At 58.7% G+C, this 48,656-nt stretch carries 39 protein-coding genes, 1 tRNA gene, 2 rRNA genes and 2 pseudogenes (1 of these 44 cut by a window edge); 18 read left to right on the top strand and 26 right to left on the bottom strand.

Annotation, left to right across the window (positions count from 1 at the left end; all coding sequences use genetic code 11):
• Nucleotides 1–114 precede the first annotated feature (114 nt).
• From SBA_RS21495 to SBA_RS21450, 10 genes and pseudogenes are all read left to right on the top strand, one after another.
• Nucleotides 115–2,908: ribosomal RNA gene (locus tag SBA_RS21495) — 23S ribosomal RNA — on the top strand.
• A 142-nt stretch (nucleotides 2,909–3,050) separates the two neighbouring features.
• Nucleotides 3,051–3,165: ribosomal RNA gene (gene rrf, locus SBA_RS21490) — 5S ribosomal RNA — on the top strand.
• A gap of 75 nt (nucleotides 3,166–3,240) precedes the next feature.
• Nucleotides 3,241–3,317, top strand: a tRNA-Met gene (locus SBA_RS21485).
• A gap of 99 nt (nucleotides 3,318–3,416) precedes the next feature.
• Nucleotides 3,417–3,758 carry a hypothetical protein gene (locus SBA_RS21480; protein WP_261936953.1) on the top strand — a complete coding sequence of 114 codons (342 nt, stop codon included), beginning with the start codon at nucleotides 3,417–3,419 and terminating at the stop codon, nucleotides 3,756–3,758.
• A 94-nt stretch (nucleotides 3,759–3,852) separates the two neighbouring features.
• Nucleotides 3,853–5,376, top strand: coding sequence for an IS21 family transposase (gene istA, locus SBA_RS21475; protein ID WP_261936876.1), 1,524 nt, complete (start codon nucleotides 3,853–3,855; stop codon nucleotides 5,374–5,376).
• Entirely contained in the window at nucleotides 5,366–6,148 is a 783-nt protein-coding gene (gene istB / locus SBA_RS21470) for an IS21-like element helper ATPase IstB (RefSeq protein ID WP_261935982.1), read from the top strand. The genes istA and istB overlap by 11 nt, the downstream gene beginning before the upstream one ends.
• Before the next feature lie 108 nt (nucleotides 6,149–6,256).
• Nucleotides 6,257–6,898: a carboxylesterase family protein gene (locus tag SBA_RS21465; RefSeq protein WP_261936952.1), complete on the top strand. Its 642-nt coding sequence runs from the start codon at nucleotides 6,257–6,259 to the stop codon at nucleotides 6,896–6,898.
• Between the two features lie 1,010 nt (nucleotides 6,899–7,908).
• Nucleotides 7,909–8,742 (top strand): sugar phosphate isomerase/epimerase family protein, encoded by an 834-nt coding sequence (locus SBA_RS21460; protein WP_261936951.1) that lies wholly within the window; start codon nucleotides 7,909–7,911, stop codon nucleotides 8,740–8,742.
• Between the two features lie 142 nt (nucleotides 8,743–8,884).
• Nucleotides 8,885–9,808, top strand: a complete 924-nt coding sequence (locus SBA_RS21455; protein WP_261936950.1) for a sugar phosphate isomerase/epimerase family protein — start codon at nucleotides 8,885–8,887, stop codon at nucleotides 9,806–9,808.
• Between the two features lie 104 nt (nucleotides 9,809–9,912).
• Nucleotides 9,913–10,224 (top strand): annotated as a pseudogene (locus SBA_RS21450) (IS66 family transposase zinc-finger binding domain-containing protein); the annotation flags it as partial.
• 24 nt (nucleotides 10,225–10,248) lie between these two features.
• Here SBA_RS21450 and tnpC read toward each other — a convergent pair.
• From tnpC to tnpA, 3 genes are all read right to left on the bottom strand, one after another.
• The gene (gene tnpC, locus SBA_RS21445; RefSeq protein WP_390902434.1) at nucleotides 10,249–11,760 is read right to left on the bottom strand and encodes an IS66 family transposase; all 1,512 of its coding nucleotides are present in this window, start codon (nucleotides 11,758–11,760) and stop codon (nucleotides 10,249–10,251) included.
• A gap of 102 nt (nucleotides 11,761–11,862) precedes the next feature.
• Nucleotides 11,863–12,210 (bottom strand): IS66 family insertion sequence element accessory protein TnpB, encoded by a 348-nt coding sequence (gene tnpB / locus SBA_RS21440; RefSeq protein WP_104960066.1) that lies wholly within the window; start codon nucleotides 12,208–12,210, stop codon nucleotides 11,863–11,865.
• Nucleotides 12,207–12,590: an IS66-like element accessory protein TnpA gene (tnpA, locus tag SBA_RS21435; RefSeq protein WP_104960067.1), complete on the bottom strand. Its 384-nt coding sequence runs from the start codon at nucleotides 12,588–12,590 to the stop codon at nucleotides 12,207–12,209. Before tnpA ends, tnpB begins: the two co-directional genes overlap by 4 nt.
• 73 nt (nucleotides 12,591–12,663) lie before the next feature.
• On the opposite strand from tnpA, the pseudogene SBA_RS21430 reads away from it, so the two are divergent.
• A pseudogene (locus SBA_RS21430) lies at nucleotides 12,664–13,328 on the top strand (IS66 family transposase); the annotation flags it as partial.
• Between the two features lie 290 nt (nucleotides 13,329–13,618).
• Here the strand turns inward: SBA_RS21430 and SBA_RS21425 are convergent.
• The 13 genes from SBA_RS21425 to SBA_RS21365 all read right to left on the bottom strand — a co-directional run bounded on the left by SBA_RS21425 (nucleotide 13,619) and on the right by SBA_RS21365 (nucleotide 28,764).
• Nucleotides 13,619–14,560: an alpha/beta hydrolase gene (locus SBA_RS21425; RefSeq protein ID WP_261936949.1), complete on the bottom strand. Its 942-nt coding sequence runs from the start codon at nucleotides 14,558–14,560 to the stop codon at nucleotides 13,619–13,621.
• Between the two features lie 17 nt (nucleotides 14,561–14,577).
• Nucleotides 14,578–14,796, bottom strand: a complete 219-nt coding sequence (locus SBA_RS21420; protein ID WP_261936948.1) for a hypothetical protein — start codon at nucleotides 14,794–14,796, stop codon at nucleotides 14,578–14,580.
• A gap of 482 nt (nucleotides 14,797–15,278) precedes the next feature.
• Nucleotides 15,279–17,603, bottom strand: coding sequence for a TonB-dependent receptor (locus SBA_RS21415; RefSeq protein ID WP_261936947.1), 2,325 nt, complete (start codon nucleotides 17,601–17,603; stop codon nucleotides 15,279–15,281).
• Between the two features lie 120 nt (nucleotides 17,604–17,723).
• Entirely contained in the window at nucleotides 17,724–18,566 is an 843-nt protein-coding gene (locus SBA_RS21410) for a 3-keto-disaccharide hydrolase (protein ID WP_261936946.1), read from the bottom strand.
• A 39-nt stretch (nucleotides 18,567–18,605) separates the two neighbouring features.
• Nucleotides 18,606–19,664, bottom strand: a complete 1,059-nt coding sequence (locus tag SBA_RS21405; RefSeq protein ID WP_261936945.1) for a sugar phosphate isomerase/epimerase family protein — start codon at nucleotides 19,662–19,664, stop codon at nucleotides 18,606–18,608.
• 1 nt (nucleotide 19,665) lies between these two features.
• A complete protein-coding gene (locus SBA_RS21400; protein ID WP_261936944.1) occupies nucleotides 19,666–20,790 on the bottom strand; it encodes a Gfo/Idh/MocA family protein in 1,125 nt (374 codons plus the stop codon).
• Nucleotides 20,791–20,803: 13 nt separating this feature from the next.
• Nucleotides 20,804–21,763 (bottom strand): fumarylacetoacetate hydrolase family protein, encoded by a 960-nt coding sequence (locus SBA_RS21395; RefSeq protein WP_261936943.1) that lies wholly within the window; start codon nucleotides 21,761–21,763, stop codon nucleotides 20,804–20,806.
• A gap of 2 nt (nucleotides 21,764–21,765) precedes the next feature.
• Entirely contained in the window at nucleotides 21,766–22,545 is a 780-nt protein-coding gene (locus SBA_RS21390) for a cyclase family protein (protein WP_261936942.1), read from the bottom strand.
• Nucleotides 22,546–22,556: 11 nt separating this feature from the next.
• The gene (locus SBA_RS21385) at nucleotides 22,557–23,714 is read right to left on the bottom strand and encodes an alpha/beta hydrolase family protein (RefSeq protein WP_261936941.1); all 1,158 of its coding nucleotides are present in this window, start codon (nucleotides 23,712–23,714) and stop codon (nucleotides 22,557–22,559) included.
• A gap of 3 nt (nucleotides 23,715–23,717) precedes the next feature.
• Nucleotides 23,718–24,620 carry a VOC family protein gene (locus tag SBA_RS21380; RefSeq protein ID WP_261936940.1) on the bottom strand — a complete coding sequence of 301 codons (903 nt, stop codon included), beginning with the start codon at nucleotides 24,618–24,620 and terminating at the stop codon, nucleotides 23,718–23,720.
• The gene (locus SBA_RS21375) at nucleotides 24,617–27,007 is read right to left on the bottom strand and encodes a glycoside hydrolase family 3 protein (protein WP_261936939.1); all 2,391 of its coding nucleotides are present in this window, start codon (nucleotides 27,005–27,007) and stop codon (nucleotides 24,617–24,619) included. Before SBA_RS21375 ends, SBA_RS21380 begins: the two co-directional genes overlap by 4 nt.
• Nucleotides 27,004–27,591 carry an NADPH-dependent FMN reductase gene (locus SBA_RS21370; RefSeq protein WP_261936938.1) on the bottom strand — a complete coding sequence of 196 codons (588 nt, stop codon included), beginning with the start codon at nucleotides 27,589–27,591 and terminating at the stop codon, nucleotides 27,004–27,006. The genes SBA_RS21375 and SBA_RS21370 overlap by 4 nt, the downstream gene beginning before the upstream one ends.
• Nucleotides 27,592–27,648: 57 nt before the next feature.
• Nucleotides 27,649–28,764: an LLM class flavin-dependent oxidoreductase gene (locus SBA_RS21365; protein ID WP_261936937.1), complete on the bottom strand. Its 1,116-nt coding sequence runs from the start codon at nucleotides 28,762–28,764 to the stop codon at nucleotides 27,649–27,651.
• Nucleotides 28,765–28,985: 221 nt separating this feature from the next.
• Here SBA_RS21365 and SBA_RS21360 point away from each other — a divergent pair, with 221 nt between their 5' ends.
• Entirely contained in the window at nucleotides 28,986–29,564 is a 579-nt protein-coding gene (locus tag SBA_RS21360) for a TetR/AcrR family transcriptional regulator (RefSeq protein WP_261936936.1), read from the top strand.
• A gap of 12 nt (nucleotides 29,565–29,576) precedes the next feature.
• Here SBA_RS21360 and SBA_RS21355 read toward each other — a convergent pair whose 3' ends face one another.
• The 7 genes from SBA_RS21355 to SBA_RS21325 all read right to left on the bottom strand — a co-directional run bounded on the left by SBA_RS21355 (nucleotide 29,577) and on the right by SBA_RS21325 (nucleotide 34,921).
• Nucleotides 29,577–30,089, bottom strand: coding sequence for a hypothetical protein (locus tag SBA_RS21355; protein WP_261936935.1), 513 nt, complete (start codon nucleotides 30,087–30,089; stop codon nucleotides 29,577–29,579).
• On the bottom strand, nucleotides 30,080–30,637 hold the full coding sequence (locus tag SBA_RS21350) for a thioredoxin family protein (RefSeq protein WP_261936934.1): 558 nt from the start codon (nucleotides 30,635–30,637) through the stop codon (nucleotides 30,080–30,082). Before SBA_RS21350 ends, SBA_RS21355 begins: the two co-directional genes overlap by 10 nt.
• A gap of 87 nt (nucleotides 30,638–30,724) precedes the next feature.
• The gene (locus SBA_RS21345) at nucleotides 30,725–31,663 is read right to left on the bottom strand and encodes an alpha/beta hydrolase (protein ID WP_261936933.1); all 939 of its coding nucleotides are present in this window, start codon (nucleotides 31,661–31,663) and stop codon (nucleotides 30,725–30,727) included.
• A 92-nt stretch (nucleotides 31,664–31,755) separates the two neighbouring features.
• Nucleotides 31,756–32,148 (bottom strand): C-glycoside deglycosidase beta subunit domain-containing protein, encoded by a 393-nt coding sequence (locus SBA_RS21340; RefSeq protein ID WP_261936932.1) that lies wholly within the window; start codon nucleotides 32,146–32,148, stop codon nucleotides 31,756–31,758.
• Nucleotides 32,149–32,160: 12 nt separating this feature from the next.
• Nucleotides 32,161–33,171 (bottom strand): sugar phosphate isomerase/epimerase family protein, encoded by a 1,011-nt coding sequence (locus SBA_RS21335; protein WP_261936931.1) that lies wholly within the window; start codon nucleotides 33,169–33,171, stop codon nucleotides 32,161–32,163.
• Nucleotides 33,172–33,174: 3 nt separating this feature from the next.
• Nucleotides 33,175–34,401: an MFS transporter gene (locus tag SBA_RS21330; RefSeq protein WP_261936930.1), complete on the bottom strand. Its 1,227-nt coding sequence runs from the start codon at nucleotides 34,399–34,401 to the stop codon at nucleotides 33,175–33,177.
• Nucleotides 34,402–34,573: 172 nt separating this feature from the next.
• The gene (locus tag SBA_RS21325; RefSeq protein ID WP_261936929.1) at nucleotides 34,574–34,921 is read right to left on the bottom strand and encodes a ThuA domain-containing protein; all 348 of its coding nucleotides are present in this window, start codon (nucleotides 34,919–34,921) and stop codon (nucleotides 34,574–34,576) included.
• Nucleotides 34,922–35,129: 208 nt separating this feature from the next.
• On the opposite strand from SBA_RS21325, the gene SBA_RS25325 reads away from it, so the two are divergent.
• On the top strand, nucleotides 35,130–35,411 hold the full coding sequence (locus tag SBA_RS25325; protein WP_390902472.1) for an Arm DNA-binding domain-containing protein: 282 nt from the start codon (nucleotides 35,130–35,132) through the stop codon (nucleotides 35,409–35,411).
• A 5-nt stretch (nucleotides 35,412–35,416) separates the two neighbouring features.
• Nucleotides 35,417–36,415 (top strand): tyrosine-type recombinase/integrase, encoded by a 999-nt coding sequence (locus tag SBA_RS21320; RefSeq protein ID WP_261936928.1) that lies wholly within the window; start codon nucleotides 35,417–35,419, stop codon nucleotides 36,413–36,415.
• A gap of 561 nt (nucleotides 36,416–36,976) precedes the next feature.
• Here SBA_RS21320 and SBA_RS21315 read toward each other — a convergent pair.
• A complete protein-coding gene (locus SBA_RS21315) occupies nucleotides 36,977–37,564 on the bottom strand; it encodes a TetR/AcrR family transcriptional regulator (RefSeq protein WP_261936927.1) in 588 nt (195 codons plus the stop codon).
• Between the two features lie 144 nt (nucleotides 37,565–37,708).
• Between SBA_RS21315 and SBA_RS21310 the strand changes: the two genes are divergently transcribed.
• From SBA_RS21310 to SBA_RS21300, 3 genes are read left to right on the top strand one after another with little or no spacing between them, the layout of a single operon-like run.
• The gene (locus SBA_RS21310; protein WP_261936926.1) at nucleotides 37,709–40,030 is read left to right on the top strand and encodes a TonB-dependent receptor; all 2,322 of its coding nucleotides are present in this window, start codon (nucleotides 37,709–37,711) and stop codon (nucleotides 40,028–40,030) included.
• Between the two features lie 52 nt (nucleotides 40,031–40,082).
• Nucleotides 40,083–41,354, top strand: coding sequence for a spinster family MFS transporter (locus SBA_RS21305; RefSeq protein ID WP_261936925.1), 1,272 nt, complete (start codon nucleotides 40,083–40,085; stop codon nucleotides 41,352–41,354).
• 39 nt (nucleotides 41,355–41,393) lie between these two features.
• Nucleotides 41,394–42,218 carry an alpha/beta fold hydrolase gene (locus SBA_RS21300; RefSeq protein ID WP_261936924.1) on the top strand — a complete coding sequence of 275 codons (825 nt, stop codon included), beginning with the start codon at nucleotides 41,394–41,396 and terminating at the stop codon, nucleotides 42,216–42,218.
• A 61-nt stretch (nucleotides 42,219–42,279) separates the two neighbouring features.
• Here SBA_RS21300 and SBA_RS21295 read toward each other — a convergent pair whose 3' ends face one another.
• On the bottom strand, nucleotides 42,280–44,478 hold the full coding sequence (locus SBA_RS21295) for a TonB-dependent receptor (protein ID WP_261936923.1): 2,199 nt from the start codon (nucleotides 44,476–44,478) through the stop codon (nucleotides 42,280–42,282).
• Nucleotides 44,479–45,256: 778 nt separating this feature from the next.
• Here SBA_RS21295 and SBA_RS21290 point away from each other — a divergent pair.
• Nucleotides 45,257–47,707, top strand: coding sequence for a TonB-dependent receptor (locus tag SBA_RS21290; protein ID WP_261936922.1), 2,451 nt, complete (start codon nucleotides 45,257–45,259; stop codon nucleotides 47,705–47,707).
• Nucleotides 47,708–48,174: 467 nt separating this feature from the next.
• Here the strand turns inward: SBA_RS21290 and SBA_RS21285 are convergent, their stop codons facing one another.
• Nucleotides 48,175–48,656: the 3' portion of a LysR substrate-binding domain-containing protein gene (locus SBA_RS21285; protein WP_261936921.1), read on the bottom strand. It continues 520 nt past the right edge of the window; 482 of the gene's 1,002 nt are visible here — the last part of the coding sequence; its start codon lies off the right edge, out of view; the stop codon is at nucleotides 48,175–48,177.

The raw sequence follows: 48,656 nt of genomic DNA, 5'->3' as shown, positions 1-48,656 counted from the left end.
CGGACGATCGATCAAATGTCGTACACACAAGATTATCTGGCTGAGTTTAATAACCACACCGATACAGCTGACGGCAAATGCTACCCAGTATTGTCGTTGGTGGTGTGGACTCTCAAGCGTGAGGTAAGGGCATCTGGTGAATGCCTTGGCATGTACAGGCGATGAAGGACGTGGCACGCTGCGATAAGCGTGGGGGAGCCGTGAGCAGGCTTTGATCCCGCGATTTCCGAATGGGATAACCCACCTTCACCATTTAAGACTGGTCCTGAGCAATCAGGATCCGTGTTAAATGGGAGAGGTATCACTAAGCTGAATAAAATAGGCTTTGGTGAAGCGAACCCGGAGAACTGAAACATCTCAGTACCCGGAGGAAAAGACATCAACCGAGATTCCGTTAGTAGTGGCGAGCGAACGCGGACCAGGCCAGCGCCTGGGATATAATTAGCAGAAGTCTCTGGAAAGGGACGCCATAGCGGGTGACAGCCCCGTATGCGAAAATGATATCTCAGGACTTGAGTAGGGCGGAGCACGTGAAACTCTGTCTGAACATGGGGGGACCACCCTCCAAGCCTAAATACTCGTACATGACCGATAGTGAACCAGTACCGTGAGGGAAAGGTGAAAAGCACCCCGATGAGGGGAGTGAAACAGTACCTGAAACCGGATGCCTACAAGCAGTGGGAGGGTCCTTGAGACCTGACCGCGTACCTCTTGCATAATGGGTCTGTGACTTAGTGTATCAAGCAAGCTTAAGCCGTTAGGTGTAGGCGCAGCGAAAGCGAGTCTGAATAGGGCGACCATAGTTTGATGCATTAGACCCGAAACCCGGCGATCTATGCATGACCAGGTTGAAGGTGCGGTAACACGCACTGGAGGACCGAACCGTTCAATGTTGAAAAATTGTCGGATGAGTTGTGCTTAGGGGTGAAAGGCCAATCAAGCCGGGAAATAGCTGGTTCTCCGCGAAATCTATTGAGGTAGAGCGTCGGATGATTGCCGTTGGGGGTAGAGCACTGGATGGTTGCGGGGGTCGCGAGATCTACCAATACTAACCAAACTCCGAATACCAACGAGTCTAGTCCGGCAGACAGACGGCGGGTGCTAAGGTCCGTCGTCAAAAGGGAAACAGCCCTAACCTACAGCTAAGGTCCCCAAGTCATCACTAAGTGGGAAAGCATGTGGGATTTCCAAAACAACCAGGAGGTTGGCTTAGAAGCAGCCATCCTTTAAAGAAAGCGTAACAGCTCACTGGTCTAAATAAGAGATCCTGCGGCGAAGATGTAACGGGGCTAAAGTGATGCACCGAAGCTTAGGGTGTGATCTTATGATCACGCGGTAGCGGAGCGTTCCGTAGGCCGTTGAAGCGGAAGGGTAACCGACCGTGGAGGTATCGGAAGTGCGAATGCAGACATGAGTAGCGATTAACAGTGTGAGATGCACTGTCGCCGAAATTCCAAGGGTTCCTGCTTAAAGCTAATCTGAGCAGGGTAAGCCGGCCCCTAAGACGAGCCCGAAGGGGGTAGTCGATGGGAACCACGTTAATATTCGTGGGCCTGGAGGTGTGTGACGGATGCCGTAACTGGTCAGGGCTTATTGGATTGCTCCTGGCTGGGAAGGTGTCCCAGGAAATAGCCCCTCCGTATAGACCGTACCCTAAACCGACACAGGTGGAATGGTAGAGTATACCAAGGCGTTTGAGAGAAGTATCCTGAAGGAACTCGGCAAATTGCCTCCGTACCTTCGGAAGAAGGAGGCCCCATCTAAACGCAAGTTCTGATGGGGGGCACAGGCCAGGGGGTAGCGACTGTTTAGCAAAAACACAGGGCTCTGCTAAGTCGGCTTCAAGACGACGTATAGGGCCTGACGCCTGCCCGGTGCCTGAAGGTTAAGAGGAGGAGTGCAAGCTCTGAATTGAAGCCCAGGTAAACGGCGGCCGTAACTATAACGGTCCTAAGGTAGCGAAATTCCTTGTCGGGTAAGTTCCGACCTGCACGAATGGCGTAACGACTTCCCCACTGTCTCCAGGATATGCTCAGCGAAATTGAATTCTCCGTGAAGATGCGGAGTACCCGCGGTTAGACGGAAAGACCCCGTGCACCTTTACTGCAACTTCAGAGTGGCATTAGGAAAGAGCTGTGTAGCATAGGTGGGAGGCTTTGAAGCATCGACGCCAGTTGATGTGGAGCCATAGGTGAAATACCACCCTGCTGTTTTCTGATGTCTAACCTCGTACCGTTATCCGGTACAGGGACCCTCTGTGGTGGGTAGTTTGACTGGGGCGGTCGCCTCCTAAAGAGTAACGGAGGCGCGCGATGGTGGGCTCAGGACGGTTGGAAACCGTCTGTTAGAGTGCAATGGCATAAGCCCGCCTGACTGCGAGACTGACAAGTCGAGCAGAGACGAAAGTCGGTCATAGTGATCCGGTGGTCCCTCGTGGAAGGGCCATCGCTCAACGGATAAAAGGTACGCCGGGGATAACAGGCTGATGATTCCCAAGAGCTCATATCGACGGAATCGTTTGGCACCTCGATGTCGGCTCATCACATCCTGGGGCTGGAGCAGGTCCCAAGGGTTTGGCTGTTCGCCAATTAAAGTGGTACGTGAGCTGGGTTCAGAACGTCGCGAGACAGTTTGGTCCCTATCTGCCGTGGGCGTCGAAATTTGAGAGGAGTTGACCCTAGTACGAGAGGACCGGGTTGAACATACCTCTGGTGTACCAGTCGTTCCGCCAGGAGCGCAGCTGGGTAGCTATGTATGGACGGGATAACCGCTGAAAGCATCTAAGCGGGAAGCCTCCCTCAAGATAAGATTTCTTAGGACGGTCGAAGACCACGACCTTGATAGATCGGATGTGGAAGTGCGGTAACGCATGAAGCTAACCGATACTAATTGTCCTATTCGCGCTTAAGAGTCCCACCATCAACGACAGCACTGGTCTCCAGCGCATGTCAGCGATCGTAGGTTGTTAAGCCAGCCCAGATATATGTTTATATACGAACCAAAATGTGCACGGCATCGATCAAAAACCCATATATGCGCCAGCTTCATTGCTTGGTGACCATAGCGTCTGTGACCCACCCGATCCCATCCCGAACTCGGCCGTGAAACCAGTCTGCGCCGATGGTACTATTGCTCAAGCACTGGAAGAGTAGGGCGTCGCCAGGCATTGAAGCTCGCGCATATATCGGAACACAAAAACCCATTCACAACGTCTTTTGCGATCTCTGGTCGTGCCTCTGGCGCGGGATGGAGCAGCCCGGTAGCTCGTCAGGCTCATAACCTGAAGGTCGCAGGTTCAAATCCTGCTCCCGCAACCAACTCAAACTACATTTACCGGGGATAATGTAGTCTGACACCAATGATCTCTCATCCGGATAAGCGATAGTACCGTTCACGGCTGCCTTTGGGCGGCCTTTTTGCTGTCGGCAGATCGCGATAATGCCAGCAAGATCGCCGCGAATATCGATTTTCGTATGGTCTTCCCCTTCCGGCGAAATCGAGATCGACTTAAGCATGGAATGCAGGATCTCGCGTGCCTGGAGACGCGAGCCTTCGTCCATACCCAGGATAGCTGCGTGCAGCCCATCGAGTTGTCGATGATAATGAACCGCCATGTTTGGGTGCAGTATCGGAGGCGGCGCCTCGCTCAGTTCCAGCTCGCACTCGAGATCTTTCTGCCGCGCTTCAAGAGCAACCATCTTGGCATTGATCTTCTCTGCGGCACCGCCTCGCAAGATCAGATTGTTGATTGCTGCTGAGAAGTGACCCGGGGAAGCCAGTAATTTCCACTGAGAAGTGACCCATGTTTGAACACGTCCCTGGCTTTGAGCGGGGGACCATGGAGTGTTGGACATGGCATTATTGAGCGTTATCCGGCGCTGGCATTACCGCGATCATCTGTCGATCCGGGAGATAGCCAAGCGCACCGGTCTATCCCGCAACAGCGTCCGTAAGTATCTGCGGTCGGACACAGTCGAGCCGCAGTTCAAGGTGCCTGAGCGGCCGAGCAAGCTGGACCCGTTCGTCGAGCGACTGACGACCTGGCTCAGACGAGAGATGGGCCGTTCGCGCAAGCAGAAGCGAACCGTGAAGCAGTTGCATGCCGATCTGGTGAGCCTGGGCTTTGATGGATCCTATGGCCGTGTCGCGGCCTTTGCTCGTGCCTGGCGCGATGATTATCGCCGGCAGCAGCAGGTGAGCGGACGCGGCACCTTCGTGCCGCTGTCGTTTGCGCCGGGTGAGGCGTTCCAGTTCGACTGGAGCGAGGACTGGGCGATCATCGATGGCGTGCGCACCAAGCTGCAGGTGGCGCACTTCAAGCTCAGCTACAGCCGTGCCTTCTTCGTGCGGGCCTATCTCCTTCAGACCCACGAGATGCTGTTCGATGCCCATAATCATGCGTTCCGCGTGCTGGGCGGGGTGCCGCGGCGCGGCATCTACGACAACATGCGCACCGCGGTCGACAAGGTCGGACGCGGCAAGGAACGGACCGTCAATGCCCGCTTCCTGACGATGGTCAGCCATTATCTGTTCGAGGCCGAGTTCTGTAATCCGGCAGCGGGCTGGGAGAAGGGCCAGGTCGAGAAGAACGTGCAGGATGCGCGCCATCGGCTCTGGCAGCCTGTTCCCCAGACCGAGACGCTCGACGCGTTGAACATCTGGCTTGAAGCGCGCTGCAAGGCGCTGTGGCAGGATATCCCACATGGTGTTGAGCTTGGTTCGGTCGCCGATGCCTGGGCCGATGAGGTGGCGAGCCTGATGCCGATGGGACGGCCGTTCGACGGCTTCGTCGAGTATGGCAAGCGGGTCTCACCGACCTGCCTCGTCCATCTGGAGCGTAATCGCTACAGCGTTCCGGCGTCCTTCGCCAACCGTCCTGTCAGCGTGCGGCTCTACCCGGACCGCTTCCTCGTCGTCGCAGAGGGGCAGCTGCTATGTGAACATCAGCGGATCATCGATCGATCCCATGATGGGCCGGGACGCACTGTTTATGACTGGCGCCATTATCTGGCGGTCGTCCAGCGCAAGCCTGGCGCCCTGCGCAACGGCGCGCCGTTCCTCGAGATGCCTGAGGCCTTCCAGCGGTTACAGCGCCATCTGCTGCGATCCCCCGGCGGCGACAGGGAGATGGTCGAGATTCTTGCGCTGGTGCTGCATCATGATGAGCAGGTCGTGCTGATGGCGGTCACCATGGCGCTGGAGGCCGGTGTTCCGACCAAGACTCATATCCTCAACCTTTTGCACCGGCTGATCGACGGTAAGCCGCTGACAACACCGCCGATCACGGCGCCACAGGCGCTAAGACTGGTCAGCGAGCCGATGGCCAATGTGGAACGCTATGACGCCCTGCGTCGGGAGAACCGCCATGCGTCATGATCCCGCCAGCGGCGCCATCATCGTCATGCTGCGCAGCCTCAAGATGCATGGCATGGCTCAGGCCGTCACCGATCTCATGGAGCAGGGCGCGCCAGCGTTCGATGCGGCGGTTCCGATCCTGTCACAACTGCTCAAGGCGGAGACCGCCGAACGGGAGGTGCGATCGGTATCCTATCAGCTCAAGGCCGCACGGTTCCCAGCCTATCGCGACCTAGCGGGCTTCGACTTTGCCAGCAGCGAGGTCAACGAGGCGCTGGTTCGCCAGCTCCACCGCTGCGAGTTTATGGATGTTGCCGACAATATCGTGCTGGTCGGCGGCCCCGGCACGGGCAAGACCCATATCGCCACGGCCCTGGGCGTCCAGGCCATCGAGCATCACCGCAAACGGGTGCGGTTCTTCTCCACGGTCGAGCTCGTCAACGCGCTCGAACAGGAGAAGGCCCAGGGCAAGGCGGGCCAGATCGCCGGAAGGCTCGCCCACTCCGATCTCGTGATCCTCGACGAACTTGGCTATCTGCCGTTCAGCGCCTCAGGCGGTGCACTGCTGTTCCACCTGCTGAGCAAACTCTACGAGCGCACCAGCGTCATCATCACCACTAACCTGAGCTTCAGCGAATGGGCCACCGTCTTCGGTGACGCCAAAATGACCACCGCGCTCCTCGATCGGCTCACCCATCACTGCCACATCCTTGAGACCGGGAACGACAGCTTCCGCTTCAAGAACAGCTCGGCTCAGCAGCCCAAAACCAGAAAGGAGAAAACCCCATCTTGACCCACCCCTGACATCCGAAACATAATCGCAAGGTGGGTCACTTCTCGATGAAAACCCCGGGTCACTTCTCAGCAGCAATCAACAGCGCCCAATAACGACGGCGTTGTGGTGGCTAATGATCCGGGCATTGGCAGCGCGCCAATCATGTCCAACGTGCCGCTGATGACCGGTTTCAATGCGGATGAAGGAACTGTGTTCGGCGTGCCGAAAAGTCCAGCGGCATTCGAGGAATATGTGAAAAGTCGCTACGGTGATTTTGCAGATCGCTTTCTCGTGCTCTATCCGCACTCAACAAATACCGAGATCGACCTTTCCGTCAAAGAGATCAGCCGCGATCGTTACATGGCAAATCTTTTGGTATGGACAAGGGATCGAGTGGGTAGTTCGGGCCAGCCAGTTTATCCCTATCTCTACGACCATCCTTATCCTGCCGCGATAGGAGGAACAGCCTTTGGCGCATTTCATACGGCGAGCATTCCTTATCTTTTTGGCAATCTCGGCATGGGGCCACGAACGTTCACAGGAAAGGATGCGACTGTCTCACTACAACTGCAGGATCATCTGATCGCCTTTATGAAAAATGGATCGCCGGCGACAGGAACATCGTCCTGGGCGCGTCTTACCGCCGATGGCTCACTTGTAATGGGATTGGGCGATACTCTCGGTCCCCGTCCCGCCGTTTCATCGCCAGCGAGACTAGCGACATTTCAGGCATATCTGAAAGCGGGTGGAAAATTGTCACTTTTTTAGGTGTCTTGTTCTAAGATATTGTTGGTACATGACGAAGAGTGACGTCGCGGATCACGCTTGGCCCTTTGTCGCCCATGCTGAAGCAGTGTCGTGATGATGTAGATTCATCACCAGGCCAGAAAAACCGCGCCTGCTGCGCGGGCAGAAATCACTTGTTTCATCGAACTCGCCAATGTGGTGGCCCAAGCGCAATGACATTAGCTACGAGGCGATCGTAACCACGGCGCCGAGGCTGCCCTGCGCAGTTACGCGATGAAGGGTTGATTGCCGCTCGTGTGTGGATGCCTTCCAGATTGCAATGTGATTTTCTGAGACTTTGCTTGACAGAGCGCTTCATCGGTCGCGTGTCAGGCCGCTTGGGTGGCTTGCTGTCGCCATGAGCCGTTATGCAGTTCGAGCGATCTGGGCCACATCGGTTCAGCGAGCTTGGTTTGCTCTCGCCCCGGGACTGGTTAGCCGTATCGTGAACATTGAAGCCCTTGCCGCATAGTATCAGTCGATCTCCTTGTCGGGATCGAGGCTCCGAGCGCTATGGCAGTTACACCATCACGCCAAACGATAGTCTTCCTCGCGGGTCATCATCGCCCAGATTGTCCGCGCCATTTTAATAGTGACGATACAGCGCGGCTGCTCCTTGAGCAGTATCCCCAGTTTGGGCCGAGATCGTCCTATTATATAGAACCGACCCTGCTGGATCAGTGGCACAGACCTGGAAGCTGCGCTTCGCCAGGTCGATCGACAGCATGTGAGCATTCGCCATATGCTCCTCCTATGACGCCAATGAGCATCATACGATGTCCGGTGAAGGGAGGCATCCACCGCATCAGTTCATTCCAGTCTTGACTGCAACCCTTTATTAGTATAGGCGTTCTAGTTCAATTTTTGCGGATTGCTCGTTATCCCTTTTCCAATTTGAATGGCTGAAGGACATTTCATAGCGGGGGATTATCACGCAATTGATAGAGCTGTGCGATGTTAAGCGCAGCTGTTCGAGGAGCCTGAAGCCAGTCATGAACAGAAATGCGATCGCGATAAGCCTCGATCTGATCAATCGCCATTACCAAGAGCCTAACCGCAACCGGTACGAAAGCAGGTATTTCTGGGAGGAGCTTTACAAGCTGATCTCTGCATCCGGCTTCTCAGGTATAGAGATTCCCTATGAACCGGTTTGGCAATTCGGCGGCCGTAGCGGCGTACCATTCAACCGCTATTGCGTGAACACCAAGTACGGCAATGCGGCTAATTATCGCTCGCTTCTTAGCGTAAGCGGAATTAACCATGTCACTGGGATCACCTTCGATCCCAACATGTTCATGCGCAACGACAATCTCAATTTCTATTTCGGTGCGACCGGCCATTTCGCTAACGAAGCTCTGGCCCATGCAGCGGACCTGGACGCCGATTACTTCGCCATCAGCCCTTCGCCCTACTACGGGCGCATCGCGCAATATCATCCTGATATTGAGAATATGAAAGAGACCTTCACCGCGCGTACGATCGAACTGCTAGGAGGGCTTGCCTCCAAGGCGAGCGAACTTGGGGTCACGCTCGTTGTTCGCAACGAATATTGGAGTTTGTTTGGTGGCGAGAGGGTTCTACCGCTGGTCGATGCGCTGCCCGACAATGCGAAGCTGGACCTCGACACGGCAAGCCTGTTCGTAGCAGGGGGCTCGGCTGCGAATTTTCTTGAGACGCAGATCGATCGGATCGGCTGCGTGCATCTGACCGATACTAACTTCGTCGATACGCAACAGGTTTGGAAAACGCCCAATCCCGAGTTCCCGAGCGATTATGCAACGCAGGTCTTCCGCGATCCGGGGACTGGATCGGTCGATCTGGTGTAAGTCACCGCGTTGCTCGACAAGCTGAACTATCGAGGACCGGTCATCTGCAGCGCCCGCCAGACGAGAGATCCTTTTCGTGCGCTGCTAAGAATCCGCGCCTTGCTTAACCAATTTCAGAAATAAGTCGGACGGAGACGCCGCGATGTCAAATATTCGCTATGCCAATATGGCCCACTGGAAAGCAATTCCATATCGGAAGATCAAGAACTTTCGCGAATTCTACTATGAAGACAATACCAATAGTGCATATTATTCCAGTTGGGATCATATCCTGAAATACCAGTCTGCACTTGGCTTTGACGGGATCGAAATCGCGCCCTGGGACTTGGCGGATATCCTGCCGCTGTTCGGTTCGCCTGAAAATTTCACTCAATTCGCAAAAGATCGCGGCGTGAGCGTGATTGGAATGTTCCACGGCGCACATGCTTCCCATGCACAAGATCATTTTGAGGAGGCCGTTCGCTCCGGGCGCGAGGCCGTCGACACGATCGTGAAGTTCGGTGGCACCTATATGAACACCTGCCCGACCCAGAATTATTATGGAACGGGGCCTTTAAGCAGGGAAGAGGTGCAGCAATGTGCCAAGGTAATGAACGAGATCGGCCGCTATGCGACCGATAACGGGGTAAAAATCGGCCTGCATAATGAGTTCTTTTGCGCGATCAATCTGCCGAACCATCGTGAACTGATCGAGCTGACAGATCCGAAGCTGGTACATTACTGCATCGATGCCGCGCAGATCGCGATCATGGGCGAAGATTTGCTGAAGTTCTACAGCGACTATCATGAACGCATCAGTACGTTTCACCTCAAGGATACGGCTTCTGCAAAGCAGCCCGACAGCGTGCGCTATGCCCAAGATCCCGAAATCACCGATGACGGTACACGCTGGTTCTGGGAGCCGGGCCAGGGCGAACTTGATCTGAAGGGCCTCTATCGGCTGCTTAAGCAGCACGACTTCAAGGGCTGGATGTCTATCGAATATGATGGCTCGCCGGACCTGCTCGCTTCGATGGCGCTGACGCGCTATTACCTTGATAACGAATTACGGCCGATCTACGACTGAACGCCAGTCATCAGGATATGGAATAGGCGCCAGAGTTTACACATCATGCATTTTCGGCATCGGACGTAGGGGATCAGAGGAAAGCAGGCGGAATTTACCAACCCACCTGTCCTTCCTGTGGAGGCGCCCTGCGCCCGCTCGGGCAGGACAGCGACGAGATGCTCGATGTCGCGCCGGTGCAATGGCGCGTCATCCGCACTGTCCGTCCTAAATATAGCTGCCGATCCTGCGAGCAGATCGTGCAAGCCCCGGCGCCCGTAAAGGCGATTGCCCAGGGCAAGGCCAGCTTCGCCACACTCGCCCATGTCGTCGTCGCCAAGTTCGATCATCATCTCCCCCTCTATCGCCAGGCCGAGATGATGGCGGCACAAGGCCTCGATATCGGCCGATCGACGCTGGCAGGCTGGGCAGCACAGTAAGCGTGGGCTGGAGGCCGCAGATCAGGCGGCTTCGGCGATCGGTTGCTGATCTGGCTGCCAGTTCCAAGGCATGAGTTCATCCCAGCGCGCGGCAGGCCAGTCGCCAGCGATCTTGGCGATGACATCGGCGATGTAGGCCTGCGGTTCGAGGCCATTGAGCTTGGCAGTCTCGATGATGGAGTAGATGGCAGCGGCCTGATCACCGCCCGCCTTTGATCCTGCAAACAGCCAGTTTTTGCGGCCCAGGGCCACGCAGCGCATGGCGCGCTCCGCAATGTTGTTATCAATCTCCAGTCGGCCATCGTCGAGGAAGCGCGTGAGCGCGACCCAGCGCTTGCGGCCATAAGCGATCGCCTTGGCCATCTCCGACTTGGGCGAAAGACGGCGCAGCGCATCGTCGAGCGCCTCGTGCAGTTCGTCGATCAATGGCTTGGTGCGGTCCTGTCGGCTTCGTCGTCGGATATCAGGCTGATGGCCGCGAACCTCTGCTTCGATCTCATAGAGTTGGCCGATGCGTTCCAGCAGATCAGTGGTGAGCGGTGTCGGCTTGGTCGCGTGGATGTCGAATATCTTGCGGCGGAAATGCGCCCAGCAGGCGACCTCGGTGACGCGGTTGGTGTCGTAGAGCTTGTCGTATCCGGCATAGCCGTCCGCCTGAAGATAGCCGGTGAAACTGGCCAGCTGCCGTTGGGGATGTGCGCCTGTCCGGTCGGTGGTGAACTCATACCAGACCAACGGCGGTGAGGTCGCACCAGAACCGCGATCGTCGACGGCATAGGCCCAGAGCCTGCCGGTTGCCGTCTTGCCACGTCCCGGATCGAGCATAGGGACCGGCGTATCGTCGGTGTGAATCTTTGAAGCCGTCAGTCCGACCTCGCGGATGCGACTGACGATCGGGTCGAGCAGCACGGATGCTTGCCCGACCCACCCTGCCAGCGTCGAGCGGTCGATCTCGATGCCTTGGGCGGCCATTATCTCGGCCTGACGGTAAAGCGGCAGATGATGGTCGAACTTGGAGACGACGACATGGGCCAGCGTGCCGAAGGTCGCCTTGCCCCGCGCTATCGCCTTTACCGGCGCGGGCGCCTGCACGATCTTCTCGCAGGACCGGCAGCTATACTTGGGGCGGATGGTCCGAACGACGCGCCACTGCACCGGCACGGCATCGAGCATCTCGTCGCTATCCTGCCCCAGCGGCCGCAACGCGCCGCCGCAGTCGGGACAGGTGCAGTTACCCTGATCGGGCTCGATCCGCTGCTCCTCGCGCGGCAAATGAGCTGGCAGCGTCCGAACCGGTGATGGCCGATCGACGGCTACCGGATCGCCTCGACGCGCGGCGGCGACGATGGCCTCGCCTTCGAGCTCTTCAAGGGCCAGCTCAAGCTGAGCAATCTGGGTATCGAGCTTCTCAGACGACTTGCCGAACTGCATCCGCTTGAGGCGCGCGATCTGCACGCGCAGCGTGTCGATCAGGATGTCGCGGGCGGAAATATCGGCATGGGCGGCGGCCAATGCGGCTTCAAGCTCGGCGATCCGAGCGTCTTTATCAGGGGTGGAAAGGCCTGGGTCCGACACTGCATTTACATAGCAGATCAGCAGCAAAAATGCTAATAAAAGTGCCAGAAAATGGGCGCTTTACCCCGCCAATGAAGGGGTGAAAGTGCGTTCCGGTCGCCGCCAGTCGATGCCTTCCAATAGCATCGAAAGCTGGGCTGCGGTCATCACCACCGACCCCATCTTCGTCGACGGCCACACAAAGCGCCCTCGGTCCATCCGCTTGGAGAACAGGCACATGCCCTGGCCGTCATACCAGAGCAGCTTCACCAGATCGCCGCGCTTGCCGCGAAAGACGAATAGCGCGCCGGAATGCGGGCTTTGCTCCAGGACCTGCTGCGTCATCACGGCAAGGCCGTCAAAACCCTTGCGCATATCTGTCGCGCCGCAGGCCAGGAATATCCGCGTCGATGGTGGCAGCGGGATCATCGTGTCAGGACACCGATCACCCGCGACAGGGCATCGGCATCGACCGTGGCATCCACGCTCACCCTGATACCTGACGGCAGCTCGATGCCAATCACGCTGCCGCTGCGCGCCGCGAGCGTTGGGGCGGGCAAGGCTGGCTGCTCGCTGATCTGCACCTCCGCAAAAACGGGCTCGATCGGCTTGCGTACCCCGGCCAGTTCACCGGACATCGCCTGTCGCCGCCACGTGTAGATCGATCCGCTGCCGACATCATGGCGTTCACAGGCCGCGCGCACGCAGCCCTCCGGGCCAAATGCATCCCGCAGCACGGCCAGCTTCTGATCCACCGTCCAGCGCCGCCGGCCCGACACCCGGCTAACGACTTCTATCCGACTACTCATACGACCGCTCGTATGAGTAGTCGCTGCACAGCTCGCTGAATCCCCGATCTCGTCCGACACCCGCCACCCCGCTCAAAGAGCGGCAATCATCCCGGCGAATGCCCGGCATGCAAGGCGGCCGTCAGACCCCGCTTACGCAGCACAGGCCGCACATCTGCTTGATCCGATCGTCAGTCGCATCCGGGAGGAAGGGATCAAGGCCGGCAAGATCCATGTCGATGACACGCCCGTGCCCATGCTGATGCCCGGCAAGGGCAAGACGGTCCAGGCAAGGCTCTGGGCCTATGTCGTCGATGATCGTGCCGCTGGCGCATCCACGCCCGCGCTGACCTGGTATCGCTTCACCCCCGACCGCAGCGGCATCCACCCGCAAAGCGGGCTCAAGGACTTTACCGGGCTGCTGCAAGCTGATGCCTATGCTGGCTTTGACAAGCTCTACAGGAGCAACCGCATCCAGGAAGTCGCCTGCTGGGCGCATTTCCGGCGCAAGATATTCGAGAACCACGCCACCAGCCCGACGCCGTTGACCAGCAACCTGCTGGATCGGATCGCCGCTCTCTACCGGATCGAGGAAGAGTTACGCGGGCAGCCGCCTGACCAACGCCGCCGGCATCGCCAGGACAGAAGCAAGCCGATGTCATCGAGAAAATCGCTGGCGACTGGCCCGTTACTCGCTGGGATGAGCTCATGCCGTGGAATTGGCATCCGAGCGAGCAAGACGTCGCTCAAGCCGCATAGCGGTACTCAGGCCACGCTTACGATCAACTCGGGTGATGAGTTGAAGGACGTAGCGAAACGGGTTGATGACGGGTTGGGTTATGCCCACCGAAACCATGTTCCCGTTCGCTCTGGCAGAGTCCGGCGAGCCAGCGCTCATGCCAAAGGCCGACGCCCGTCACTGTTCTCAACAACACCTACCGGGCGATGGGAGCACGCCCGTCGGAGCCGTATCGGACGATGAGCGAGACGTTCGAATATTGAACGAAAAACAGGGCTTGCCGCAGTACGGCGCGCCCTGTCACTATGTGCTATTGTTTCGGCTTTAAGAAGCCCTTCGCTTTCATCCAGTCCATGAACTGGTCGAACCACATATCGCTTGTCGTATTTCTCTTACTCGCCCCGAAGCCGTGGCCGCCGCCTGAATAGAAATGCAGTTCGACCGACCCGCCTGCCTTTTTCCAGCTTTCGACTAATCCAAAGCCCTGATGGCCGAACAGCGGATCGTCACCCGCCAGCGCAACAAACATCGGTTGCGGCTTGGCCGGAGGTGTGACGGCGATCATTGCTCCGTAAATAGGTGCAATGAAGTCGGGCTGCGCGCCAGGCGCGTCGGCCAATGCGGTCGCCATGGTCGTAAATGCGCCCGCGGAAAAGCCGAGGATGCCGATACGTTTGGGGTCGATGCCCCATTTTGCCGCATTGGTCCTGATCAGGCGCAGCGCGGCCTGCGCATCGGGGCGAGCACGTTCGACCCCAGAACCAATCCGGGCACTGCTCGCCCGTTCATCACCGGGCGCGCCAATCCGGGCTGTGAGCGCTGACATAAATTCGGCGTTGTTTTCCGGCGTCGGCAATACGCGATATTTAAGAACAAAAGCCGCAACGCCGCGATCTGCCAGCGCTTGCGCGACACGCGTGCCCTCATTCTTGATCGACAGGAATTCGAACCCGCCTCCGGGTGCCACGATCACCGCTGCACCGGTCGCATTTGCCGCTTTTGGGAAAAATGGCGTTATCGTGGGCTTCGTTACATTGCGGACCCAATAATCGTCGGCGACACTTTCCCAAGTCTCTTTTTGCGTTGCCTTTTCCGAACCCGGCGCCGCATTTCCATAAAGCGCTATCGCGGTCGGCTCGGAAGGGGTTGGCAGCCGCGTGGGCTTAGGCGGATTCCATACCGCAGGTTTGGCTGCCATTGCAGGTATCGACAAGCTTAACGCGATGGCTGCAAAAACGATTGACCGCATCATATCAAAGCCTCTCTTTATTATCGGAAATTGTCCGGTGCTAAAAGTTCTCTAGCCTTGTCGAACGGCGCCAACCTCACTTTCCCGGTTGCCGCGAATTCGGTTCGTCGCATCGACAGCGTTTTAACGCCGTCACACATCAGCGTGTCGGGTCCGTAGCCCAACGTGATCGAGAACACGCGGCCTTTGCGGTAATCCTGCAACCATATTTGTGGATGGCTGGCGTTGATGCCCTTCATCACCTTCTTTTCTGAGATATAGACTCACTCGAAATATTTCGGCGCTGCTTTTGCGGGGGCGTAGCCATAAGCTGTCGCCAGGACGCGGACCTCGGCGTCTGGCGGGAAGGCCATGTTGACGTACATGTCCTCCGTGAAGGTCCAATTGATAGCGACGCAAGCCCAATGTCACCTGATTTGATGTTGTCGTTTTTGCATCAGCAACAGTTGACTGTTGTTCCGCCGATGCGTGGACCGTCATAAGCGCGGCGGCAAGCGCTCCACCAAACAATGAGCGACGGTTTACACTAGAATGATTGTTTGGACGCATGGCGGGTACCATGTCTGCAAAGGCGGTGACAACAGACGGGCTAGGCAGGTAAGTCGATCGCGTTGCCAACATGGTCGCGCGGCGCGGAAGAAAGTGGACGGCCTGTAATGATCATAGGCCGAATAGCAAAAGCCGCCGCACCGTAGCGGGTGCGGCGGCAGTTATTTATAGATCAGAAGTTGACCGACACCCGCACACCATATGTGCGCGGTGCGCCGAACTGGAAGTTGTAGATGTCGTCCGGGCCTGCCGCAATGTAGCTGGCGAAAGCGAGTGGACGTTCATTTTCCAGATTGCGGACGAAGGCCTGCACGCCGAATTTCCCGTTCTCCGGCTTATATTCCAAGCTCAAATCGCTCTGTGTGTAGGCCGTTTGGCGCGAGTCGTTGTAATTGAAGAAGCTCGTGAAGTAATCGCTTTTGAAGCGCGAGAAAGCATTGGCAGTGATAGTTCCGGCAGAACCCATATCAAAAATATGCTCATAACCAACGCCGATGACGAATTTCGGCGTCTGGGCCAGGCGGTTGCCAGCCAGATCGGGGTTGTCGGCGATCAGCAGAGACGTCTGGTTCGGATTGGCCGGGTTCAGTACCGCATAAGATGCGATGAACTCGTCATATTTTGCGTATAGATAGTTGAACGTCGCATTGAAACGGTCGTTGTCCGACAACTGTATGACGGCTTCCGCCTCGACACCATAAATCGTCGCTTTACCCGAATTGAAGGTCTGTGCGCCCAACGCGGCATCCAGCAGGACGTCGTTCTGAAGATCCTTATAGTCGTAGTAGAAGCCTGCGATATTGAACTGGTGTCGCGAGCCGGGACCGAAGTTGAGCTTCATGCCACCTTCGTAAGCCGTGTTGGTTTCCGGCTTGAAAGTGCCGACAGCATCGAAGCCGCCTGCCTTGTAGCCGGTGGACATTTTGCCATAGATCAACGTGTCGGCATTGGGTTTGTAGTTCAAGCCGACCAGATAGTTGAAGCGGTCACCCTTGTAGCGCAGATTGAGTGGGCTGGCCGCAGGGGCCGTAATCTCGACCAGTCCGGAATTGAACCGGAAGCCATAATTATTAAACACCGCATGGCGCTTGTCCTTGGTGTAGCGCAGCCCGCCCACGGCTGTCAGCGTTTCGGTTAACGGAACTTCGACCTGACCAAATGCCGACCAGCTCTCACTAGTCGTCGGCCGCCGGAAATAATTTATGTAGCTGCCGTTTGCGCCGATGAAGGGATTGTACAGTCCGGTGTCGGTTTCCTGCTTTTCGTTGAAGTAGAAAATGCCGGTCTGCCACTGAATGCCGCCAGCATCCCCATTCAGGCGAAGCTCATGGCTGTGCGTCTTGACGCCGCTGCCCCAATTTTTGCTGACATAGGCGGGACCGAGGCCCAACTGACCGTCGGTGTGGGTGGTGCGATAACCACCGGTGTAGGTCAGGGTCGCCGGGCCGAATTCATAGGCCAAGCGACCTCGAATGGCATCGGACTGCAGATTGAAGATACCCAGGCCCGTCAGTGGCGCATCATAGGTGTTGCGATTGATTTTGGCGAGGAAAGAGGTGTTTTGCGGAATGCACTGGACGCCGGGTGTGGTCGGCCCAACCTCAACATAGCCGTTCAACTCACAGTTTGCGCCGGGCGCGTTGCCCGGAAGGTTCATATTAGCGTATGCCTGCGAAGCGGGAATGATTTTCTGTTCCGCATGTTCGTAGGTCGCGTCGATGGTCAGCCCGTCCGTCGGCGTCAGGCGGAGGGTGGCGCGGGCACCCCAGGTATGATCATCGCCGCTGCGATTTCCCGTGCGTGCAGTGAACTGCGGCAGGTCCAGGAATGTGTTGTTGTGCTTGTTGTAGCCGTCACGATCGGAATAGATGCCGGCAACGCGGATAGCGCCGATGTCACCAAGGGGTACGTCGACGCCGCCCTGAGCGATTACCTGATTATAATTGCCATAGGTCGCCGATGCATTGACGCCAAAATCTTTGCCGGGCTTTCGCGTGATGAAGTTGACTGCACCGCCAGTCGAGTTGCGGCCATACAGCGTACCTTGCGGGCCACGCAGCACTTCAACACGCTCCATATCGAAAGTCGCAGCATTCAGGATCGTTGGGCGATTGATATATTCGCCATCGATATTGACGGCTATCGACTGGTCCTGGCTTTCCCCGTTGCTCAACGTACCGACGCCGCGCACGGTAACGCGGGTCGCGGTCGTGTCGCTCGTAATCTGGAGTGACGGTGAGATTTTTTCGACAGACGCAACGTCGGTTACCCCCGCTGCGGCAAGCTGATCGCCTGATATCACGGAAATCGCGATCGGCACATCCTGCACCGACTGCTGACGATTTTGCGCCGTGACGATGATGTCGGCACTTCCTGGGGCGGTGTCGGTGCTTGCAGATGCCGCTGCGGACTGCTGAACCTCGTCAGCCGCATATGCTGTCATCGATCCGCCAGATGCCGTCATGGCCAAAGCCGAGACGCTCAGAAAAAGCTTCATGCTATCCTCCCCATTTTACCGGCTGGCTTTGCCAGCGCTTCGAATAACAATAATCATTCTAATTTAGAATCGGCGCAAGCGTCAAGAGGTTTCCATCATGGAAAATATGCACCGAGAGTGTCAGTCTGATCCCTGCGCTTTGATCCGGTCTATGGCTTTGTGATCGAGCGGGCGGATCATGACGTTGCGGAACATGACCTCGGCCCATTCCATTTCCAGCGCAATGCGGCCTCTGGTGAGGGGGACTTTGTTACCGCTTGCGTCTGTCTTGAGCATCTTGAAGATCGTATTGACGATGCGACCATTGACCAGATGCGCCGCCTGATCGTCAAAGGCATAGAGATCGACACGGTTCCACTCGTCCAGTCGTTCATACCCCCCAGTGTGCTTGTGCCACTGACGACTGTATATCCCGGCTCTTACGGGTGTTTGATAGTCGGATGGAAAGGCCGGAATCCAGTTGGGCCAAAGCGGCGTGCCACCCAGCGATGGTCCCTGAAGACCCAAGGTGTTGACCATGATCGCATCGCCGACGTCGCCCTCCTCCAACTGGAACTCTACGCAATCGGGAAACAGACGATCGGTTTCCGGACCCATATGATAGAGGATGCCGCTATTGCGCCGTTGCAATTTGCGCGGCGGCCAGCGTGTTTCGCCATAGCGAAAATCAAGCCGGAGATGGTAATTCTCCCATTCGGCGACGGTTGAGATGTGGCCGGGGGGAGCGGTCGTCCCTTTATAGCTTGGCGGCAGGAAATGCAGGATCCCTCCCTTGTCGATCGAGACAGTTCCCAACTTGTCAACGTCGCCGACCCCTTCCTGATAGAAACGCAAACCGTCGAGGGACTTGCCGTCGAACAGCGGTCGCCAGCCGGTTTCTGCTTCCGCTGCCTTGGTCGACAGGGGCAATAGCGACGACAGCGCCAGACAAGCCGAATTGGCGATTAATTCCCGGCGGTTCATGGTCTTTCCTCTCATTCTCGGGATTGCATGGCGTTACGGTCAGTCAGCCAGCCCCATGACGCGGCGGTTCAGGAAGCGATCTGCGCCACCTGCTGCGAAATCGTCAAAGGCATGTTCGGTTACCGGGATGATGTGGCGCTGGATGAAGGGAGCGCCCTCCGCCGCACCGACTTCGGGATGTTTCAGCGCGCATTCCCATTCCAGCACGGCCCATCCGGGGAAATTATAGTGCGCCATTTTCGAGAAGATGGCGGGAAAATCGACCTGTCCGTCGCCCAGGGAGCGGAATCGGCCGGGCCGGTCGACCCAGGATTGATAGCCGCCATAGACGCCCGACCGGCCCGAGGGACGGAACTCGGCATCCTTCACATGGAAGCATTTGATGCGATCGTGATAGATGTCGATGAAGGCCAGATAGTCGAGCTGTTGCAGCACGAAATGGCTGGGATCGTAAAGGATGTTGGCGCGGGCGTGATTGCCGACGCGATCGAGGAACATCTCGAATGTGATGCCGTCGTGCAGATCCTCGCCCGGATGAATCTCGAACGCGGCATCGACGCCATTGTCCTCGAATATGTCGAGAATAGGCTTCCAGCGCCGGGCTAGTTCGTCAAACGCATCCTCGACCAGCCCCGCCGGACGCTGCGGCCAGGGATAGACATAGGGCCAAGCCAGTGCGCCGGAGAATGTCGCATGGGCGGTGAGGCCAAGGCGCTGGCTGGCGCGGGCGGCCATCTTGACCTGATCGACCGCCCACGCTTGTCGCGCAGCCGGATTGCCACGCACTTCCGGTGCGGCGAAGGCGTCGAACTGCGCATCATAGGCAGGGTGAACCGCGACAAGCTGGCCTTGCAAATGCGTGGACAGTTCGGTGATCGTCAGGCCGTGCGCGGCAAGGGTGCCCTTGACCTCATCGCAATAATCCTGGCTATCGGCGGCTTTGGCCAGGTCGAACAGTCGCGCTTCCCAGCTGGGGATCTGCACCCCCTTGTATCCCAACCCTGCAACCCAGCGCGCGATAGAATCAAGGCTGTTGAAAGGGGCCGTATCCCCTGCAAACTGTGCCAGGAAAATGGCCGGTCCTTTGATCGTCTTCATATCATTCTCCGGGAATCAGGAGGGGAACCCAACCGGCCTGGCGCGCGCTAGCTTCGACGGCGGTAGCGATAAAGGCCATGGACCGAACGCCTTCGTCTATGCCGGGCAAAAGCGGCGCGGGTTCGCCACGCAGCAGGCGCGCGAAGTCAGTGTAGAGATTGGCAAATGCCTCCAGATAGCCTTCGGGGTGGCCGCCCGGCGTGCGCGTCGCGGCGCGCGCGTCCGGGCCAAGCGCTGCGTCTCCCGCCTGAATGATCTCGGTTCGTCCGTCACTATGGTGCAGGGTCAGCGCATTGGGCGTTTCCTGTCGCCAGTCCAGCCCGCCGTTTTCACCATAGACACGAATGTGCAGGCCGTTGCGTTCGCCGACCGCGATTTGCGACGCCATCAGCACCCCGCGCGCGCCATTGTCGAAGCGCAGCAGCACGGTGCAGTCGTCGTCCAGCGCCCGGCCCGGCACGACGGCGGCCAGATCGGCGAACAGTTCGGTAACCGACAGGCCGGTGACAAACTCGGCAAGGTGAAAGGCATGGACGCCGATATCGCCGATGCAGCCGCCAAGGCCGGACCGCGCCGGATCGACGCGCCACTCCGCCTGCTTGCCGCTGGCTTCGCCCGCCAGCCATCCTTGTGGATATTCGACCACGACCTTGCGGATTTTGCCCAAGGCTCCGGCGGCGATGCGCGCGCGGGCTTCGCGTACCAGCGGATAGCCAGAATAGGTATAGGTCAGCGCATAGGGCTGGCCCGATGCGCGGACCAGACGGCGCAGTTCCAGCGCTTCGTCCAGCGTGGCGGTGGCGGGCTTGTCGCTCATGACCGGCAATCCGGCGGCCAGCGCGGCCTTCGCGGCGGGCAGGTGCAGGTGATTGGGTGTGACGATGGAGAGAAAGGCGATGCCATCGTCGCGCGCGGCTTCGGCGGCGAGCATAGCGTCGAGATCGGCATAGGCACGCGCCGGATCGATACGATAACGCTCGCCTGCATCGCGCGAACGGGCGGCGTTGCTGCTAAATGCGCCTGCCGCCAGGGCGATCTCCCCGTCCAGTTCGGCGGCGATGCGGTGGACCGGGCCGATGAAGGCACCGGGTCCGCCGCCAACCATGCCCATGCGTAGCTTCGTCATCCCCGTCCTCCTGTTATGGTGCCGCCGCCGTGACGCGCTGGTCTATTGTTCCAAAAATGTTGCCCGGCACCTCCATCTGGATGCGATCGCCGTAATGCAGGAATGGCGTCACAGGCGCGCCGCCTTCCATCATCTCGATCGCACGCCGTTCGGACAGGCAACTGGAACCGACCTTTGCATAATCGGCGTTGGAAACGGTGCCAGATCCGATGATGGTTCCGGCGACCAGATCGCGGGTGCGGGCGGCATGGGCAATAAGGTCGTGGAAGCCGAACGCCATTTCGCGCCCGTGCGGGTGGCCGAACCATTCGCCGTTGACCGTGACGTGCAGCGGCAGGTGGACCCGGCCATCCTGCCAGGCGTCGCCCAGTTCGTCGGGCGTGACCGCAAAGGGGGCGACCGAGCAGGCGGGCTTGGCCTGCACCCAGCCGAAGCCGGTTTTCATTTCGACCGGCGCGATCGCGCGCAGCGACCAGTCGTTGATCTGAACGATCAATCTGACATGGGCCATCGCGTCCTCGGCGGTCACGCCCATCGGCACCGCGCCGGTGATGATGCCGAACTCGCCTTCGAAATCGATACCATCGGCCTCGCTGGGGAATGGCACATCCTGCGTCGCTGTCAAAAAGCGATCCGACAGACCCTGATACATGAGTGGCCTGTCCATCTCGATCGGCGGCAGTTTGAACGCCTTCTGCATAAGGTCGGCATGCTGCGGAAAAGCCGACCCGTCGAGCCATTGCCAGGCGCGGGGCAGGGGCGCGAGCAGGCGTTCATGATCGAGCGCCTCACTATCCCCCTGTTCAACCCGTTCGGCCAGAATATGCAGCGCCGGTTCGACCGTTGCCCATTGCTCGATCGCCTGTTGCAGCGTGTCCGCTATGCCGGTCGCAGGTAGGCAGCGCGTCGCGTCGCGGGAGATGACGACCAGTTCGCCGTCAGGACGAGAGTTGGATAATGTGGCCAGGCGCATGTTTACTCTTCGATGATGGCGACGGCGCGGGTCCAGCCCGCCGACGCGCCCTTGATCTTGTGGGGGAAGCAACTGACGGTGAAGCGTTTGCCGGGCAGCACTTCCAGATTGTGCAGCTTCTCCAGATGGCAATAACCGATGTCGCGGCCCGCCTTATGCCCTTCCCAGATCAGCGACGTGTCGCCCGTCTCCTCGACCTTCTGCGCTGTGTAGCTGAACGGCGCATCCCAGCTCCAGGCATCGGTGCCGGTCACGCGCACGCCGCGCGTGGTAAGATACATGGTTGCCTCATAGCCCATGCCGCAGCCGACATTGACGAAGTCCGGTCGCCCCAGCGCCTTGCCCGCCGCCGTGTTCACCAGCACGATGTCAAGCGGCTGGAGGTCGTGGCCGATTCGCGCGAGTTCCGCCTCTACATCGGCAGCGGTCACGACATAGCCGTCGGGGAAATGCCGGAAATCCAGCTTCACGCCCGGACGAAAGCACCAGTCGAGCGGCACTTCGTCGATCGTGATCGCCCGTTCCCCGCCATTCATGGTCGGCGAAAAATGATAGGGCGCATCCAGATGGGTGCCATTATGCGTGGTCAGCGTCACCCATTCCGCCGCCGCAAAGCCTTCGCCGCCCGGCGTCTGTTCCGCCGTCACGCCGGGGAAGAAGTGCTGCAACTCCTTCACCGTGTCCTGATGCGTTTCATAAGTGATCTTGGGCCGCATGAAGGGCGGATCGGAAACGACGTCGTTTTCCAGCGTGATCGACAGGTCTATGAATTGGCGGCCCATATCTGCTCTCCCTAGGCCGTCCGGCCGCCGAGCGTTTCGGCGAACCAGTCCGAAATCAGATCGCGACCATAGGCCATATTGTCCGCGCCGACATGCTCCACGCCGCCTTCGCGGGGCGTGAAGATGACCTTCTCGCGGCGGGGTGAGTTGACGAGCTGGTCGTAAAGATCGTCGGCATAGGCGACGCTGATCTGGCGGTCGTTGGCGCCATGGGTGACGAGGAACGGCACCTGGATGCGGTCCATATGGCCGTTGAGGTTCATCGCCTCGGAACGGGCGAGGAAATCGTTCTGATCGCTCGCGCCGAAGGCCCAATGGACATGCGCCCAATAATGGGGGACGGGGTTCTCCCCCTCGTGCGCCATGCGCTTGTCCTGCACTTCGCGCCAATTATGGTTCGCGCCCCAGACCGCGCCGCTGGCGAAGCGCGGTTCATAGGCGACCGCGCGCGGCGCGAAATGGCCGCCCAGCGATATGCCGGTCATACCGATCGCCTTGGGGTCTACTTCGGGTTGCTGTTCCAGCCAGTCGACAGCCTTGCTCGCCCAACTCTCCGAATGCGGATCGACAAGGAGATTCTGAAGGCGCAGCGCCTCGCCCGATCCGGGCTGATCGACGCACAGGGTCGAAATGCCACGGCGCGCCAGTTCCTGCGGCAGTCGCGTCCAGTAGAGCAGTTCCTTGCAGCTATCGAGGCCGTTGCAGAAGACGACGACCGGCTTCTTCCCTTCACCGGGCGCGCGCGTGAACAGCGCGGGCATGGTGCCCTGCTCAAGCGGGATTTCGACCCGCTCGCGGTTGATCGCGCCCAGTGCGGTCGATCGGTCGAACGCTGCCCGCGCCTTTGCATAGGTCGCCTCGCGCCCCGGCGCGCCATGGCCCTGCATCCGCTCGGCCGTGATGAGGTAGAGCGATGCGCGCTCCAGCTTGTTCGAGGCGGAGAAATGGCGGCCCTTGGCCTCATCCTCTGCGGCCAGATCGAGCAGCTTCTCGCCCGTCGCCGCCCACGCCTTCATGAACATCGGCGTACCGGCGTCGGCACCGCCATCCGCCGCGTCCTTGATCGGCTTGCACATGTCGATGATTTCGCCGAGCTGCGCGCCGCTCTCCATCGCGATCGCGACCGACAGGTTCCAGATATAATTGGGGAAATATTCGAACAGGGCCATGAATTACACCTCCACCGCCTCGAACAACCCCTTGTCGGGTTCGGGGTGCGGCATCGTCTGGGGGCCGCCGACACCGATGCCCCACTGGTCCATCACCTTGGGGCCGGGGATATGGATCTTCGCCTCGTGGCTTTCGAAATCCACATATTCCAGCTCGGACGTATATTCGACTGCGAAGCCGGCGGGCGTTGTGAAATAGCTGAACGTGTTGTTGCCAGCCGTGTGCCGCCCCGGACCCCAACGGATATCGGTGCCCTTCTGCTTGAGCCGGTTGACGCCCACCATCATGTCGTCGACGCTCAACATGTCATAGGCGACATGGTTGAGGCAGGGCGGTCCGGGCAGGATGGCGAGGCGATGATGCGCGTCGTTGCAGCGCAGGAAGCACATGAAATCGCCCAGCCAGTCGCTGATCTTGAAGCCCAGAACGTCGCAGAGCCATTGCACAATCGCCTGATGATCGGGCGAATGCAGCACGATATGGCTGATCTTCTGCGGCACGCCTTCCCACCGGACCAGTTCGCGCGCATCGCGACGGGCGACATCGCTCGAAATCTCGAAGGTCAGGCCGTCGGGGGAGAAGAAGCGGAAGCCATAGCCGCCGCCCAGCGTGTCCAGATCTTTGGGCGCAAAGATGATCCGCGCGCCCGAGGCTGCGACCTTGTCATGCAGCGCATTGACATCGCCGCGGCTGTCCGCGGCCAGCGCAATCACGTCGATGCGCTTCTCGGCTGCTGCGCGCAGTCGCACGACATAGCCCTCTTCCCCGCCATCGGCCGCGAAATAGACCATGCCATCCTTCTCGCCGGCCTCGACCAGTTTCCACTGGTCGGCATAGAAGGCCCGCTCGGCCGCCAGATCGGTGACGGCATAGCCGACATAACGGATTTCAGTAACGCGGCTCATGCGATTTGCTCCGACACGGAAAGAGAAAGATCAAAGGCGGCATCGGCTGCGGAACGGCCGACGAAGAGGTTGGGAGAAGCGATGTCGCACCAGCCGTCGTTCCAATATTGCAGACGGCGTTTGGGAACCGCGATGGTCAGGTCGCTGCGTTCGCCTGCTTCGAGATGTGCCTTGGCAAAGCCGACCAGCGCCAATTCCGGTTCTCGGCGATAGACCTGGACAACATGACTGCCGGGCCGATCGGATCGGTTCTCCACCGACGCCTTGACGATGTAGCCGTCGCCATCCGGTCGTATATCGGCGGAGAGCAGTGCGATGTCGGCATAGCCGAAACCAGCGCCCAGCGTGTGCCGGGGATTGGCCATCCCGCGATAACCCGGCTGCGTTCCCTCACGGTAAATCAGGTCGCCGTTGGCGTCGGGTGTCAGCGACAAGGCAGGATAGTCCGCCTCCTGCCGCGCGATCGACACCGGCATCCGCCCGCCCGGTTCGCTGTCCCCCGCCAGAACCTGCGCGATGGCGTTGCCAAAGCCTTCGCCCGGATACCAGGCGACGAGCAGGGCTGCGGCCTTGTCTTCCCAGCTTGTATCGAAGGCATGGCCGACATTGGCGACGATTGCGGTGCGTGGGTTGGCCGCCGTGATAGCCTCGATCAGCGCAATCTGTTCTTCGGGCAAATGGGTGTCGCTGCGGTCCTTGCTTTCCACACTGGCGTCGGACGTTTCACCGACGATCAGGACGACGGCATCGGCCTGACTTGCCAAAGCAACCGCGCGGGCCAGCATCGCTTCGGGCGAATCCGGGCGACGGATGCCATACCACAGGCCATGCACCCGAGCGGAATCGTAGGTGAACTCGACCTCGATCGCATAATCCACACCAGCCTTTAACGCCATCGGTGCCTGACGGGCATCGCCGCTCTTGAGCTTGCCCATCACATCGGACGACGGGATGGCTTCCTGTTGTGCGATCAGGTCGACGCCGTCGATGCGCAAGATGACCGGACCAGTCGCGCCGACATAGAAGATATGATCGCCGTCATCCTCCGCATGGAAAATGCCGCGTGCGACAATGCGGGCCGGCCGGTCGAGCGCGGCGACATCATCATGGACACCCGTGAACCAGACGAGCGAGTTGACGTCGCGGGTTTCGCTGGCGATCAGGCGTGCGTCCTCAGCCTGTCCGTCATAATAATCGACGGTCATCCCATTGATATAGCCATCGCCCAGATCGCGCGCCGGGCTGACCGGCATGGATGGGAGGCGCGGCTGGGGATCGACGCCCGGTTCGTAATCCACGCGGGCATGGTCGGCGAAGCGGGCGATGATCGCCTCCAGCGGACGGACGGTGTCGGGCGCGGCGGCAATCTTCGCGAAGGTGCCGCCCTGATAACAGGGAGCCGCCGCGTTGGGACCGATGATGGCGATATGCCGGTCGCGTTCGGGCGCCAGCGGTAGCAGGTCGCCTTCGTTGCGCAGCAGGACAAACCCGGCGGCAGCGGCCTCCACGAGCAGATCGCTGGCGGCCTTGCCCGTGATCGGGGTGTTCTTCTCGCCCTTGAACCGGAGTGCCGCGCGCGCGACGCGTGACGCAGCATCGGTCACCCGATCTGCGCTGATATGGCCTTGCGCAACCGCTTCGACCGCCTTGGCCCCAAGGAAACGGGCTGGCCCCGGCATTTCCAGATCCAGCCCGGCGTTCAGTGTTGCCACAGTGGAATGCGTGCCGAACCAGTCGCTCATCAACACGCCGGGAAAGCGCCATTCGCCCTTTACGATCGTGGTCATGACATGATGCTGTTCCGCGCACCAGTCGCCGTTCAGGTGGTTGTAGGCGACGAGCATCCCGCCGACGCCCGCGTCCGCGCACAGTTCGAACGGCAACAGATAGATTTCGCGCAACGTCCGTTCGTCCACGACAGCATTCATGCTGTCGCGGTCAGTTTCGCTGTCGTTGCAGACCAGATGCTTGGCGACCGAAGCGGTTCCGGTCGTTTGCAGGCCCGTTGCCCATGCCGCGCCGAGTATGCCGGCCAGCAGCGGTTCCTCCGAAAAATATTCGAAGGCGCGACCGGCGAGCGGGCTACGGGCAAGGTTGATGTTGGGTGCCAGGACCATGTCCACGCTCATGCGGATCGCTTCGCCGCCAACCAGCGCGCCGATGCGCTGGTTCAGTTCCACGTCCCAGCTTGCGCCTAGAGCAGTGGGGCAGGGGCTAAGAAGGGCTATGTCACGTTCGTCCACGCGACCACTGGCGATCCCCATCGGGCCGTCTGCCATCGCCAGCGACGGGATGTTCGCCTCCTCATAGCCCAAGGTGGTCCACATGGTCGCGCCGGCGCTCATCGCCAGGCGCTGGTTCAGGGTCAAGGTCACGCTATCGGTCATGATGCTGGTTCCATGGAAAAATACATGATCTGCTGCGCCTGCGCGCGGACCGCCCGTGCGATGCCTTCATCGCTCAGCGTGCCGTCCGGTCCGAACGGACGTTGTTCAACGGAATTTACGGCCACGCCGACCGGGGTCGGCCATCCGCGCATCGCATGAATCACGTCGCGCAGCGCGGAAAGGGTGGTGCCGCATGCCTGCCAACCGGCTGCCGTTACGACCAGACCGACCGGGCATCCGTCGAAATAGACGCGGTCGTCGGAACGCAGATCCTCCAGCAGGTCGACCGCGTTCTTTACCAGACCCGAATAGCCGCCATGATAGCCGGGGCTGCCGATGACGATGCCGTCGGCATTGCGAACGGCATCGACGAGCGCTGTTTCCTCATCCGAACGGCCAGGCTGTTCGGGGCTGTAATGCGGCAGCCGGGCAAGGGCGGGACCATCGAACATGATCGTTTGCGCGCCCATCGCCTCGCACTCCGCCAGAACGGCGCGCACGAGCCGTTCGCTGGAGGACGCCTGACGGAAGGTGCCGCCAAGGCCGACGATCCGCTTGGCGCGGGGCGAGGAAGAACCCGACATATCGCACTCCTTTTATAGAATGGCGCGGCCTTCTGATGGGCCGCGCTCATCATCAACTCATTCGGCGGGTTCGGTCGCCTTGAACGCGGGCATCACCTTTTCCGACAGCAGGCGCAACGTCTGGTCGCCCAGACGCAACCGTTCTTCCGTCAGCGGTCCGGTCGTCGTGCCGCACAGGATGTTGCCGATCCCCAGTTCCTCATAGGGCTTGAGATGCTCGACAATCGTTTCGGGTGAACCGTAAAGGCACCATGTGCCGATCCAGTCCTCGGTTAGGGCATTGGGTGTGCGATCGGTCTTCTTGTTCGCGGAATCGGATTCCGCGCGCGCGTTGAATTCGGCCTCTCGTTCGATCGCGTCCTGGTAGGAACGCAATATCACTTCCAGTTCCTCGCGCGCCTGCCCGTCGGTTTCGGCGACATGGACACATTGGTAGGTATGGGTTGTCCAATCGAGCGCACTGGCGATGACTTCCGGCGAATGGCCAGCCTCGTCCAGCATCTGGCGATAGACGCTGAAATATTTGGCGACATGCTTCATCGGTTCGGTGCCGCCGATCTGGGGCGGAGTGAAGGCGGGAATGAAGGCGGGCCAGCCATTTTCGGCGGCGCGACGGGCACTGGCTTCTTTCATGGCGACGGGCATCAGGCGGGCGTGGCGGGGCGAATATTGCGCCGGTGCGATGCGCTGAAGCACGCGGCCCTTGTGCGGACCATTGTCGATCTCGATCGCCGGATCTTCCATAGCCTTGGCCCAGAGTTGCTCGGCAAGGGCGAGGTTGTTCTCCGAAACCTGGCCGGCTTCCTTGTAGTTGACGCCAAAGCCGATCATCTCTTCGGGCGTCGTGCCGCTGCCGACGCCCACCAGCAGCTTCCCATCGGTCAACTGGTCGAGAATGTTGATCCTCTCGACGAAGCGCACGGGATGGTGTAACGGCACGGAGACGACGGAGAAGCCGAAATGCATTCGTGGCAGCTTGGCGGCCAGATAGGACGCGAACATGAAGCTGTCGGACGCGATCGGCATATAGCCGTTGAAATGATGGTCCGGCATGAAGATCGCGTCGAAGCCCAGTTTTTCGGCCTGGGTGGCGTGCGCGGTCAGATCCTGGATCAACTTGCGATCCTCTTCGGCAGCCATCGAACGAGCGTTCAGAAACACAGAAAAGCGCATTATCCCCTCCATCGCTGCCCTTTGGCGCACTTTTGACAGCTTATTTACATTCTCGGCCAAAGCCGTCAGACTAAGGCTCAATTAGAACCAATGTTCTCATTATTGATAAGGTCAACATGCCCCCAGTGTCAACCGCCAAGTCGAAGAATGATTCTATTTCCAGCCCGGCAGAGGCCAGTCGCGTACCTCAGCAGGGGCGTAGTCGCGCCTCCTATGAGCGCATGCTGAAGGCTGCCGAAAAGCTGATGGTGAAGCGTGGAAATGATGATTTCACGCTGACTGAAGTGGCCAAGGCGGGCAAAGTTTCGATCGGGTCGATCTATCTGCGGTTCGACAGCAAGGATGATCTTATCCGTGCCGTACATGGTCGCGTTCTCGCCGAAATCGGTGAGGAGCAAGATGCGCTGATGAAAAACATCAGCGACAAGGCCGTCAGTCTTGACGAATTCGCGCAGCTCTTTGTCGATTCCTATGCGGAATTGCTCAAGCGCTATAGCCCGGTCCTGCGCCCCATCATGTTCCGGGCCATTTACGATGACTCTATTTCTGCGCTCGGTCGCAGTTCAGCAGAGAAACTGACGGAGCAGGCCGAAACGCAGATGTTGCGCTACTCCAGCGAATTTGGCCGCCCCGACCATAATCGCCTCGTCGGCAATGCCTTCAGGATGATCTATTACACGCTCGCGCGGTTTCTGGGCCTCGGATCGTCACCGGAAGCGGCCAATCAGGGCAATTGGGACGAGCTGAAGGAAGATTTGGCGATCATGTGTGCAGCTTTCCTGCGCGCGCCCGCGCCCTGATGCGACGGTGCGTTAGCCGCCGGATGCGGTGAAGCGCAGTCCGGCACCATAAAAGCGCACCACGCCTGGACCATCCACCTGCACGCACAGCTGGAAACCAAATCGCGTCTCGATGACCGGAGCGACCGGCAGGTCGGTGCGCAGTCGGTTCGATGCAGGGTAGAATTGCCGCCACAATTCCGGTGGATCGAACGGTTCCGGCGTGCCCGTCAGCGGTGTGTTGGGTTCGCACACATGCTGGCGATGCATACCACCATGATGCACGCAGACCCAACTGATGCAGGCGCCTTCTTCGGTTTCCCAGAGCAGCGAGACTTGATCGACTACGCCGCCTGTCGGTAGCTGGAACGGGAAGTGGAACCAGACCTTGCGTTCCGGGCGGACACGAAAACTGGACGAAAAGCCGCGATGAAAGCCGCCGCCGTTCGACCAGTCCTTATCGTCCACGACATCCAGCCAGTCAGGCCCGCTTTCCTGAAGCTGGACAGCCGCCGGGGCGAGCCATAGTTCCTGCGTCATGCCCATGATGGTTCGCGATCCTCACGCCATTTGATGCTGCATCCGGCGCTTGCGCGTTGGGGTTGGGGGGCAGGGCGTCCGGCAAGGAGCGCATCGACGGCCACGCGCATGTCATCGCCCGTCACGGGCAGGTCGGTGCGCAGCGGCGGCAAGCCGGGGACCGGCGGTCGATCGATCTTGGGCCTGCTGGAATCGAACTGGCCTGCATAGAAGAGCGTGCGATCCGGCCCGAACAGGAAAAAATCCGGCGTGCAGATCGCGCCATAAGCCAGCGCGACATCCTGATTTTCGTCGTGAAGATAGGGAAAGGTCAGGCCATGGTCCGTTACGAACTGCGCCATATGGGCGACATCATCCTCCGCATATTCGCCCGGGTCATTGGACGAAATGGCTACCGTCGCTAGGCCACGCGGCGCATAGTCCTTTGCGAAAGATGCAAACTGCTCGATCAGGTGCAGCACGAAGGGGCAATGGTTGCAGATGAACGCCACAAGCAAGGCAGGCGAGCCGGAAAAATCATCCAGCGTCGTGATCCGGCCATTTGTATCGGGCAAAGCAAAAGGATGAGCCCGTGATCCCAGCCCTTCCATACGTGACATTCGGAGCATGTTCGTCCTTTCCCCCTCAGAAGTGGCGATGCCTCAACGTTGTCCCAACAGTTTGTTGACGGTCAGCCAGTTCTTGAACCCCTCAATCCAGCCGTTGCTGGTCGTGTCTGGGCGGCCCAGTCCGAAGCCATGGCCACCATTCTGGTACAGATGGAACTCGACCGGGCGCTTTGCCTGCAACCAGCCATCGATCAGGCCGAAACCCTGACTGGCGAAGAAATGATCGTCCGCTGCCAGCACCGCATACATGGGCGGCGCATCGGCGGGCACCTCGCGCGTCGTCAGGCGGCCGTAGATCGGCGCGATGAAGGCAGGGCGTTCGCCCGGCTTTGCGCTCAGCGTCGTGACGATTGTCGTAAAGGCGCCGGCGGAAAAACCCATCATGCCGACACGGGCGGGATCTATCCGCCATTCCTTTGCCCGCGACCGAACCAGAGCAAGCGCGGCCAGTCCATCGTCGCGCGCATAGGCTGGCGTGTCTTGTGGTGGGCGCACGCCGGTCGGCTTGCCACTGAAGGCAGCCCTCAACTCGGTCGTGTAGACACCAAAGTCTGCGGGCGTAGGCACAAGCCGATATTTGAGAACGAAGGCCGCAATGCCATGATCGGCCAGCCAGCGCGCAACGGCAAAGCCCTCCGTTTCCATGGCGAGGCCAAGGAAGCCGCCGCCCGGTGCGACGATGACGGCGGTGCCGGTCGCTTTATCCGGGCTTGGCAGGAAAGGGGTCAGGGTCGCGGCCGATACGTTGCGCACGTTCAACTCGCCATTCATCAAAAACCAGTTTTCTGCCGGAACATCGGGAGCTTGCGGCCCCGTGCGCAAGGGAATCTCATTAGCCTGAGAGGGAGGTGATGTGGGTGCGAAACTGAATTTCTGCACCGCATTTTCCGCCTGCGCCTGGGCGATCTGCGGTACGGCGCAAAGCAAGGCCAGCGTCATGCAGGCCGAACGCCATGATGGACGTCGGATCATCTCTCTCTCCCTTTTATGATTTTTCGCGCCCAACCCGCATGGGGTGCGCAAGTCGGCATGGCGGCGTCGTGCGCCGCCATGCCGTTCACAGATCAGGCCGCGAGTTGCAGTTCGCGACTCGTTTTGGTCGTGGGAACGAAGGGCAGATAGGACACGCGCATCCGCACCGCGATATCGATCTTGTGCGCGCCGGGCGTCAGGCCGCCGGGACGCTTGACGATCACCGTCGCCTTCTCGCCGAAGTTCCAACGATCGTCATAGACGGTCTCCAACTCGTCCAGCGTCCAGCTACGGCCACGGACCGAAAAGCGAACGTCCTCGCGCGCTACCGGTTCACCATCGACGCCAAGGCCGATATCCTCGATCATCGAAAGGCCAAGGCCACGGTAATAGGGCAGGCGGGCAAGCAGCGAAAAGCCGGTCGTCTCGCCATTTTCGACGATATTTTCAAGGCCTTCGTCACACAGCATCATCTTGTCGAACATGGTCGTATTTCCTCAGGCTGCGATAGCGGTGGGGGTGGGTTCGCCAATCAGGCCTTTCAGCATTTCCTGCTGACGGCGGACCTGTTCGACGGAATCGACCTCATACGCATCCTCGATCCAGCGATTGCCTTCATATTCGGAGCAGATATAGCCCTTGTAGCCGCCCTGCTTGAGCACCTTGACGATCTCGTCATAGGGGATCGAAGGCTCGACCAGATTTTCGTCCATCTGGTAGAATTTGCCATGGACGTTGTGGATGCGGTGCATGAAGTCAAGCATCCGCTTCGGCTCGTACGCGGCATTATGGCGCAGCGTTTCGGCCATGCCCAGCGACGGACCTTCGCCACCCATCTCGCGCACGTTCAGGATCACATATTCGGACAGCACGCGGTCCTCATAGGCGGTCTCGATATAGTCGGCGATCTTCTGCGGCACCCCGTTGCGGATGAAGCGTTCCTTCCACACGGGCGGGAACTTGAACAGGAACATGCCCATGTCGGGCAGGAAGCCCAGCGCGTCCGATCCCGATTTCTCGAAGGCTTCGGCGTGACGGATGATCCAGGGATGGTCGAAATGCAGCGGCGCGTGCACTTCGATCAGGATCTTGATGTCCTTTTCTTCGGCATAGGGCGCGGCCGCGACCAGAACTTCCGGGGCGATCGACACGAGCGCACGGATATATTTCATGCCCAAACGCGCGCCGAAGTCGATGTCCTTCTTCACGCTGGCGACCTGCTCGTCAAAGGCCATCATCGTGCCCTTGTAACGCTTATAATCGAGCATGAAGTCATGGCTGACGGCGGTCGCGTCATACTTTTTGATGAGCGCATGCCATTCGTCGATCTTCGTTTCATCGACAGTCGCTTCGGGCCAGCCCCAAAAGGTCTGTTCGCCGATGATTTCGATGCCCAGCGCGCCCATGTCGGCGCAGGTCTTGAAACAATCCTCAAGGCTCATCTTGCCCTGAAAGGTCTCGTGCTGGAAGCTGTAGAGGCTGACGCCCCGTTTGATGTCGATTGTCATAAATTACTCCGCTGGAGCGATGGAGGGGGCCGGGGTGTGTGTCGAACGCACCAGTCCGATGATGAAGGCGGCAATGACGCCTACCAGACCCGCTGCAAGGAAGGCGCCCTGCATGGTTCCGACGAGATTTTCGGCCTGGTGCACCAGCCAGGGACTGGAGAACTGACCGAAGAAGAAACAGGCGGTCCATATACCCATGCCACGACCACGATGTTCGAAGGGCAACATGCTTTGCGCCCAGAGGATGATCGTGGCGACGGCCATGCCCGCGCCTGTCTGTTGCACGATGAGCGCCGCGGTCAGCCAGCGCCAGTCGGGCGCCAGCCCGATGCCCGCGAGCCCAACGCCGAGCAGGCCGAAGACAGTGGCGAGCTTCACCTTGTGGGACATATTGCCCATCAGACGGAAGATCAGCGCGCCCAGAATGACGAACAGGCTGGGAATGGCGGTCAATTGGCCGATACGCGCCGGGTCCATGACGCCGACTTCGCGCCAGGCCAGTGAGCCGCTGATGATGAATACATAATAAAGTGCCGATGCGACCAGCGTCACGACCCCGATCAGCGCGATCGATGCGGTAGGGAAGCGTGTGGCGGGCGCTTTTTCCTTTTGCGTGATATCGGCGATGGTGGCGCCATCGGCGCGACGCGGTTCGTGCAACCAGGCGATCATCGCAAGAAAGATCGGAAACGCGACGGCATAGACCAGAAAGATGCTGTTCCAGCGGATCGAGGACGCCGCGCCAGAGAGCAGGATGACCCCGGACGCCAGAAAGGGACCGCAGACGCCTTGCAGAAAGAGCCAGTCCTTGCGGCCACGATCGTCCCAATAATCGGCGATCAATGTGTTGACGCTGGTCAGGATCGCCGCTTCCGCGACGCCCAATAGCAATCGGCAAACGATCAGCGCGTTAAGACCGTCGAGGAAGAAAGGGGCGGTGCCGACGACACCGTAAAGCAGCGTCGCGCCGATCAGCAGGCGGCGGCGGCCGAAGCGATCCACGAAGAAGCCCGCGAAAGGCGCAATCAGCGCGATGGTGAGGCCGGGCGCAGACACCATCATCGGCACTTTCCACCGGGCGTCAGGATCGCCAGCAAAATGGTCGATGATGGCCGGGATGGCGGGAAACATCGATACGATCGCGAATACCGGCAAGAAGCCGGCAGCAACGATGGTGATCCCTTGCGGAACCAGCGTGAGGCGTCGGAAAAAATCGATCAATGAACGCACCGCGCTTCGGCTCCTCTACATCGGACGACTCATAGTCATCTCTAATTAGAACTATTATTCGTTTATTGATAACATCGGGCGCTGTCAACCTGCTCGATCCGGCATGGTTATGCAAAGATCACCTGAGACAATGAAGCTCCCCTGCGCAGCGCTTGCGCCGTGGTCAATCCGATCATTCCGTGGGATAATCCTTGGCCTCTTCCGGGACAGGCAGTGTGACCTTGCCCGTTGCCGCCCATTCCGTTCCGCGCAGGATCAACGACTGAAGGCCGGCAAAATGCAGCGAAACCTCGTCGTGGCCGAGCGTCATGGAAAAGACGCGGCCTTTGCCATAATCGGCGGTCCATACCTGTGGATGGTCGGCGTCCATGCCTTTCATCGCCTTTAGCTTTTCGGGCGTGTAGGCGGCGACCGGATATTTGGGGCCGGTCAGCTTCGGATTATAGCTGGCCGAAGTGTCACGCGCGGTTGCCAGAACGTGTATCTTCGCGTCCGGGTCCATCCGCATGTTCGTGTACATGTCGTCATTTCAGATACTGGTCGGACCTTCTCGACGGAATTGCAGCCGCTGAATCAACAGAAAAGCGGATTGATTCCATGGGCTTGCTTCAAAATTCACAAAAGTGCGAAAGGACCGGATTCGCCTCAGTTAGACGGGATTGGACACCTCTTTTATCGCGATTTTATCGCGGTCTATTAGGTGCGATCGTTGTCGAAAGAAGTGCGTCATGAGCAGAAAGAAACTTACGCCGGCAGCGCTCGATTCTCTGGCGCATGGAGCAATGAATGATCCCGTAACGTCGGGGCTCTCAGTCAAGGTTCTCTCCAGTGGAAAAAAGGTCTGGAAATACATGCGTTGGGTCCCCAGCAAAAATGGGTTTCTGAGGCGTACTCTTGGATCGTATCCGGCATTTTCGATTGCCGATGCCAGAACGTGGGCGAATGACATAAATAGGATCATTGATGAAGGGGAGATCCCAGAGACATTTGGCATCAGGAAAATAAGTTAAAAAATATGACCGTAAGGGATGCCCATGTATTATATATGCAGGCGGCAAATGAAGGGAGATGTTCAAGTAAAAATGTCATTTGTAGACCAATAACCATAAAAACAAAGTTGGATATATTTAAAAGAGATATTTCTTCAAAAATAGGAAAGAGATTGATACATGATATCGTAGAGGATGATTTAGTGAAAATCGTAGAGAAAAAAGGGAATTGCGCAAAAGTTGCTGCAAATCGTTTGTCAGCAGAATTAGTGACGTTCTTTAAATGGGCGGCATCTTTGCGAGGTCAGGAGGTTGGCCTCTCTGCTGATCCATCTCATCGCCTGAAGGATTTGCGGTTTCCGGAGAAACCTAGATCGCGAAATTTGACTGTCTCTGAGATGGAATGGTTATTGCAAGCCCTTGTGGAAGAGAGAGTTGAGTTCCGTAGAGGAATTTTGCTTCTGCTTTTGACCGCAACCAGATTTTCAGAGGTGCTATTTGCGAAGACTGAGGAGCTTCAGGATGGAGTGTGGACCATTCCCGCGGAACGCTCCAAAAATAGATGCGCTCACAGTATTGCTCTAGGACCTTGGGCAAAGCGACTATTTCGTTCAGGTTCAGATTGGCTGTTCCCCGCTGCTTTGGCAGAACGTCCCTGCAGGCAAACGTGGCGACTCGCATGGGACAGAGTGGTCAACCGCATGATTTTCATGGCAGACAGCAAGTTTACTCGGATAACTCCACACGATCTCCGCCGTACTTTTCGAACAAATTCCAGGAAAATTGGGATCGACTTCGAAACGGCTGAAGCGATGTTGAACCATTCAAAAGACATTCTTGTACGCACATATGACCAATACGACATGGAGTCGGAGAAGGCGCTGGGCTTTAGACTTTGGGAAGATGAAGTTCTACGCATTGCGCGACGCTGTGGGGTAGATGAAGCGTTGGAAGCGCCACCTGAAGGCATAGCCGAAGAACTGTCACCACAGCGCTCTGCTCTCGAGCCAAGCTTGGACCTCTGATAGCCGGAAACGGGGGCAGCGACGATATTTATTGTCCCCGGTTCCCAGTTCGAATTCGCGGGGAAAGTTCTCCGGTCGACGTCTACGCAATCTATCGATTTGACGGCGGGATAGTCGGGCGAGACGTGCAAACTCGGCGACCGTTATCATCTGCGAGGAGAAACCGATGGCACCGCTTTGGGGAATGTGCCGACGATGTGAGGCCTGGAGAGCTTCACCCATGTGAAACCCCGCATTGTTTGCAGCAGTGGATCATACAAACCAAGCTCCTTGTCTTGGTCTGCCCGCGCAGCAAATAATATCAGTCTTCTCCTCATCTGCAACACCTAATCAGATGAATGCTTCCGGGCGATATTGGAAGTTTGAGGCTTGTTAAGTTATCAATAATCTGGCTCAGGTGAACATCGATGCCTGATTAAAAGCCACGGTTCTCCGTGACTTTTGATAGTTCGATCGGCTTAGATGATAAGCGCAAGTGAAATCGCGGTAAAATTCGTGATAAACGAGTCATGCATTCACAGAGGTCCGGCGTTCAGATCAAAGCGACAAAGGATTTCGAAACTAGGGCGGCGAGTGAATCTGGGTTGCGATGATATGATCGACCAAATCATCGGTATCCATATGACCGACATAAAATCGCTGGAGCCGTCCTTCGATGAGCAGTAGCGCCGTGCCATGAATGGCCCCCCAGCTTGATAGCAATCGGGCGCGAATAGTCTCCTCATCCTGTTCCGGGGAGAGCTGGGCAATTGCCGTTTCCAAGGTTAGGAAGCTGACCATTCCCTCGATAGAGCGAGAGTCGCGCCCATATTCAGAGACAAACATCAGTCGAAACATCTGTGGTTGCGCGAGCGCAGAACGAAAAAAGAAACGGAAGAAGGCGTCCGTCCGCTGCTTGGGCGGGGTTTGCTCGATGATCGTTTTTATCTCTTCGTTCCATCTGTCGAAGCTTCGCTTCGCGAGGCTGCGAAGTAGAAATTCTCGGTTTCGGAAGTGCCGATAGGCCGCGCTTGGCTGCACGCCAACGCCGTCTGTCAACGATTGCATCGTGAGGTTTTCAAAGCCACCCGCCTCGATAAGGCGTTCCGCTAGTTCAATCAGCGCCGCCTTAAGATTGCCGTGATGATAGGCTGTTTTCTTCTCAGACATAGGTTCGCCTCCCCGCAAACTCAACCGCTCGGTCAAAAACTCATTTGACCGAGCGAGTCAATGTGAAGCAGCTTCACACTGACTTCGCAACGAGATTTGCCGATCAGGCAATGCGCGAATTCGATCCGACAGGGAGAGGGCAAGATGAGAAAGACCGTGTTTCTTTATACGGCATGTTTGGCGGGCGCCGTGCCCGCGACAGCTTATGCGCAAGGTGGCGACAACGATGCCGGCGCTAGCGAAATTGTGGTGACGGCGCAGCGCCGCGAGCAGCGCCTTCAGGACGTGCCCCTGTCGGTCTCGGTCGTCAGCGGTGAAGCCATGCAGCGCGCCGGGCTGACATCGCTTGAAGATGTGGGCGCGCGCCTGCCTGCGGTCAGGATTGCGCAGGCGGTTCTGGCCGATCTCATAAATGTTCGCGGTGTCGGCTCCGGTAATAATCCCGGATTCGAGCAATCGGTCGCGACCTTCGTCGACGGCGTGTACCGCGCACGCTCGCGCTCGACCAGGGCTGCCTTGTTCGACATCGACCGGCTGGAAGTCCTCAAAGGACCCCAGACGACATTCTTCGGCGCAAATGCCATCGCGGGCGCTTTTAATATCTCCACGCGAAAGCCTGGGCGCTCTTTCAGCTACAACGGCCTGACTTCCTACGATTTCGTCACGGATGAGCATATCGTCGAGGGCGGCCTGACGGTTCCTTTGTCCGAAACGCTGAGCCTGCGCGCAGCCGCACGCGTTATGGGGGGGAAGGGCTATGTGGAAACACCGACAGGTCGCGGCCCGAACAACGACACGCTTCAGGGACGTCTCTCCATTCGATGGGAGCCGGTTTCCGCTCTCACGAGTGATCTGCGAATCGAAGGCAGCCGCTCCCGGACAAAGAACGCGTTTCCCTTCGAGATCATCGGCTGCCCGCCGCCCACGCCTTTCCCGCTGCTTGCCACGTCAACATGCGCGCGTGCGCTTGCCGCCAATGGTGGTTCGGTCGATGATAAGCTGAATTTCCACAGCAGTTCGCCTTACAGCTTCGCGAACTACGACTTTGGGGAGGCCGCATGGACGAACGCTCTGGATCTGGCGGGCGCGACCCTCACGTCGACAACGTCTTACTTCGAGCATAAATATACGGGTCGGCTACAATATGCCCCGCTCACCTTCATCAGTCCGGTTCAGCCGGGACTGGATGGATTCCCCGCCCAGTCGATAGAGAAATATCATCAGTTCAGCCAAGAGTTGCGCTTCCAGTCCGCCGGTGGTGGAACGCTGGAATATATGTTCGGCGGCTATTATTCGCGCAGCAAGATCGACTATGCTTCGTATTTTGGCTTCTTTTTCTCGCCTTTCGGAGCCATTCCGGCGGCAGCCGCACTGGGAACGAATGCCAGCACGCCATTGACCGGTGAATTGGCCAACCTTCAGCGGGATGACACGCTCTCGGCCTTTGCATCCGCCACGATCCGTCCAATCGAAAATCTGCGGATCAACCTGGGTGCGCGCTATTCGTCGATTCGAAAGCGCGCCAACCGCGTGTCGGGGACCGGCACCTCGGTGAACGCGGATCCGGCGACCTATCAGCCGTTCGGAACGGATCTTCAGGCGGTTTTCTTCCGGATTCTAGGATCGGAAGGCGGGCAATATGCCCGGCCGCGCCGACGCGACAGCGACTTCATGCCCTCCATCGGCCTGCAATATGACCTGACGCCGTCCTTGATGGCTTATGCCAGCTATACCAAGGGGTTCAAGGCGGGAGGATATGCCTACACGTCGAGAACGAATGACTTCGAGCCCGAGACCGTCAATGCTTACGAGGTGGGCATCAAAGGGACGCTGCTTGACCGGCGCCTGACATTCGCCGCCGACCTGTTCCGTATGGATTATAACAATCTCCAGGAATCGACGGTCGTCTTCATCAACGGATCGCCTGTCTCGCTCGTTCAGAATGCCGCGCAATCCCGGTCCCAGGGCGCGGAGTTCAATGCCACGCTCCGGCTGTCACGCGCCCTGTCCCTCTCGACGGACCTGACCTATCTCGATTCGGCCTACAAGAATTATCCGGCCGGCGCCTGCACTCTGATCGGGGTCGCAACAGGATGCCAGTCCCAGAACCTGTCCGGAAAGCGGCGGGCGTTTTCGCCCAAATATTCGGGCAATGTCGCGCTCAATGTGACCCTCCCGGTCGGCGATAATGAGGTCCGCCTGTCGCCCTCCGTCTATTTCACGACCGCATATTACCAGTCAGCGACGGCCGACCCCCTCCTGGCGCAGGACGGTTACGCGAAGGTCGATCTACGGCTCGCCTTTGGTCCTTCGGACAAGAGCTGGGAGGTTGCGCTCATCGGAAAGAACTTGACGGACAAAACGACCGCCGGCTTCAGGCAGGGGATAACCGGCACCAACGGGACGATCCTGGCCATGCCGGAACCGCCGCGCACTGTCGGCATCCAGTTCACGCTTACACATTGATATCATGGTGCGCGGCAGGCCGCGCACCATTGCCCGAAAGGAAATCCTCGCAATGGGTGAGGCAATCAAGCCGGCTTACGGCCGCTACGTCCTGATGGCGCTGCTGGCGGTCTATTCCATCAATTTCATGGACCGGCAGATCATTGCCGTCCTCTCACCCCAGATAAAGGCCGAACTTGGATTGAGCGACACCCAGCTCGGTTTTCTCAAGGGAACGGCCTTTGCCCTGTTCTACGCGACGATGTCGATCCCCATGGCCATGCTGGGGGATCGCACGAACCGCGTGACGCTGATTTCATGCTCGCTGGCTCTTTGGAGCGGCATGACGGCGCTCACCGGTTTTGCGGGCAATTTCCTTCACCTCTTCCTTTGCCGGATGGTGGTTGGCGTGGGCGAAGCCGGAAGCACGCCGCCGTCCCATTCTCTCCTTGCCGATTATTTTGCACGCGACAAGCGGTCGACAGCCCTTGCGATCTATTCCCTCGGCGTCCCGATCGGGACCTTTTTGGGGCTGATCGTCGGCGGGTGGCTGGCGACCCATTATGGTTGGCGAACCACGCTTCTGGTCCTTGGCATTCCGGGGGTTTTCCTTGGCCTTGTCGTCAAATCCACGGTGCGAGACGTGCCGAGGGGGTCGGCGGATGCGTTGGCGGCGCCTCCTCCACGGCCGGACGGCCTGGCTACGGTCGCGCGGCAGCTTTGGTCCATCCCGACCTATCGGACGATGGTCCTGAGCGGGGCGCTCAACGCTTTTGTCGGCTATGCCCTATCGATGTGGCTGGTGGATTTCTATGTTCGTGCAGGGCGTGCTTCACTTGCTGAAGTCGGAATCTGGATGGCGGTCGCATTCGGGGTGGGCGGCGGCATCGGCACCTTTACAGGTGGCATTGCCGCGGACAAGTTCGGTCGCCGCAATCCCTCAAGCTATCTTGTGATACCGGGCACCGCGATGGTGGTCGCCGCGCCGCTGACGATTGCGGCGGTACTGGTCCCCGGCATGGCATGGAGCGTGGCCTGCGTTTTCATCGCAAGCGGCCTGATGTACATGTCATTTGGTCCTCTTTACGGCCTCGTGCAGACGCTCGCGCCCGTCAACAACAGATCCCTGGCGATCGCCTTCTATTTCCTTTTCCAGAGCCTGATCGGATCGGGGCTAGGCCCGCTGACGGTCGGCTTCGCCAGCGACCAGCTTTCGCACATAGTGGCGCCCGACACTGCGCTCACCATTGCGATCGGTTCGCTTTGCCTCCCCCTGTTCATAGCTGGACTCAATCTGATCCTCCAGCGGAATCGCCTCCAGGCGGATCTGGCGCGCATCCCCTGACGCGAGGCGCGCCCATCAACAACCATCAAAGGACACAGTATGCCGGAAATCTCCCACGGCGGTTACACCACCCATTATGAAGACGATAATTTCTCGACGCCCTGGCAATGCCCGGAGGTTGTCCTCATCCAGCATGGGTTCGGACGGAACGCAAACTTCTGGTGGCATTGGGTCCCACCGATCGCCAGTGATTATCGATTGATCAGGCGCGATCTTCGGGGCCATGGCGGATCTTCCGATGGCGCATTCACTCCATGGACATTCGATGGATTGGTTGAGGACCTGCGAGACTTTTGCGACACACTCGATATCGAGAAGATACACCTCATCGGCGAGTCCACCGGCGGAATGCTCTCCGTTGGCTTTGCCCATCGATTCCCCGAACGGGTCCGGTCGCTGACCTTGTGCAATGCGCCGACGACGATCAATGAGGACGGCCAGAAATTCTTCGCGGGGAACCATGGGTCCTGGCAGGACGCGCTCAAGACGCTAGGCGCGAAAGGCTGGTTTGAATGGCTCGTCCAGCAACCCGGCACGGCGGCTCCCGAAACCGCGGCGGAAAGGAAATGGATTCTTGCTCAGATGGCGCGGACTTCGACCCAGGCCATGATCGGATACAGCCATGTCATATCATCGGTCGATGTCGCCCCGCTGCTCCCCGAACTGAAGGTTCCGACCCTGGTGCTCGCGCCCACGCGGAGTTCCGCAGCACCGCTGGATGCCCAAAGGGCGATGGCGAACGATATTCCCGGCGCGCGGCTCGCCATTATCGATAGCAGGGGCCACGAAACATATTGGGACCGACGGGACGACTGCATCGCCGCATGGCGCGACCATGTGGCGAGCATTGACGCATTGGTATAACGGAAGCGACGGCGATCCTGCTCATCACCGATCGGCGATGAGCGGGATCGTCCCCGGATGTTCAGAATGACTTGCGCAAGGAGAAGCCATAGGTTCGCGGTGCATCAAGGCGATAATTGACCTGGAAGTAATTTTCCGGGATCGGGAAGCCAGAGGCCACCGAGTTGACGACCGCCTTGTTTTCGATGTTGCGAATGAAGGCGGAAATGGTCAGGTCCATTTTTCTCACCGTGTAACTCAGGTTCGCATTCGTCTTGTGATAGCTGGGCACGCGATACAGCAGCGTGTCCCCGGCGGCATTAGCATAGCTGCCCTGGGCGATCTGATGGCTGACGAAGGAGACGTCCGCGCCTGCGGCAAGCCTGTCCCCATTGGCAAGGTCCACACCGCGCTCATAATCGATCCGGATCGTTGACCTCGGTGAGAGGAACACCGGAGTATGGGAGAAATCGACAGGGGCGGAGTAGGGAAGCTCAAGCAGGAAATCATCGAATTTATTGTCGAGAAGGTTGAGGGATATGCCGAGATTGTTATTTCGGCTCGGGCGCCAGCGCGCGCTGAACTCTCCGCCTTTGAAAGTCGCGGACTGTGAATTCACGATGGGGAAGAATGTCCCGTTCAATATCGTGCTCGGCGCGCCGGCACCCGGGCGCCAGAAGACGTAGGCCTGATAGTTTTTATAGTCATATCTGAACAGGCTGGCGTTCAGCTGGAGCCTGTTGTTGAAGAACATGTTCTTCGAGCCGATCTCATAGGCGGTAATAAGCTCGGGGGCGTAGGTGATGAGTGAAGCCGCTTCGGGAGGGAGGACGTTGATCCCTCCGGATTTGAAACCGGTGCTCGCGGTAAAGAAGAGCAAGTTGTTCGGCGTGGCCTGATATTTGAAGCCTGCTTTCCACGTCAAGCGGTCAAGGGATGTCTTGCCGCTTGTTGCAAGCGTCCCTGGGAAGGCCGTTCCGGTCGAGATCGTGCCTGCTTCGACCAGCCCTTCCGCGGATTTGGTTTCATGCGTGTATCGAAGGCCCCCGACAAGACTGAAGCCGTCGAGCCACGGAACTGGCAAGGTCAGGTCGGCAAACAGTGCAGCGGATTTCGCCGTCGAATCCGTGAGCGGGAACGCCTGATAGAAATCGTCTGGCGCGAAGGTGTTTTGGACATAGTTAGACTGGGTGAGAGCCGTTTGCTTGAGGTGCGAGTAATAGCCCCCAAGAACCCAGCCGAACGGCGAACCGGGCGCTCCGGACAGTCTGATTTCCTGAGTGAAGAACTTATCTTTCGTATTTTGAATGAAATCGAAATTGTCCACGCCGCCATACCAGCCGGCCGTTGTCGAATTCCGCCAGTCGGTAACCTTGTAGCCGGTCAGCGATATGAGATCTGCCCATCCCAGGTCGTAGTTGAACTCCGCCGACGCGCCGTAAATGGTGGTGTTTCCATGGCCGATCGGCTGAGACGGCAGCAGGCCCGACCAGGGTCGATACGGGGTGGCGGCACACGCCGGGACATTGTCGAGATCAGGCGGGCATGAGCCGTCATAGGAGGTTGCATGCGACTTCCGGCTTGCCGCATCGACCGTTAAAAGCGCCGTGAAGAGATCGCCGGGGGCGAACAGAAGCTTTGCTCGCCCCGCAAAAGACCTGACATCGTTGGTGCCGTTGTCATTATAGGCGTCATGGTGATCGGAGCCGCCAGCCACTCGCAGGGCGACCGTGTCCGAGAGTGGCAGGTTAAGGGCCCCTTCCGAGTTGATCGCGCCATAATTTCCCGCGCCGGCGCGGACATAGCCGCCCAGTTCGAATGTCGGCCTGCTCGTGATGAAATTGATCGTCCCGCCATTGGAGTTGCGACCGTACAGGGTGCCTTGCGGACCAAGCACGGCTTCCACCCGCTCGATGTCGAACAATACCGGCGTCAACGCATTGGGCGTCGAGAGATATATGCCATCCTGGTTGAAGGCCACGGACGGATCGACACCCGGATTGAAGTTGGCGGTTCCAAGGCCGCGGATCGCGATGTTGGGCTGAATCGAAGGGACAACCTTCACCGCAGGATCGATATATTGCAAATCGAGGGCGTTGCGAATGCCTGACTTTTCGAGATCGGCTGGCTGGAGTGCGTGCACCGCGATGGCTGCCTTTTGAAGGCTTTCCGACCGCTTCTGTGCTGTGACGATTATCTCGCCATCTGCCGGCGCGGCGACCTGCTGGGCGTCAGCCGTAGGAGTGATTGCAACGTAGATGACCGTGGTCAGAAGCGCCACGCGAAAGCATGCCTTATTCATGTCCCCTCCTATGCAGTATTTTTGCGGCTTGCCGCTCTTTGCTGACAAGGTCTGTAATTGCTGCGGGGACGGGTCAAAGTAAAAAAATGCACGCCGATTGATCTGGCATCAACCTTTCCGGTTCTCCTCGAACGTCTTTCGCTGGCGAGTTCCGCTCCTATGTATCTACAAATATGCCGAAAATTCCATCCATCATTGGTGTCCATCGAATCTTGGCGCGAACTATTCGCCCGCCAGCACGGCTTATTTCGCCCAAAAACTCAAGAATGTCGTTATTTAGAACGACCGGTACAGGCCGACGGCTTGCACCTCCATCAGGAACACGATGCTCACCAATGCCAGGGTCACTTGCGTGGAAAGATGCAGATACGTTCGTCCCCGCGGGACGCGCTTTTTAAGTTCGAGGTTGCCCCGCACTCAACGGATTCCGCATGCGGCAACCACCCGCGCCTCTCGATGGTCACTTTGAATGCGCATCGCGCGAGACGTCGATTTGTTGCGGATCGGCCACAGGTTGCGCGCGATCTTCGCAAAAGCAAGGATCGCCAAATGTCACAATGAGGTGCGCATGTCATGCCAGTAGCGCGGGAAAGGGTGTTTTTAGCGTGTCGCGATCCGCATCGTTCCATGTTCTGTTGAGATCAGATCAACTGAATAGAAGAAAAGTCCTTCGCGCTGTCCCCGGCGCTGAGGGTATCTAACCACGCCGAACACGATCGATGACATCGTGCGGTTATGGTATTTATGGGGAGGTAATATGCGCAGGGCAATTCCACTTTACGGCGCAATGATGAGTTCGGTGGCGCTGCTCGCGTTCGCGCCCACTCTCAGTGCTCAGGAAGCCGGTTCGAGCGCGGCTGCGCCGGCGATCGGCGAGCAGGACATCATCGTCACGGCGCGCAAGCGCGATGAGCGCCTGCAAGACGTGCCCGCGGCGATCGCGGCGGTGAGCTCGCAGGAAATCGCTCGCTATTCAACCAACACGATCACCCAAATCTCAAGCCGCGTGCCGCAACTTCAGGTCGGCTCCGTGAGCGGCCCGGGCGGTGGTTCGATCAATCTTCGCGGCATCGGGTCGCCCGGTACGAGCCCCAGCGTGGATCAGGCTGTCTCGATCAACATCGATGGCATCCAGGTGAGCCAGGGCAATGCGATCAACATGGGCATTTACGACCTGGACCGGGTCGAAGTGCTCAAGGGGCCGCAGGCGCTTTTCTACGGCAAGAACAGCCTAGGCGGGATCATCTCCTTCGTTTCTGCCGATCCTGGCAAGGAATTCGAATGGCGCGCACGTGCCGGCTACGAATTCGCGCAGGATCGCCAGCAATATGAAGCGATGATTTCCACTCCGGTGACCGAAGGGCTCGGCCTGCGCGTCGTTGGCGCTTATTCGAAGCAGGACGGCTGGTTCCACAACGTGTCGAACAATGTCCCGGGCGGGACCGGCATTTCGACCAGCACGGCGCCGAAGTCGGAAGACTATTTCGTTCGCGGTACCTTGAAGTTCGAAGGCGCCGACGGGAAATTCGACGCCAAGCTCAAGGCAAGCTATGCCCAACTGGATCGCGACAACGGGCCCGGCGGTTCCACCCAGCTGTTTGACTGCCCCCTTGGTGCGCCGCAGCTCCAGGTCTTTGCAGGCAACACCGGGGGCGTGAACGACTGCAAGCTCGATCGCAATGTCGTCGATCCCAACATCTCCGCGACGACCGTGGCGGCATCCCCCTATTATCTGGGCAATGGAAGGCCGTTCCTCAAGCAGAAGCAGTTCCTGTCGTCGCTCCAGATGACTTTGCGCCCTACCGACACTCTGACGCTGACGTCGGTGACCGGCTATTATGACTTCAAGGAAGACTTCAGCTGGAATGTGTCGGCAGGTGAGCTGGAAAGCTTGGTGACCGGCAGCCACGTCAAGGACAAGCAGTTCACGCAGGAGTTGCGCGCGGCGACTTCGTTTGAATCGCCCTTCAATGTCGTAGTCGGGAGCTATTATCAGTTTTCCGAGAAAAAGTTCGAGGCTCCGCTGGTTACGACCGGCTTCCTCACGGGTTTCACGGGACCGCTGGTTCTGGTCGACGACCGCTTTCGCCAGAAGACCGAAGCCTATTCCTTCTTCGGTCAGGGAATTCTGACACTTTCCGAGCAACTGGAAATTACGGCCGGGGGTCGTTATTCCGTTGAGGACAAGTGGTTGCACCTTACCCGTTATCCTAGCGCGTTCACGGGCTTCGCTCCTACGCCGGTCCAGATCGCACTCGATCCCAACAAGGTCCATTTCACGGATTTCTCGCCCGAAGCCACGATCCGCTTCCGGCCGACGCGCAGCATCACTTTCTACGGTGCATATCGTGAGGGCTTCACGTCAGGCGGCTTCAATACCGCTCCTGCGAGCCCCGGCGGTGACATTACCTATCGGCAGGCACGGGCTCGCGGCTTCGAAGCCGGGGTGAAGGGTAGTCTTCTGGATCGGCAGCTGAGCTTCGATGCGTCAGTCTACACGTATAAATATGACGATCTTCAGCTCAATGCATTCGATCCTGTGTCCATCTCGGTGAAGGTACGCAACGCGGCGTCGGCACGCAGCAAGGGAGCCGAACTTGCGCTCACCTTCGCGCCGAAGGCGTTGCCTGGCCTGACGCTGCGCTCCAACATCGCCTACAATCACGCCCGATATCTCAACTATTCGGACGCGTCCTGCTATGCTGGCCAGTCGATCGCCCAGGGATGCAATCGCAACCTCGTGCCTCGCTTTGACCCCGTCACCGGCGCGCCGGTCGGGTCGAGCTACTCTTCTCAGGATCTTTCGGGCACGCAGCTTGAGCGTGCGCCTGACTGGACGATGAGTCATGGCATCATGTACGATATGCCAATCTCCAGCTCAATGAAGTTCAGCCTCGGCGGGGATGGCAACTACACTGGCAGCTTCAATCCGGAACCTGCCCATAATCCGCGTGCACTACAGCGAGGCGTATGGCGCTTTAACGCTTTTGCGTCGCTGGCTGCCTCGGATGACTCATGGGAACTCTCGCTGATCGGTCGAAATCTGGCTAACAAGCTGCGGGCCGCTACGGCGTTCGAATATCCGCTGACGGGCGCGTCGTTCCCTGGTTACGCAACGCCGGGCCTGGGCGCCGACCTCGCTGGCGCGCCAACCGAACCGCGGACGGTGATGTTACAGCTCACATTGCGCAACCCGTTGTTCAAGTGAGCCCTTGGGGGCAGCGTTCCATAGCGGCGCTGCCCCCAGAAATTTCTACGGGGCCGCCCTGTGGATAGGGCGGAGGCGCCATCAAATGCCCCGTCAAAAGCAATTTCAATGGATCATGAGATCGACATCGCTTCGGGTAATATGGCAATCATCATCCCGCACTAAACCAGTGGAGCCGTCGCGGCATCTGGACTCGCATTCTGGAAGACTTGACCGAGGAGAGCTGAAGCGCTGAAACTGCTCAGCTCGACAGGAGCTACAACAGGGGCCGCCGCTCCGCCGTAGAGAAATAGTGGATCGAACCAATGGCATTGGCATCTCGCGCGGCGGCCACACACGATGATTGACGCACTGGGGGATCTCATTGAGCGACTACTCGCCTCGCGCTGGGGCCCGGCATCACATCTGATATCATGGGCGTGATCTGGCTTTGAAAGAGTCTGCTAAGTTGCGTAGAAACCCCTCGGCTAGCGCGGTGTGCTTCTGATCTCAGTAATATCTTGGTCCTTCAGGAGTTGCATCATCTGCCGATCCGTCGCTTGCGCCTCCCTTGCGAGCCATCGGCGGAATTTCAGCAGGCCTGGATTGGTTTCCACCAGGTTGTTCCACATAAGATAATATGGCAGGTGGTCGCGGACAGCCAGATTCCATGGGATGACGAGCCGACCGCTGGCTATGTCATTTTCCACAAGTTGAAGATGGGCGATTGCGACACCCGCGCCGGCTGCTGCTGCCTCGACAGTGAGAGTGGATGAGCTGAGAAAGGTCGTCTCGCCAAGATCGGCGATGCTCAATCCCGCGCCCTCCAGCCAAGTGCTCCACATTTTCGGCCCCGCCAGCGAATGCAGAATGGGATGGGCGTTGAACTGGCGGATATGGGTCCAGCGTTCACCGCCCTGAAGAAGCGAAGGGCTGCAGACTGGCACCAGAAGAGGGTTGAACAAAAGCT

The organism is Sphingomonas bisphenolicum (genome assembly GCF_024349785.1).
GTDB lineage: Bacteria > Pseudomonadota > Alphaproteobacteria > Sphingomonadales > Sphingomonadaceae > Sphingobium > Sphingobium bisphenolicum.
Note: the sequence above shows the minus strand (reverse complement) of the source record. Positions and strands in the feature narration are given on the sequence as shown.

Coding starts and splice junctions, on each gene's coding strand:
- SBA_RS21380 (WP_261936940.1), bottom strand. CDS start 24,620: ATGAGCCGCGTTACTGAAATCCGTTATGTCGGCTATGCCGTCACCGAT.
- SBA_RS21355 (WP_261936935.1), bottom strand. CDS start 30,089: ATGGGCATGACGCAGGAACTATGGCTCGCCCCGGCGGCTGTCCAGCTT.
- SBA_RS21325 (WP_261936929.1), bottom strand. CDS start 34,921: ATGTACACGAACATGCGGATGGACCCGGACGCGAAGATACACGTTCTG.
- SBA_RS21410 (WP_261936946.1), bottom strand. CDS start 18,566: ATGAACCGCCGGGAATTAATCGCCAATTCGGCTTGTCTGGCGCTGTCG.
- SBA_RS21340 (WP_261936932.1), bottom strand. CDS start 32,148: ATGTTCGACAAGATGATGCTGTGTGACGAAGGCCTTGAAAATATCGTC.
- tnpA (WP_104960067.1), bottom strand. CDS start 12,590: ATGAGTAGTCGGATAGAAGTCGTTAGCCGGGTGTCGGGCCGGCGGCGC.
- SBA_RS21305 (WP_261936925.1), top strand. CDS start 40,083: ATGGGTGAGGCAATCAAGCCGGCTTACGGCCGCTACGTCCTGATGGCG.
- SBA_RS21425 (WP_261936949.1), bottom strand. CDS start 14,560: ATGATGCGGTCAATCGTTTTTGCAGCCATCGCGTTAAGCTTGTCGATA.
- SBA_RS21415 (WP_261936947.1), bottom strand. CDS start 17,603: ATGAAGCTTTTTCTGAGCGTCTCGGCTTTGGCCATGACGGCATCTGGC.
- SBA_RS21315 (WP_261936927.1), bottom strand. CDS start 37,564: ATGTCTGAGAAGAAAACAGCCTATCATCACGGCAATCTTAAGGCGGCG.
- istA (WP_261936876.1), top strand. CDS start 3,853: ATGGCATTATTGAGCGTTATCCGGCGCTGGCATTACCGCGATCATCTG.
- SBA_RS21400 (WP_261936944.1), bottom strand. CDS start 20,790: ATGACGAAGCTACGCATGGGCATGGTTGGCGGCGGACCCGGTGCCTTC.
- SBA_RS21290 (WP_261936922.1), top strand. CDS start 45,257: ATGCGCAGGGCAATTCCACTTTACGGCGCAATGATGAGTTCGGTGGCG.
- SBA_RS21420 (WP_261936948.1), bottom strand. CDS start 14,796: ATGAAGGGCATCAACGCCAGCCATCCACAAATATGGTTGCAGGATTAC.
- SBA_RS21460 (WP_261936951.1), top strand. CDS start 7,909: ATGAACAGAAATGCGATCGCGATAAGCCTCGATCTGATCAATCGCCAT.
- SBA_RS21320 (WP_261936928.1), top strand. CDS start 35,417: ATGACCGTAAGGGATGCCCATGTATTATATATGCAGGCGGCAAATGAA.
- SBA_RS21360 (WP_261936936.1), top strand. CDS start 28,986: ATGCTGAAGGCTGCCGAAAAGCTGATGGTGAAGCGTGGAAATGATGAT.
- SBA_RS21335 (WP_261936931.1), bottom strand. CDS start 33,171: ATGACAATCGACATCAAACGGGGCGTCAGCCTCTACAGCTTCCAGCAC.
- SBA_RS21365 (WP_261936937.1), bottom strand. CDS start 28,764: ATGCGCTTTTCTGTGTTTCTGAACGCTCGTTCGATGGCTGCCGAAGAG.
- SBA_RS21455 (WP_261936950.1), top strand. CDS start 8,885: ATGTCAAATATTCGCTATGCCAATATGGCCCACTGGAAAGCAATTCCA.
- SBA_RS21310 (WP_261936926.1), top strand. CDS start 37,709: ATGAGAAAGACCGTGTTTCTTTATACGGCATGTTTGGCGGGCGCCGTG.
- SBA_RS21395 (WP_261936943.1), bottom strand. CDS start 21,763: ATGCGCCTGGCCACATTATCCAACTCTCGTCCTGACGGCGAACTGGTC.
- SBA_RS21370 (WP_261936938.1), bottom strand. CDS start 27,591: ATGTCGGGTTCTTCCTCGCCCCGCGCCAAGCGGATCGTCGGCCTTGGC.
- tnpB (WP_104960066.1), bottom strand. CDS start 12,210: ATGATCCCGCTGCCACCATCGACGCGGATATTCCTGGCCTGCGGCGCG.
- SBA_RS21390 (WP_261936942.1), bottom strand. CDS start 22,545: ATGGGCCGCCAATTCATAGACCTGTCGATCACGCTGGAAAACGACGTC.
- SBA_RS21300 (WP_261936924.1), top strand. CDS start 41,394: ATGCCGGAAATCTCCCACGGCGGTTACACCACCCATTATGAAGACGAT.
- SBA_RS21345 (WP_261936933.1), bottom strand. CDS start 31,663: ATGATCCGACGTCCATCATGGCGTTCGGCCTGCATGACGCTGGCCTTG.
- SBA_RS21375 (WP_261936939.1), bottom strand. CDS start 27,007: ATGACCGATAGCGTGACCTTGACCCTGAACCAGCGCCTGGCGATGAGC.
- SBA_RS21385 (WP_261936941.1), bottom strand. CDS start 23,714: ATGGCCCTGTTCGAATATTTCCCCAATTATATCTGGAACCTGTCGGTC.
- istB (WP_261935982.1), top strand. CDS start 5,366: ATGCGTCATGATCCCGCCAGCGGCGCCATCATCGTCATGCTGCGCAGC.
- SBA_RS25325 (WP_390902472.1), top strand. CDS start 35,130: ATGAGCAGAAAGAAACTTACGCCGGCAGCGCTCGATTCTCTGGCGCAT.
- SBA_RS21405 (WP_261936945.1), bottom strand. CDS start 19,664: ATGAAGACGATCAAAGGACCGGCCATTTTCCTGGCACAGTTTGCAGGG.